The organism is Cupriavidus sp. USMAA2-4, assembly GCF_001854305.1.
Classification (GTDB): Bacteria; Pseudomonadota; Gammaproteobacteria; order Burkholderiales; family Burkholderiaceae; genus Cupriavidus; species Cupriavidus malaysiensis.
On the sequence record NZ_CP017750.1, the window covers coordinates 56,674 to 113,026 of the forward strand.

The following is a 56,353-nucleotide window of genomic DNA, read 5'->3' on the forward strand; positions in this document are numbered from 1 at the left end:
GTGCTGCGCTACCCGGCACCGCCGCAACGATGGAAGGCATGGACATGACGCCGTCGGCGGGTGCAAAGAAGGCGCCTCAGCCTGTGCCCGCGGAAGTGCGGAAGATTGACGCGGCAACTGGAAAAATCACACTCAAGCATGGTCCCATCGCCAACCTGGGCATGTCTGCCATGACCATGGCTTTCCCGGTCAAGGACCCGGCCATGCTAAAGGGGCTGAAGGAAGGAGACCAGGTCTCGGCGACGTTCGATTCTGTCGACGGCAAGGCCACCGTTGTGGACCTGCGGAAATAGACTCGCTGTTGGCGGTCAAACGGTTTAGCTATAAAGGCTGCCGGAATGGCCGGCACGTCAGACGAAACAACCTGACAGGCCGGCCTCCACTTATCAGCTTAGGAGAAAGCCGTTCCGTATGGGAAGTTCCATCGGCTCAAAGACCTGTAAATGAGGTCATGCTGTACGCCAGGTCGACGGTACTGTCTGCACGCTTGTCGCATTCGGTGGTAGGCGGTGCGCGTAGCGTGCAATCGGAAAATCGAAAGTACCGCGCAAGTTGATACCTTCCAGACGAGTCGGAGCGATCTGGCGCAGGTCTTCGGCACGCATGGATTCTCCTCCGATGGCCTCTATCGCCTCTAGAGCCTCCTGCATGTGCAGCGTGTTCCAAGCCATCACGGCATTGGTCAACAGCGTCAACGAAGACGAGACCGCTGCCAGCGACGCATCGTGCCGAGCTAGTTCCAAGGGGATTTTTCCATAGTGGATGGCCCGCTGGACGGTGTGCACCGCCTCGCCGCGATTCAAGGCATGCTGCATCTCCTGGCGGAACGCGGTGTTGGTGAAATAGTCGACGAGGAAAATCGTACGGAATAGCCGTCCCAGGTGCACACCCGCCTCATACACGTGTTGCCCCCTTGCCGCCGCGCCAAAACGTGTAAGCGCCTGCACCGCCGTGCATTGGCCGGTCTGGACCGATGCCGCAATCCTGACCAGTTCATCCCAGGCAAGTTCGATCAATACCAGACGGACATCGGCGTCCGCTACTGCGGCCAGTTCTGGCGGCACTGCATGGCCTTTGGGTACATGCAGCCGGCGATCACGCAGATGAGAGAGTCGCGGGCAGAGATCGAAGCCGAGCAGCCGTGACAGACTCATGGCGAAGTCGGTGTAGCCGTGGGTATCAACGGCGAGCTGCGTTACGTCTTCCCCGCCATTCTGGCGAATCACGCCCTCGATGGCGGCGCCGGCTTGTCTCTCATTCAGGAGGATTGGCTGGTCGTAGAAAATGCCCCACCGGTCGCGGACATGGGTGTACATCCCAATCGAAGCGGTACGCCGACGTGGGTCAGCCCGCGCTTGCCAGACCGAGCGCGTCGTCTCCAGCGACATCATGTCGGAAGACGCCAACTCGGCGCGCCCCCAATGCCGGGCGATGGGATGCTGATGCATGAAAGCAAGCACTGAATCAGCGGCTTTACGCAGTTTCCGCTCGTCCGCGATACGATCGCATCATCTGACGAATCGCGCTTGGTGAAAGTTCCGGCACCATGCGAGCGAGGTCCGTCGCAGACATCGAGGTCCCGTGCGCGAGCACAGCGGCGTAGACCATGAGCAGCTCACTGCGAGAATACGGTTCTCGCCCCAGCAGAAGCCAACTGAAATGAGTGTGGCTGTCGATTTCCAGAAGAATTTCAGGCAGTTGTCCGTCTGGGTGCCGGTCAAATAGCGCACGCCGCAGGGCCTCAACCGAAGCTTCGGGCCGCTTCGCCTTTAATGGATCAACATGGATGGCGCTATCGATCCTTAGCTCGCCCCGCACGGCGGCATCGCGCAGCCGGGCGAGCCCCGCGTCGAGGTGCTCGACCACAGGTTCCAAAAATGCTCTTGCGTCCTGCGGCAGTTTGAGATGGCCATAGAAGTGGTTGCGCCGCGCCTGCCAATCCTGGCCGGAAATCAGCATGGTTGCTTGGCTGCGGAAGGCGAAGCTGTGATCCAGGAATACCGAGCCATTGCGTAGCGCCACCCGCAGGGCAAACAGCGTTCCCCATTCGAAGGCGGCCAGCGCTCGCTTACGGTCCTGCCCCTCCAGTACTGGCTGCCAGGCTCGCCCGAAGCGCACGGCAACCCGATTTGGTAGCCAATTAGCCTTCCGCGCATAGAGATTGTGCAAGATCTCCATTGCCTCTATCACTGGATGGGCGGACTGCGTGGCGAATGGCAGCTGGACCAGCCTGCCCAGCATGGCTCTCGCAAGCCGATGCCGCAACAGCAGTTGCTCTCGAATCATGCTGGCACGGCTTCGCAGGCGATGCTGGCTCGTTGCGGCGTCGGCCAAAGCATCCAATTGTTGGCAGAGCGTTTCTCGTGTGAGCGTGTCATCAGCGATGAGCCCTTTGACGGCTGCCGCAAATTCTCGCAGCTTGATTTCTGGATCCGGCCGGCCAGCGTCAATGAGCCGTCCTGCGTCGTTGACGGATTTGCGGATCCAGTGGCGCAGCATGGACGACATCTGGTCCGTGGCAGCACACAAGGCATAGCGCAAGAAGCAAGCAGACTCCAAGCGGCGGGATTGCTGCACCATGCGTTTGCTGACCGAGGCCGGTCGATTGGCGCAACGTCTCGCGTAGTGCCGTACCACCGCCTCATTGCAGACGGCCGGCCAGCGATGTTGGACGCCCAACTTGTACAGCCGCTCGATCTTGTCAAACAGCTCCCCCATTTGATGCGTGGAGCTGCGCAATGGAACCGCCCACAGCCATTGCTGCAGACTTGCTTGATTGCCTTCCGGACGAGGTAGCAATGCCCCCCAAGCGTCAAGCGATGCCTCGCCATATGCGAGCACCAACGCGTCAGTCAATGCCGCCTCGGAAACCTCCACGGCCTGGCTAATGAGGCGTTTCAGCGCACGGTCATGCGGGATCAGAACACGATGCTCGTACAGCCACCGCTTGAGCTCGTGCAGCATGTCACTGCGACTAGGTTGTCCCGCTAAGCGCTCTTTGAGCCAACGCGTCACGTAGCGTCGCTGATGCTCAGCCATCGGGCTGAAACCGAGCGCCTGATAGGCGAGCATCTGATGGTCCACCAGCGTGTCGGTGCGCCGGTCATAGAGGGCGCTCAGCGTGCCCATATCCGGTGGCGTGATGCCGAGTTGGGCGCCAACATATGCCCAGAGAAATTTCGGAACCTGCTTGGAGGCGTCAAGGGTGCGGCCCGTCATACGCACAAAGCCGATGTGGACGGCGCAGGCCAGCCGGTACAGCTGGCTGCGCCGTGCGTCGATCAGGGCGCGCTCCTTGGGAGAGAAAGTGAAGAAAGTGGCTAGCTCGAACTCGCTGAGCTCGCGCGGCATCTGTCGCATGCCGAGATACGCCAGTTGCCAGTGATCCATCGCGCTTTTCTCCCAAGCGGTAGACGGACCGCCGAGATTAACGGCAAGGACACGGAGACGCAATGAGCTGCCTGATACGTGCCTCGTGCGCCACGTATGACATTCAAAATCTTGAGTCAGTAACCCATTGATTTACATGACTATCGTGTTGGCCATTGCCCGGAAACCCGCATGAATACTCTGGGTCGCTATCCCGGCAAACTGCAGCAATATCAAGGGCACCCCTGATGGCCGAGTTTGCTCGCTATCGTGCGTTCCACGGCCTGCTGCCGATGCCGGCGCCCGGTGAGCTGAGCCCGGCCATCCTGAGCGTTGCCGGCGACGCGCAGCGGCACCTCACGCCGACAGCGGTCTATCTGATCGCGAAGGAAGTGTTCCGGCGGGCGGCCGCCGTGTTAGAGACGAGCGATCCGGTCGGCGCGGCGACGCTGGCGCGTGCCTCGACGCACTGGCTGCGCCATTCCGCGGCTTCGCACCAGGCCGACGCCGGCACCGATATCCGCTTTATCCAGAAGAACCTGCGGCATGCGTCGATTGAGACGACTGGCATCTACCTGCACGCCGAAGACGACCGACGCCATGCGCACACCGTGGGCGAGCAACAGGGTCAACCATTCACCGCGCCCGCTTCGCCACAGTAGGCGCTTATCGTCCCTGTCATTTGTGAGGCGCTCTGCCCCACCGGCTTGCGCTGGCGGCGCGCCGACGCCGGCATGCGCACCTACCAAAGCGCCGCGCTTGCGCAACTACCTACAGGCGTAGGCACCGTCGTTGCCCCAACGCCGCCTCATCGATCGCGCGCGCCAAAGCTCGTGTCGGAACCCATTGGCCCCCTTGCGCAATGAATCGCGCGGACGCGTCAACGACGGGTTGCTTGCTCTCATCCACGGATGCGGCGAAGACGGGGGCAACGACCGACTCCGCGAGCGCAAATTGCTGCTTTTCGAATGCCCCTGGATCGAGGCAACCTTCGGCATCGAACGTGAGAATGGAAAACGTCGTTCGAACGACGCGCACTGGCTCTCTGGCCACCAGTTCGACGACCACATCGGCCATGCGTGCGCGTTGCCCGGCAAAAGTGGACAAGCAGTGGTTGGCCGGCTCCCGCAACATCCGCTGGAATTTGGTGGTTGGCAGCTGCCAGAGAGTATCGTCACGGGCAATGAGAAACTTTCGGCAAGAAAACCCCATAGCTGCCCCCATGGACTTTGAGATTCCACAATGTCTCGTCCCGCTCGGACGGTTCTCCCCGCACATCGTACACCGAGAGCATGACCGGGACTTGCGCTGTGACGAAGGTCGCTTCCCGGCCAGAAGCCCCCCTGGCTCCCTCGCATGAAAGCCGCCATTCCGTGCCGTTTTCGCCCCCGATGTCGCGCGTCGCCTGCCAACGAAATCATGCAAGTTTTGGGTTGTAGGGCGGCGCCTCGCGCCAGACGTCGTTGCAAATCAGCCAAATACACTGGCATCATGGGTGTTCGGCTACTGTCTCTTATGCGGTTGCGACCATGCTCCACGACCAGATCGTTGACATCCTCCTGAGTAGGGCGTCCACTCCCGAACAACTGAGTGCGCCGAGCTGTCCAGGCGTGTATGCATTCTTTCTCAATTGCCAAGATGCGATCGCCCCTTTTGAGGTGCCGACCAACGGGCTTATCTACATTGGCAAGTCGGCGAATCTGGCACAGCGCGAGTTCGACGCAACCTGAGTTCGAACAACACGGGCTTCTCGACGGTGCGGCGCTCGATTGGCGCGATCCTCCATTGCAAGGAATAGTAGTGGCTACGCCGTGGAATTTGCTCGGATTTGCCCGCCGCGACGCCGCGTAGCCACGATCAAGCAGACCGCACCGACCGTGATCGCCACGTCGGCCAGGTTGAATGCAGGCCAATGTGTCCCTCGCCAGTGGAAATCGAGGAAATCCACCACAGCTCCCCGCAAGAGGCGATCTGCAGCGTTACCCAACGCACCACCCAAGATCAAGCAATAGCCAGCCGCCTCCCATCTCGGCGCGCCCCTGCGAAGCTGGTCAATTAGCCACAGCGAAATGCACATCGCAAGCGCGGCAAAACCGACACGCGCCCAGACGCCAGCGCCCGCCAGCAGGCTAAACGCCGCACCGTTGTTCCTGACATGCACAAGATTGAAAAATGGGGTAATGCCGACTTGCTCGCCATACCCAAAGAGCTGTGAGATGACGGTCTTTGCAAGTTGATCGCCTAGTAGCACCGCGGCTGCCAAGGCGTACCAGGCACCGCTTGCACGCGTCGCCATTGTCCTGATTGCGCCCGGCAGCATCCTCACCAGGAAGCCAGCGAGCATCAGGCTAACGGTGGCGATCCCCCAGCCGGCCAGCACATCGGCGGGGAAGTGCATGCCTGCAGCAATGCGCGACCAGCCGACCAGCACGACATAGACAATCAAAGCCAGTCTCCGGCGAATGCCCAGCAGCGGCCACAACGCCCCGGCAACCAGTGCGGCGTACGTGGAGTGGCCGCTCGGTAGGCTGTAGCGCTCCTCCACCGTGCCGAGCACATGATCCAACTGGCCAAACACTGCCGCCGGGCGCGGGAAATCGAGCCCGAGCTTCAAGCATGAGGCGATTGCAAATGCGATCCCGAAGCCGACTACAAATTGAAGAAGCTGACAGCGAATCGCCATGGTGCGCCTAGCCTCTGCCGTTGAACTTGACCATGCCCACAGCCCAAGCACGACCACGGGCGCTGTCCAGTAGTTGCCCAGGACATTGCTGAAGAGCCAGGCAAGCGGCATCAGGAACGCCGGCGTGGCCGCGTTGATAAGCTGAAAGAGTGCACCGTTCAAGCCGCCCCAGTCGTAAAAAATGGCCTTCCAGCTCATCGACGCAACAGCCTCAATCCATTGCCGACCACCAGCAGGCTGGCGCCCATGTCGGCGAACACGGCCATCCACATCGTGGCCTGGCCAGTGAAGGTGAGCACCAGGAACACCGCCTTGATGCCGAGCGCCAGAGCGATGTTCTGCTTCAGGACGCTGGCGGTGGCACGGGACAGCCGCACGAACGTCGGCAGCTTGCGCAGATCGTCGTCCATCAACGCCACGTCGGCAGTTTCGATCGCCGTGTCGGTTCCTGCCGCGCCCATCGCAAAGCCAATGTCCGCTCGCGCCAACGCCGGCGCATCGTTAATGCCGTCGCCCACCATGCCAGTCTTCCCGTCCGTTGACAGTTGTTCGACTTCCCGCAGCTTGTCTTCGGGCAGCAGATTGCCCCGACTGCGGTCAATGCCGACCTGGCCAGCAATTGCCGTGGCGGTATGCGGATTGTCGCCCGTCAGCATCATCGTTTTGACACCCAAGGTGTGCAAATCGGCAATGGCTTGACGGCTATTCTCCTTCACTGTGTCGGCCACTGCGAACAACGCCTGCACCCCCTCTGGTCCGACCAGCATTACAACGGTCTTGCCTTCGGCCTCAAGCGCAGCGAGCCGCGATTCGAGTTCTGGCGAACAGACGCCCAGTTCCTCGACCAGCCGGTGGTTGCCCAGATGGTAGGAGTGGTCATCGACGCTGCCACGCACCCCACGGCCAGGCAATGCCGCGAAATCGGCGACGTCGCAAGGTATCAATCCTTCACCTTCGGCGGCGCGCGCCACCGCCAGGGACACTGGGTGATCCGAGCGGGCAGCCAGGCTCGCAGCCAGCAGCCTGGATGTGGCCGGATTGGCGTCGCCCCACACCACGAAATCGGTCAGGGCGGGCTTGCCGTGCGTGATGGTGCCAGTCTTGTCCAAGGCCAACCACTTCAGCTTGCGCCCCTCTTCCAGATAGACGCCGCCTTTGATGAGGATGCCATGCCGCGCGGCCGCGGCCAGGCCGCTGACAATGCTCACCGGCGTGGAAATCACCAGAGCGCAGGGGCAGGCGATCACCAGCAGGACCAGGGCCTTGTAGATCCAGTCCAGCCACGGTCCACCGAACACCAACGGGGGTAGAACCGCCACCGCCAAGGCCACGGCGAATACGACGGGTGTGTAGAGGCGGGCAAACTGGTCGACGAAGCGCTGCGTCGGTGCGCGGCTTCCCTGGGCCGCTTCGACGGCGTGAATGATGCGCGCCAATGTTGACGCGTTGGCTGCCGCCGTGACGCGGAATTCGAATGAGCCGGACTCGTTGATCGTGCCAGCGAACACAGGATCGCCCTCGATCTTTTCGACCGGCAGGCTCTCGCCGGTAATCGGTGCCTGGTTGACGGTGGAGCGCCCCTCAATGACCTGACCGTCGAGGGCGATGCGTTCACCAGGTTTGACTCGAATCCGGCTACCAACTGCGACGGCCTTGGCATCCACCTCGGCCCAACTGCCGTCAGCTTGCTGAATCAGTGCGGTATCCGGTGCGAGATCCATCAGGCCGCGAATGGCGTTGCGGGCGCGATCCAGCGACTTGGCCTCGATGACTTCGGCCAGCGCAAAAAGCACCATCACCATCGCCGCCTCGGGCCAATGACCAATCAGCATGGCGCCAGTGACCGCAATGGACATCAGCGCATTCATGTTCAGGTTGCGATTCCTGAGCGCGATCCAGCCCCTCTTATAGGTGGTGAGGCCACCAGTGAAGATGGCCGCCAGCGCCAGCGCGACCACGCCCCAATGGTTGCCACCATGGAGCCAGTACACGACCTCCGCCAGCGTCGCGGCCACCCCTGACACCGCAAGCGGCCACCAGTTCGTGCGCGCGGGCCCCGGTGCCTCGGCCGCTGCGGGGGCACCGGCGCTGCGCACTTCGGCGTCGAAGCCGAGTGATTTCAGGGCTGTAAGCACGTGGGATAGCGTGTCAGCCGCATGCCAGACGTGCAGCGTCCGCTGCACCAGATTGAACTCGAGGCTGGCGACGCCAGGTATGCCGGCAAGCTTGCTGCGAATCAGCGCCTCCTCGGTCGGGCAATCCATCTGGTGGATGGCCAGTACCGTATTTTGCAGGGGCGTTGCTTCGTCCATGCGAACCGCCCGCATCCCGATGGCCGATAGCGCCTCCTCGATAGGGCCCGGTGACGCCATCTGGTGGCTAACGGCTAGCGTTCGCTGCATCAAATTGAACTCAAGTCCTCCCACGCCGGGCAGTTTCGCGAGCTTGTCGCGAATCAGCGCCTCTTCGGTCGGACAGTCCATGTTTTCGATTCGGTAGCGCGCCTGCTTCAGCCCCGCGCCAACCGTGCTCGGTTCTGGGTTGCGCGTCGCAACGGAAGCGCAGCCACATCCCTTCGAGCCACATTCGCTCATGGCAACCCCTTGTGTGTATTCATCTCGCGTTGCCGATTTAACACCCTCTAGTTACTATAGAGTCAAGACATCTCCCATCCGACGCCATGAATATCCAGATCGGCGAGCTTGCCAAGCGCACCGCATGCCCGGTGGTGACCATTCGCTTCTACGAACAAGAAGGGCTGTTGCCGCCGCCGGGCCGCAGCCGGGGGAATTTTCGCCTGTATGGCGAGGAGCACGTGGAGCGCTTGCAGTTCATTCGTCACTGCCGGTCTCTGGATATGCCGTTGAGCGACGTACGGACCTTATTGAGTTACCGGAAGCGGCCCGACCAGGATTGCGGTGAAGTCAATATGCTCTTGGATGAGCACATCCGTCAGGTCGAATCTCGGATCGGAGCTTTGCTCGAACTGAAGCACCATTTGGTGGAACTGCGCGAAGCCTGTTCTGGTGCCAGGCCCGCCCAATCGTGCGGGATTCTGCAGGGACTGTCGGACTGCGTGTGTGATACGCGGGGGACCACCGCCCATCCAAGCGACTAGGTGGGCATCCCTGGCGCCGTACTTCGTCTCCTGCATTTGGATAGTGGCATCGTGCCGGCAAATAGAATTACAATCATTCGCATTTGTACGCGAAATCGCTGTTCTGCCGGTAAGGCCTCCCATGCAAGCCCTGCGTCTCCTTTCGATTGTTCTGCTCTCTCTGTTCGTGACGGTCTCGACCGCACAGGCAGATCCTCTCGCCACGCAAGACAAGGCCAAGCAAATCTGGCAAGTACTGGACTACCTTGCTGTCGACTATGGCCGGTCCGTCAAGGATGGCCACGTCGCCAACGAAGCCGAGTATGCCGAGATGCAGGAGTTCGCGCAGGCCGCTGAACGGCAGCTAACCGAGTTGCCGCCGACGCCAGCCGCGCCAGAGTTGGCCAAGGAAGCGGCGGCGTTGCGCGCATCCATTGCAGAAAAGGCCCCGCCCGAATCAGTCGGCGAGCAAGCTCGCAAACTGGCCGGCGGACTCCTCGCAGCCTATCCGGTCCCGATGGCCCCCGGCAAGCTGCCCGATCTGCAACAAGGGGCAAAGCTGTATCAAAGCCAATGTGCTTCGTGCCACGGCGTTTCCGGGCACGCGGACGGCCCACTAGCTGCAAAGCTGAGCCCGCCACCGATCGCCCTGGCTGATCACGAGCGCGCCCAGGAGCGCAGCGTCTTTGCCCTACAGCAAATCATCACGCGCGGGGTAGAAGGGACGTCGATGCCGGCATTTGCTCAACTCTCGGACGAGGAACGCTGGGCGCTCGCCTATTTTGCCTCGACCCTTTCGTATTCGGATGCCGACCGCCAGGCCGGCGCCAAGCTGTGGACCTCTCAACCGGCTCTCCACGCAGCCGTGCCCACGCTGGCCTTGTTAAGCCAGACCTCCGAGGCTGCGCTCGCCAAGACCGTCGGGGCGGATGCCGCTCGCCAACTGACCGCGTACCTCAGGAGCACGCCGGGCTCGGTCACCGCGTCAAGCACCGACAGCCTGATGATCGCCAGAGACAAGCTGAAGGAAAGCTTGGCCACCCTGGACAAGGGCGACAGGCAGTTGGCTTCGCGGCTGGCGTTGTCTGCCTATCTCGACGGCTTCGAGCCCGTCGAGCCGGCGCTGGCTGCCAAGAACCAGGCGCTGTTCCAGGATATCGAGAAGACGATGGGGCTCTATCGCAATGCTGTGACAGCGGGCCAGGTGGAACGCGCCCATGAAATTGCGCAGAAGTTGCAATCGCAGCTTGACGACGCACAGGAGGCGCTGGGCGGCACCAATGACGCCATATCGACCTTCCTCGGCGCCCTGACAATCCTGCTACGAGAAGGGCTTGAAGCCCTGTTGGTGGTCGTCGCGATGATGGCGTTCCTGAAGAAAGCGGATCGCACCGATGTCCTGCCCTACGTGCATGCAGGCTGGGTTACTGCGCTGGCGGCCGGTGGGCTGACCTGGGCGGTAGCCACCTATGTCGTCGACCTGAGTGGCGCCAGTCGCGAGATGACGGAAGGTTTTTCCGCAGTGTTTGCCGCAATCGTGTTGCTTGGCGTGGGCATGTGGATGCACCAGAAGAGTCTTGCGGGTCGCTGGCAGGCCTATGTGAAGGCGAAGCTGTCCTCGGCATTGAACAAGAAATCAGCGCTGATGCTGTTCCTGCTGTCGTTCGTGACCGTCTATCGAGAAGTGTTTGAAACAGTCCTCTTTTACGCTGCCCTGTGGACAGAGGGCAACGGTGTATTTTTGCTCGCAGGACTTGCGTCGGGTATCGCCATCCTGGCCGCGATCGCCATCGTGCTCCTGCGCTCCACGGCGCGCCTGCCGATTGGTCAGTTCTTTGCCTTCAGCTCAGCATTGGTCGGCGTGTTGGCGGTCGTTCTGATTGGTAAAGGCATAGCTGCGCTTCAGAAAGTCGGCTTCCTACAAGTTACGCCGATCTCCATGCCTCGTATCGACGTCCTGGGCATTTATCCGTCCGTCCAGACCGTCGTAGCGCAAGTCCTGATTCTGCTCATTATCGCCGCAAGCGTCGTCTACAATTTGCGGTCGCACCGGCCATCTACCCAGGTGTAACGCCGCCAATGCGGCTCCGCGCTGGGGAGAACCGTCTCCTCGGCTCGGCTTGCCTGCCGTGGGCCGTGGAGCGCCTCACCGGCGTAACATCTCGCCAATTCTGGCGCCTCCCCGATAGCAAGCGAGCGCGAGGTGCCCCTAAACTGGGTGAATTCATTCGAGCGCCCGATTTAACCGTGCGGCTCCCGTGCGTCTTGCATGGGCTCAAGCATCGTCCCGGCGTCAACCTTGCCTCATAGAAATCGCCGTGACCGCATCCCATCGCACCACGTTATGCCAGATCCCGCCTGCGATCTGGATGTTGGGCTTTGTCAGCCTGCTGATGGATCTTTCGTCGGAGATCATACATAGCCTGCTCCCCATCTTTATGGTGACGGCGCTTGGCGCCAGCGCCTTCGACGTTGGACTCATTGAAGGCTTCGCCGAGGCGACCGCCCTGATGGTAAAGGTCTTCTCGGGGGCGTTCAGCGACTACCTCGGCAAGCGCAAATGGCTCGCGGTACTGGGCTATGCGCTTGGCGCGGTGTCCAAGCCATTCTTCGCACTGGCGCCCGGCGTGGGAACCGTACTGGCGGCGCGTCTCACGGACCGAATCGGCAAGGGCATTCGCGGCGCCCCTCGCGATGCGCTGGTCGCGGACATCGCACCGCCGCACCTCCGGGGCGCCGCCTTCGGCCTAAGACAATCGCTGGACACCGTGGGAGCCTTTCTCGGGCCGCTGAGTGCTATCGGCCTGATGTATCTGTGGGCGAATAATTTCAGGGCCGTCTTCTGGGTGGCAGTCATCCCAGGCATCCTCTCAGTCTTGCTGCTGATGCTCGGGGTGCGAGAGCCCCACACCCATGTCGACGCCAAGCGAACCAACCCCATCAAGTGGGCAAACCTTGTTCGTCTTGGACGATCGTACTGGCAAGTGGTCGCGATTGGGGCGCTGTTCATGCTGGCTCGGTTCAGCGAGGCGTTTCTGGTGCTGCGCGCCCAACAGGTCGGTTTGCCTCTGTACTTGGCGCCCCTCGTGCTGGTCGCGATGAACGTGGTGTATTCCCTGTCGGCCTATCCCTTTGGCAAGCTGTCCGATAGTCTGCCTCATACCACGCTGTTGGCATGGGGTCTGGTGGCCCTTATTCTCGCCGACCTCGTGCTGGCGATAGGCGCGTACTGGGCGGTAATGCTGGCCGGCGTGGCGCTATGGGGGCTGCATATGGGCATGACCCAGGGACTGCTTGCCACCATGGTAGCCGACACCGCGCCCGAAGATCTGCGAGGCACGGCGTTCGGCTTCTTTAATCTGGCGAGCGGGCTGGCGCTTCTCATTGCCAGCGCGTTGGCCGGCTTGCTTTGGGACCGGCTCGGAGCAGCCTTCACGTTCTATGCAGGTGCGGCTTTTTGCGCGGTCACCATTGCGCTGATCTTTGTCGCTCAGCGTGACACGCCGCAAGTGGCAGGCCAAGGGTCGGGCAGCGATCATGGCCGCTGATGACCACGATCCACATGATCGCCTCTCCGCGCTTCACGCCCGGCAGGTTGCCGCGATTTCTTTCGTCCCGCACGTGCCCACCGGGCTGCGTCCGGTGGCCCCTCCGCGATTTCGTCTACCAGTCGACGCAGCCTGCAGCGGGCAGCCTTCGCGCTATCCGCACCTCGCACGGCTCAGACTTTTTCGGGCGGCCCCGAACCTCTTCGGCCTGACAGCCACGCAAAGCCAAGGAAGGCCAACGGCGCAAGCACCAGGCTGTAGCTCAGCCAGGCACCGTAGATCCCGTTGGGACCGTACGGTTCTGTCATGTCATGCCAGTATCGATTATCGACAAACGGCAATGCGCCGGCCTCGGAGAATTCGTGCAGCGCATAGATGGGGTCGCCTCAGAAAACGGAAAATAAAGCACGCTAAGCCGGTTGCAGCGGTCGTAGCGGCCTGAACTTGCCCGCGCCGATCTTGGCGCTGCTGCGCCAGAGGTAATCGCCGGTGAGGTTGATGTGCTCCCAACCGAGCGGCGACAGGTACTGCAACAGCGCGTCATCAACGGCATGGCCGTTGCCACGCAGCGCGTGCGCAGCCCGTTCCAGATAGACCGTGTTCCACAACACGACGGCAGCCGTTACCAGATTGAGGCCGCTAGCCCGGTAGCGCTGCTGCTCGAAACTGCGGTCGCGGATTTCACCCAGGCGGTTGAAAAACACTGCCCTGGCCAGCGCATTGCGCGCCTCGCCCTTGTTCAGGCCGGCATGCACGCGGCGGCGCAGTTCCACGCTTTGCAGCCAGTCCAGGATGAACAGCGTGCGCTCGATGCGGCCCAGCTCGCGGAGCGCCACGGCCAGGCCGTTCTGGCGTGGGTAGCTGCCGAGCTTTCGGAGCATCAGGGAGGCCGTCACCGTGCCCTGCTTGATCGAGGTGGCCAGCCGCAGGATTTCGTCCCAATGGGCGCGGACGTGCTTGATGTTGAGCGTGCCGCCGATCATGGGTTTCAGCGCGTCATAGGCGGCGTCGCCCTTCGGGATGTAGAGCTTGGTGTCGCCCAGGTCGCGGATGCGCGGCGCGAAGCGGAAGCCCAGGAGGTGCATCAGGGCGAAGACGTGATCGGTGAAGCCCGCCGTGTCGGTGTAATGCTCCTCGATCCGCAAGTCGGACTCGTGGTACAGCAGGCCGTCGAGCACGTAGGTCGAATCGCGCACGCCGACGTTCACGACCTTGGTGTGAAATGGCGCGTACTGGTCAGAAATGTGGGTGTAGAACGTCCGCCCTGGGCTGCTCCCGTATTTCGGGTTGATGTGGCCGGTGCTCTCGGCCTTGCTGCCGGTGCGGAAGTTCTGGCCGTCCGACGATGAGGTGGTGCCGTCGCCCCAGTGCTCGGCGAAGGGATGGCGGAACTGTGCGTTGACCAGATCGGCCAGCGCCGCCCCGTAGGTTTCGTCGCGGATGTGCCAGGCTTGCAGCCAAGCCAGCTTGGCGTAGGTCGTGCCGGGGCAAGACTCCGCCATCTTGGTCAGGCCCAGGTTGATCGCGTCGGCGAGGATCGTGGTCAGCAACAGGTTCTTGTCTTTGGCCGGGTCGCCCGATTTCAGATGCGCGAAATGCCGAGTGAAGCCCGTCCATTCGTCCACCTCCAGCAGCAGTTCGGTGATCTTGACGTGCGGCAGGATCATTGCCGTCTGGTCGATCAGCGCTTGGGCGGTGTCGGGTACCGCCGCGTCGAGCGGCGTGATCTTCAAGCCTGACTCGGTGATGATGGCGTCCGGCAGCTCGTTGGCCGTCGCCATACGGTTGACGGTGGCAAGCTGTGTTTCCAGCAGCGTCAGCCGGTCGTTCAGGTACCGGTTGCAGTCGGTGGCCACGGCCAGCGGCAATTCGCTGGCCTGCTTGAGGCTGGCGAATTTCGCGGGCGGCACCAGGTAGTCCTCGAAGTCCTTGAACTGGCGCGACCCCTGCACCCAGATGTCGCCGGAACGCAACGCGTTCTTCATCTCCGACAGCGCGCACAGTTCGTAGTAGCGCCGGTCGATGCCGGTGTCGGTCATGACCAGCTTCTGCCAGCGCGGCTTGATGAACTCGGTCGGCGCGTCGGCGGGCACCTTGCGGGCGTTGTCGCTGTTCATGCCGCGCAGCACCTCGATGGCGTCGAGCACGTCCTTCGCGGCGGGAGCGGCCCGCAGCTTGAGCACGGCAAGGAATTCCGGCGCGTAGCGGCGCAGCGTGGCGTAGCTTTCGCCGATGCGGTGCAGGAAATCGAAGTCCTCGGGCTGCGCAAGCTTCTGCGCTTCGGTGACGCTCTCGGCGAAGGCATCCCAGGACATGACGGCCTCGATGGCGGCGAACGGATCGCGGCCCGCCTGCTTGGCCTCGATCAGCGCCTGGCCGATGCGGCCGAACAGCCGCACCTTGGCGTTGATCGCCTTGCCGGACGCCTGGAATTGCTGCTGATGCTTGTTCTTGGCGGCGTTGAACAGCTTGCCCAGGATGCGGTCGTGCAGGTCGATGATTTCGTCGGTGACGGTGGCCATGCCCTCGATGGCAAGCGCCACCAGGGTGGCATAGCGTCGCTGCGCCTCGAACTTGGCCAGGTCGGCGGGCGTCATCTGGCCACCCTCACGGGCGATCTTGAGCAGGCGGTTCTGGTGCACCGACCGCTCGATGCCAGAAGGCAGGTCGAGCGCCTGCCACGCTTTGAGGCGTTCGATGTGTTCCAGCATGTGCCGCGAATTCGGTTTGACGGGCGATTGGCGCAGCCAGGCCAGCCAGGTCGTTTTGCCGTTGTCCCGACGCTTGAGCAGATCGTCGAGGCGGCGGCGATGCGCGTCCGACAGCGGTTCGGCCAAGGCATCGTAGATGCGCCGGTTGGCGCGGGTGATTGCTTCGGCGCTCGCCCGCTCGACGGCGTTGAGGGCAGGCAGAATGACCGACTGCTGCCGCAGGTGCTCGATCAAGGTGCTGGCCAGCACGATGCCCTTGTCGGTCTGCAAGGCCATCTCGGTCAGCAACTGGACGGCCTGCCGGTAGTGGCCCATGGTAAAGGGCTGGAAGCCGAACACCGTTTGCAGTTCGACCAGGTGCTCGCGCCGGGTCTGCTCCCGCTGCCCGTATTCGTCCCAGCTTTCGACGCTGACCTTGAGCTGGTCGGCGACCAGTTTCAACAAGGGCGGAAACGGCGGCTCATCGACGCCCAGGATGACACCAGGAAAGCGCAGGTAACAGAGCTGCACGGCGAAGCCCAGCCGGTTGGCCGGGCCGCGCCGCTGCCGGATGATGGAGAGGTCGGTTTCGCTGAACGTGTAGTGACGGATCAACTCATCCTTGGTGTCCGGCAACGCCAGCAGGCTTTCGCGCTCGGCGGCGGACAGGATTGAACGACGTGGCATATTTACTGATCCGTTCTCAAGTATTGATACAGGGTTTCGCGACTGATTCCGAATTCACGAGCCAGCTTGGTCTTTTGCTCGCCAGCCTCGACACGTTGGCGCAGTTCGGCAATACGCTCAGACGACAGGGATTTCTTCCTGCCACGGTAGGCCCCGCGCTGCTTGGCGAGCGCGATGCCCTCGCGCTGCCGCTCGCGGATCAAGGCGCGTTCGAACTCGGCGAACGCGCCCATTACCGACAGCATCAGGTTCGCCATCGGCGAGTCCTCGCCGGTGAAGGTCAAATGCTCCTTAAGGAACTCGATGCGTACGCCGCGCTGGGTGAGGCCCTGCACCAGGCGGCGCAGGTCGTCGAGGTTGCGCGCCAGACGATCCATGCTGTGCACCACGACCGTGTCGCCTTCGCGCACGAAGGCGAGCAGCCGTTCCAGTTCGGGCCGCCGTGTGTCCTTGCCCGACGCCTTGTCGGTGAACACTTTATCCACCTGGATCTGTTCGAGCTGCCGTTCTGGGTTCTGGTCGAAGCTGCTGACGCGGACGTAACCGATGCGCTTGCGCTTCGAAGCGTTGATAACACTCCAACCCGCAGAAGTGCTCGACGTATTCCGCGCCTTCCGGGGTGAAGGCGGCATCGAGCGGGATTTCCTTGCAGCACACGCAGCAACTGGTGGTGGTCGAGTCACTTGCATTCATGGTGGCACCCCTCCATTGACTGACGAAGACGGCGAATGCCGCCGCCGGCATTGGCTTCGCGAACAGGAAGCCTTGTCCTGTGTCGCAGTCCGCTTGTCGCAATAGATCAAGACTCGCCGATGTTTCCACGCCTTCAGCCACCACATCCATGCCCAGCCCGTGCGCAAGCTGAATCACGGTGTGCACGATGGTTTGGTCGCGGCGGTCGTTGGCGAGCCCGGCGACAAACGATTGGTCGATCTTGAGCGTGCTGATTGGGCAGCACTTCAGATGTTGCAGACAGGAATACCCCGTCCCGAAGTCATCGGCGGCGAAGCGCACACCGATCTGCCGCAAGGCGTCCAGGGCGGGGAAGATCGCCGGATCACCAAACGCGACCGATTCGGTCAGCTCGATTTCGAGATACTCGGCGGGCAACTCGGCATCAGCCAGCACGCCCTTTACCCACCCGTCGAAGTCCGGTCCCACTTGGCTCGCCGAAACATTGACGGCCAGCCGGAACGGTCGCCATGCCAGCATTCGCCAGTCACGCATCTGGCGGCAGGCTTCGCCCAGCACCCAAGCGCCGATTTCAGGCATCAGGCCGGACGATTCGACCACGGGCAGGAACTGGCCCGGTGGCAATAGTCCAAGCGTCGGATGACGCCAGCGCAACAGGGCTTCCGCGCCGACAATCCCACCACTGCGCAGATCGACGACGGGCTGGTAGTGCAGTTCAAGCTGCCCGCGCTCGACCGCTTGGGCCAGTTCCGGCGTCGTCCATCCATCCGGCCGGAAAGCGCTCATTCTCTTTCCCTGAATGCCCGCAACGCCCGCGACAGGGACAGAAGGAACAGGCCGGTCAAACCGAGCGCCGCGATGACCCAATGCTCGCCGAGGAAAGCACCGGCGGTTGTGCCGGCCAGCACGACAGCGAGGATGGGCAGGTGGCAGGGGCAAGTCAGCACAGCCAGTCCGCCCCACAGGTAGCCGGTGATCGGTTTGTGCGTCTCGGACGGCAAGCGCTCGGGGTTGTTCATGGCAGACTCTCCGCGTGCTGTGCCGGCTCGGTCGGCAGGGTGGCCAACTGCACTTCCAGATCGGCCAACGCTTCGCGCCGACGCTCGACGAACTGACGCAGCAGGGCAAGCTGCGCGGCCGCTTCGTCGCCGTCCGCCGCATCCAGCGCCCGGCACAGCCGCGCCAGCGCGTCGAGGCCGATGCCCGCCTCGAAGGCCGCCCGCACGAAGCACAGCCGTTGCAAGGCGGCGTCATCGAACAAGCCGTAGCCGCCTGGTGTGCACGCCACCGGGCGCAGCAATCCGCGCAGCAGGTAGTCGCGCACGATATGCACGCTCACCCCGGCATCAAGAGCCAGCCGGGACACCGTGTAGGCGTTCATTGAACACCTCCTTTTTCTCACCCGGCGCAGCAGGAAAGCTGCTTCACATCCTTGTTGAAGGTCTGCGCCGCGAGCTTCAACCCCTCGACCATCGTCAGGTAGGGGAACAACTGGTCGGCCAGTTCCTGCACCGTCATGCGGTTGCGAATGGCCAGAGCCGCCGTCTGGATCAGTTCACCCGCTTCCGGCGCGACCGCTTGTACGCCGATCAGCCGATGGCTGCCTTCCTCGATAACCAACTTGATGAAGCCGCGTGTGTCGAAGTTGGCGAGCGCACGCGGCACGTTGTCCAAGGTCAAGGTGCGGCTGTCGGTCTCGATCCCGTCGTGGTGGGCTTCCGCCTCGCTGTAGCCCACGGTCGCCACTTGCGGATCGGTGAACACCACGGCCGGCATTGCGGTCAGGTCGAGCGCCGCATCGCCGCCGGTCATGTTGATCGCGGCACGGGTGCCGGCCGCTGCCGCCACATAGACGAACTGCGGCTGGTCGGTGCAGTCGCCGGCCGCGTAGATGTTCGGGTTGCTCGTGCGCATGCCTTGGTCGATGACGATGGCACCTTGCGCATTGACAGTGACCCCCGCTGCGTCCAGCGCGAGGCTGCGCGTGTTCGGTGTCCGACCGGTGGCAACCAGCAGTTTGTCGGCGCGCAATTCACCGTGCGTGGTGGTCAGCACGAATTCACCGTCCATATGGGCGACCTGGCTGGCTTGCGTGTGCTCCAGCACCTCGATGCCCTCGGCACGGAAAGCGGCTGTCACCGCCTCGCCGATGGCCGGGTCTTCACGGAAGAACAAGGTATTGCGCGCCAGGACCGTGACCTTGCTGCCCAGCCGGGCAAAGGCTTGCGCCAGCTCCAGCGCCACCACCGACGAGCCGATTACGGCAAGGCGTTCGGGAATGGTGTCGCTCGCCAGGGCCTCGGTGGAAGTCCAGTAGGGTGACTCTTTCAAGCCCGGAATCGGCGGGACCGCCGGGCTGGCACCCGTGGCGACCAGGCAGCGGTCGAACATCACGACGCGCTCGCCACCCTCGTTCAAACGGACGGTAAGGCTCTGGTCGTCCTTGAAGCGCGCCTCACCGTGCACAACGGTGATGGCCGGATTACCGCCCAGGATGCCTTCGTACTTGGCGTGCCGCAGTTCGTCGACGCGGGCCTGCTGCTGGGCCAGCAGCTTACTGCGGTCAATCGTAGGCACAGTTGCCGCAATACCGCCATCGAACGGGCTTTCCCGGCGCAGATGGGCGATGTGGGCGGCGCGGATCATGATCTTGGACGGCACACAGCCGACATTGACGCAGGTGCCGCCGATGGTGCCGCGCTCGATCAGCGTGACCTGCGCGCCTTGCTCGACGGCCTTCAGCGCCGCCGCCATCGCGGCTCCACCGCTGCCAATGACCGCTACCTGCACCGGGGGCTCGTTGCCACTGTGCTTTTCGGCGGCGGCCATCCATCCCCGCACCTTGTCGAGCAGTCCGACGCGGTTGTCCGCCAGTGGCGCATCGGCTAGCGTTGCCTTGTAGCCCAGTCCGGCCACGGCGGCAGTCAGCGCGTCCGGCGATGTGCCCGGCACGATGGCGAGTTGCGCTGTGCCCTTCGGATAGGACACCAGCGCCGACTGCACGCCTGGCACTTTTTCCAGCGCTTCCTTGACGTGCGCCGCGCACGAGTCGCAAGTCATGCCGGTGATTTTTAGATGGGTCATGCAACAGATCCTTTATCGTTTGTGGCGCCAGACAATGACGTCCGTTGTGCTGCGGTGCCGTTTTCAGTGACTCACTGCTTGACGCTGGACGGATAGCCCGCGTCTGCGGTTGCCTTGGTCAGCTTCTGCACGCTGGTCTTGGCATCGTCGAAGGTGACGACCGCTTGGCGTGTCTCGAAAGTCACGTCAACTTTGCTGACGCCTTCGACCTTGGAAATCGCCTTCTTGACAGTGATCGGGCAGGCGGAGCAGGTCATGCCCGGTACGGACAGCGTGACGGTCTGGGTGGCGGCCCAGACGGGGGCAACAACGGCGGCGAGGGCGAGGGAGGCAAACAGTTTCTTCATGGTGAACTCCGATCAGTAGAAAAATGGCATGACGTAGGGAAATCCGAGCGCGACCAGAACCAGCGCGGCCACGATCCAGAAAATGAGCTTGTAAGTAGCTCGCACTTGGGGAATCGCGCAGACCTCACCCGGTTTGCAGGCCGCTGCCTGCCGGTAGATGCGCCGCCAGGCGAAGAACAACGCCACCAGCGCCACGCCGATAAAGATGGGGCGATAGGGATCCAACACCGCCAAGTTGCCGATCCAAGCGCCGCTGAACCCCAAGGCGATCAGAACCAACGGCCCGAGGCAGCAAGCCGAGGCGAGGATGGCGGCAAGCCCTCCAGTGAAGAGCGCGCCGCGCCCGGTTTTTGGTTCAGACATGCGCTTGTCCTTTCGAATTGAAATTGGATAGCGTAACCTTACTTCCGTACTCATGTACGGAGTCAAGCGATATGGAAAACAATTTGGAGAACCTGACCATTGGCGTTTTCGCCAAGGCGGCCGGGGTCAATGTGGAGACCATCCGTTTCTATCAGCGCAAGGGCTTGTTGCTGGAGCCTGACAAGCCCTATGGCAGCATCCGCCGCTATGGCGAGGCGGATGTAACGCGGGTGCGCTTCGTGAAATCAGCCCAGCGGCTGGGCTTCAGCCTGGATGAGATCGCCGAGCTGCTGCGGCTGGAGGATGGCACCCATTGCGAGGAAGCCAGCAGTCTGGCCGAGCACAAGCTCAAGGACGTGCGCGAGAAAATGGCTGACCTGGCGCGCATGGAGGCCGTGCTGTCTGAGTTGGTGTGCGCCTGCCATGCGCGAAGGGGGAACGTTTCCTGCCCGCTGATCGCGTCACTACAGGGTGGAGCAAGCTTGGCAGGTTCGGCTATGCCTTAGCGTGCTTTATTTTCCGTTTTCTGAGACGACCCCTAACTAGTTCCTTCAGTGCGGTTTTTTTCGATATGCGCTTCGCTTCGTTGACGCAGGCTTTAATTCTAGCGAGATTGACAGACGCAACGTTTTCATATTCAAGCTTAGCGAATTCAGCCAACCTCTGTGCTGCCGCACGTGTCGAGTCGCTCGTGGGAGTTTGTGTTGCTAGCATTTCCAGCGTCATGACTGCGAGAAGAAATCCCCACACCCACTGCGTTGAACGAACCGCGTGGGTGTAGCATGAAATGGCTAATAGCAGAACTTCATCATTCGGAGCCGAACGATTTTCTTGTCCGGTGGCGGAAATCTTATCCAAGAAAGATGTAAATGGATAAGTGAAGTTTGGGATAAAAGTATTCGAATCTTCGATGGCCACGTATTCGTGTTCTGGATATACCCAGGCGCCACGGTTGTCAATTAGCCAAGGTTGGATTGACGTGTCCGGCCATCCGTGCTCGACACATCGTCTGTCATTCGGCATAAAAGAGAAATTCGCTTTCCTGTCTGGTGCCCGAACCTCGATCGGAAATGAAGCGTCGATGCGCTCTACAAGCGACACGGATGCGACTGCGCGCTGGAGCTTCTGAAAAAAAGACCTGGCCTCACTTTCACTCAAGAACCCGGTGGCAGTTATTAGAAGGCTAGTGTTCAAGTATGTCGCGGCACACTTGACACCGCTAACCAGGAATTCTCCTGAAGCGGCGCCGGAGAACGAGAATTGTTGTCCCGTCGGACACATGACGCGTAGTGAAAACTCGCTGGGACCCGGACCTCGTGAAAGTGGACGCATAGCTGCCAAAGTTTATCGTTGGGACCTATAGATTACGCGAATAAAGCTCAATGAGCAGGTGCTCACGCGACAGTCCCGATAGCTCACCGGATCCGCTGCCGGACGCTATCCGGGTTTCGAACGAGGCGCAGCTAGCATTTCTGCCCATCGTCGCGGCGATTCTCGAATCAGACGCAGTGTCGGTTGCGCTGGTGAACGTGCTTGAGTTGCTGCGCATCGACTAACGAAAAGACCAATCCCCGTTGTTCCCCGCCGGGGTCCAGCACGCCGGCCGGGCTCCGGTGCCACCGTATCGACTCCGGAGCAAGCAGCCAATGTGAGTGCGCGTTGAGGTATTGGCCGTCGCCCCGACTTCTCGGGCCGGCGCGCAGCCGGCGAGCCCGGCCAGATGCCGTGGCACCGCGACCCCGGGGCTCGACGTTCCGACATAGAAGCCGGTTCAGGATAGCCGTGTTCGTTGGAATCCAGGTCGATCCGGCTTGATAACATACCATTCATAACATAACATTACGTAACGTGTTTAGACACTAAGGAGCAAGCATGGCTCGCGAAGCCTCGATCACGCAGGAGCAGGTAAATGCCGCGGCCGAGGCGCTGCGCGCCGCCGGTGCCAAGCCAACGGTGCGCGCGGTCCGCGAGCGGCTCGGGAACGTTGGCAGCCAGGCAACGGTCATGCGGATGCTTGATGGATGGAAGCGTCAGCAGGTTCAGGTGGTCGAGGCGCCCGTAACGCTGCCGGCGGCGTTCCAGGTGGCGCTTGCCGACTATGTTGGTCAGGCAGTGGCAGAGGGCAAGGCCGCGCTGGCCAGCGACCTGGCCGAACAGCAGCAGATCAGCGCGGATCTCGCCCTCGAGAGTGAACGACTGGGTGCGACGATCGAGCGACTGGAACAGGACCTGGACGTCGCCGTCCGGGAGCGTGAGGCAGTCGCCGGCCGAGCGGAGCAGTTGGAGGTGGACCTAGGCCTAGCGCGCGGCGAGGTCGAACAGGAACGGCTAGCGGCAGAGATCGCACGTACGGAGCTGGCCAAGACCCAACTGCGATTGGAGGCGATGCCTCGCCTAGAGGCAGATCTGCACGCGGTACGCGAGGCGCTCGAGCTCGAGCGTGCCGCTCGCGTTGCAGCAGAGCAGGGCGCCGCGGTGGCCAGCGCGCGCCTGGAAGGCGAGGTACGAGAACGCCAGCGGATCGACGCGGAGTTGCAAGCAGTGAAGGGGCGGGAAGAGCAGGCCAGCCAACGGCTACAGGACGCTCATCGTGAGCATGTGGGCGTTCTCCGCGAGCTTGCGGAGACTCGGGCTGAGCTGCAAGCAAGAGGAGAGGCGCCGGCCAGCAACGCCGCAGAGCAGCAGGAGGGGGCGACGGCAGCCAAGGGGAGGCGCCACGCCGCGCCGTCGAAGAAGTAGCGATATTGCCGTGTTCAGCCGGGTCCAGCAGACTTCCGATAGATGACCCACGCGACCACGGCCCAGGCGAGAACCGCGGGGCCCAGCCAAAAATGCCGGGCCATTTGCCCGTCGCGAACGGTGCCGATGTCGATCGGGACGCCGGCCGCCCACAGCGCCCACGCGGCGACAGCATAGGCGGCAAGGCCTGCGCTGGCGGCGAAGGCATAGCGGCATACCTGCGTGTTGAATGCGCGCGACGCGGGATAGTACGCGAGGAAGCCGGAGGCCAGGGCGAACCCAGCGCTCAGGCACCCGATAGCGTAGAGCTTGCCCGGCTCAGGATACCCCGGGGCAAGCAGCGCCAGCCCGACCACCTCGATCGAAGCGAACGCGGACAACCCCGTCCACACGCGTCGCGCGGTCGTGCTCATTCGCCTTCCGGAATCAGGAAGCGCGCGCGGTTCTTGCCCAGCCACGCCGGGGCGCGGCCGCGACCGGACCAGGTGGCGCCGGTCTTCGGGTCGCGGTACTTCGCCGGCGCCGGCGTCTTCGCTGCAGAGCTACCTGCCGGGCGGCCACGCTTGCGCTGCACCAGGTCGTCGGCGGTCAGACCATACTCAGCCATCACCTGCCGAATTTTTTCGATTACCTCAGCGACCTCCTCGCGTCGTAGCGCTTCGATCTGGGTATCGAGCTCGTCGCGCTGTGCGAGCAGTTCCTTGTACGTTGGCATAGGTGTCCAATGCAGTTGGTTGAGAAACAGGTTGCAGGTGACAGACCGAACAGCGTGGTCCGCCGGTCGAGATTCATAGGGGGAGGAGTCGTCCAGCCGAAGCGTACGACCCGAAGGGCCTCCCCATCACTTGATCAATGGCCTTTGTTAGGAAACGCCATAGCCGCTTCGAGCTTCTCGAATCGCTCGACCAGCAGGCCATTGCGCCAGATCACGAAGACGTCTCTGCCTCCCACCACATAGTGTGCGAGCGTTAAGCCGGAAGTGTGTTTCCACCCGTGGGAGCCTTCCGGTACCCATCCATTTGAGTCATCACGATCGCCCATATCAGGTCTTACCGTCCCGCGTCTTGGTGAGTGAGCCTAATTAGTCCTGCGCTTGCATGGCGGCGAGCTTCCTCCGCGCTCGGCTGCGTATTGACTGGGCTTTCTTGACGGCATCCTTTGCATTGAACGCGGGTACCTGCCATGTCTCGCACAGCGCATAGTCGGGATCGGTCGGCTTGCCGCCGTAGCTCCACGAGCCATTCGGAAATCGGACAACGGTCCAGAGTTGCTCTCGCATACTGTCGCCTTTCAGATTGGGCTGCGGTGCGTGGCGGCCGCCGAGTCACGCGCACTCGTAAGGTCATTGAATTCGCCTGCGTGCTGCCAACACTATTCTAATCGATGGTAAGGGAAAGTGTCGCGACTGCAACAAGAACAGTATGCAATCTATCCGAAAGACTCAGGGATCCCGTTTGATTTCCGCAGCCGCAATAACAGATAGGAGGACCATTGTTATTGCAGCAAGCCAGAAGACAGCGGCGATCGCAGGGGGCTCGCGCAGGCATCTCATAGCGTTCGTGAGCGGGATGCCGCCGTGGTCGCAGCCGAACAGATAGCCGGCGAACGTGAGTGCAATAGCGAGCAGACTGAAACTGGTTTTCATTGCTTGCTCCAAGCGCTTAAGAACTCACGCGCGTGTACGCGAGATTCCGGAGGCGGACCGTGCAGTACGGTCTTCCATACCCATCACAGGGTATTCCGGGATTCCACTCCAATCGAAATGCAGGCGCGCGTCAGCGACTGTCGCGCCGAACCTCGCTAGGAGCGTAGGTGCATCAATGTCGGTGGTTACGACCGGGTAAGATGAAAAGCCTAGAATATACAGTGCGAAAGTACGATGTTGTCCTTGGTTAAAAAATGGTTCATCGGACGGGTCGCATCGAACATCAGGTAATTCGAGATGGCCGGATTGGATCTTCTTGATTGCTCGTTCTACACGGGCGAGATCCGGCTCGAATTGACGGAGTTGCGAATAAACTCGCCTGGGGTCAAGGATAACGATGACAGGCTTTACGTTGCAGACGTCAACATCATTATATTCGATCCATCCATTTTGACTCTTATAATGTTCTGGCTTTTCGCACGTTATCATTATTGCTTTCCTTTGAACTGCTAGCTCTCCGCACTAGAAGTTGAGGGCTATCGGGCTTTGCGGTCCGACCGCCCACGCGACAGGCATGGCAGCGCGTCGTTAGACGTTCGATTTCTGCGAACTGCTCGATCGGTGCCTGCTGTGTTCTCAGACTGCAGGCGGCGCCGGGGGCACTGGGTCGCAGCAGTGCGTAGGGAACTCTGCTCTAGCGTCTTCGAGTTTTCGACCATCTCGGTAAAACCAATCGAAGTCGTCTCCGCTATCTGCAACGGCCAGTTGAGGATCGTTCCAGGAGGGGGCCCAGACCCAAAGCACCCTCCCTGCAAACCACTCTTCGCCAGCGTCAAACTTGCGCCAGTTAGGGGCGGACATGATGTGTTCACGCATCGTATCTCTCCCGCGACTCTACGGCCTGGTCTATTCTCTGGCCGATGTAGCGCAGGGCGCAGAAGGTTCCCAACCCCAAGAGGCCCGAGCCAGATGCAGCACCAATCGCCAGCGAGGCCAGCCAGAGCATCAGGAGTCGATCCGACAGGCATAGCCACTGCCCCAGCGGGACTTGCCCGAGATCGGCAAGGGTAGCGTCCTTCAGCCGAATTGGCTTATTGGTGTTGTTCATAGTTTCCATCAGTCGGCGCTGCGAGTCTTCGTTGTGCGGTCCGGCGGACGCCGTAGTCGACAATCCACTCAGTCACGTGCGCAGCGAGAGCCCAAAGGCCGGAGCACGTGACCAGAAGGATGGTCGCCAAGCCGAAGGTCGTTAGATTGGCGCTGACCGATTGGCCGGTACGATAGAGCGGGGCGAACTGCTGCGACAGCGTTTGCCAAAGGATCGCGATGAACGCTATCCAGATCGTCGCGTGCACCGTCAGCTTGGTAAGCCACAGGGCGATAGCTCGCGAGAGTTCCGCGGCCCCGGGGTTATCGTAGCCTCGTTTGTAGGATAGCTGCTCCCCCAATGTCAGGAATTCCGCCGTTCGGGAGGCGATGCCTGCACGCGCATCGTCTGCGCCCTGGCGTTGCAACAGCGCTTCACGCTGGACCGTCAACATGGTGATCTAGCCTCCTTCGGCAGCCGGCCGGTGCGGAGCACGACAGCGGATGCTGTCTTTCTGGTGCCTCACAGAAACGACTCATGGAGTCGCAAACGCTCCGCGATTTCGTCAGCAGATAGCTGCCGCACCGCTTGCCCGGCTATCTGCCACTCGGTGCCATCAGCCAGACGTGCGGTAAGCACACTGCCGAGCCCCAACACGGCGAAACTACGAGTGGCCGCTACGACCGTCGCTGCTGTTGGATCGAGCTCACGGATCGCCCTTTCGGCTTCCTCGATCCACTGCCTGTTTAGGAATTGCATGGCCTTTCCCTTCAATTAGTTCGACCCAACAAAGCTGCACTCGATTTCGCGCAATCGGTGCGACATGAAGCGGCGAAAATCGTCCGGCGCCACATGGACTGGAATCATGCCTTGCTCGACCAGCCACCGTTTGACATCCTCCCCTGCCTCGACCGTCGGTCGCCGCCTCAAGGCGGGAAGGCAGAGGATTCCTACGGCGCTAGACATGAGTTACCTCATGCATCGTCGCTTCGGTGGGTTCCTGCTTCGTCGAGGCTGCTTGGCTTGCGCCAAGACTGACGTCCTCTCCACAGGCTGCAACGCGGTGTCCCCGCGCCAAGATATTGATCGCACCGACCACATCGGCGTTGTCTTCGTGCCCACACTCGATGCACCGGAATACGGCCTGACTAGGCCGGTTCTCGGCGCTCACACAACCACACACCGGACACGTCCGGCTCGTGTCGTGCGGCGGCACGGCGATGAGCGTCCCGCCCGACCAGGTCAGTTTGTAGTCGAGTTGCCGTCGGAACTCGAACCAGCCCTGGTCCAGGATGGCCCTGTTCAGGCCGGACTTGGCCCGAACGTTTTTTCCCGGCGCCTCGACATTGCCCGCCGCCGACCTCGACATATTCCTCACCTGCAAGTCTTCGATACACACCATCGCGTGGTTGTTGCTGATAGCGCTCGTGGCTTTGTGCAGGTAGTCGCGTCGGGCGTTGCCGATCTGAATATGGATGCGCTGGATTCTGGCCTTCGCCTTCTTCCAGTTGCTCGAGAACTTCACCTTGCGGCTCATGGACCGCTGCGCTCTGCCCAGCTGCGCCTCGTGTCGCTTAAAACTGTTGAGCGGGGCCAGGAATGTGCCGTCACTCATCGTTGCGAAGCGGGCCACGCCGACATCGATGCCAACCGCGCCGGTGGCCTGCGGCACCGGCGTTTCGACCTCGCGCTGCGTTTGGATCGCGACAAACCACTTCCCGGCGCTCACGGATACCGTGGCGTTGCGCAAATCGCCCAGCACATGCCGGCTGCTGCGGTAGCGCAGCCATCCCAGTTTGGGCAGAAAGATTCTGCTGTTGCCCTGCTCTAGCTTGATCTGCTTCGGGTCGGGGTAGCGAAAGCTGTCGCTCTGACCTTTCTTCTTGAAGCGGGGGAAGCTGGCCCGCTTGGCAAAGAAGTTCCCATAAGCCCGCTCCAAATCCTTGAGCGTCTGTTGCAGCGGATGAACCGGCGCATCGGATAGCCATGCCGTGTCCGTGCTGTTGCGCCACTCGGTGAGCAGCTTGCACAGGCCGGCGTAGCCGTGCTTCTTCTCGCCTTGTTCGTATCGCGCCTTCTGCAACGCCAGCGCCTTGTTATAAACGAAGCGGCACGATCCGGCGAAGCGGCGCAAGTTGCGTTGCTGTTCGCCGGTCGGCATCAGTTCGAACTTGAAGGCTTGGAGTCGCTGCATAGAGAGATCGTACCCGTCGTTTCACCCGTGGCAAGGACGCCTACGGCGTCCGCGCTTTCCGTTGTCGGCAAGCCGGGCGACTTCGTACCCGACTGCGAGCGCCGCCTTTCGAATCAGCGTGCGGTCCCTTCAGACAGCGTCTTCCATTTCGTCATCGATCACCTCTTCCTCCCCTCACTCTCGAGATGTCCTATTGGCGCAGTGACTGAATTGCTCGACTTCGAGCAGGCCGGTTCGACCTGATCGACCTGAGTGACGGCGGCACCATTGACGCGGATTGGGCCCTTCGCCAGAAGCTTGACTGCCATTGCCACGCATTTGGACTTGGCGAGCGGCCAGGAAGTTACGCCTGTCGGTGATATCTTAACCACCGGCATGTCCGACACCAGATCGATCTTCGCCCCTTCTCGACACATCACGTCATCTGCCGACATGATGCGGCCATCTACTGCGACTTTTATCCCGGCGACCACAGGCGAGCTAACCAGCGCCTTGCATTCGACGGTTGAGAGCTTGCCGAGGTGGACGTAGGACGTTCCCCCCTCGGTGGACGCGCTAACCGTTGCATGCGCCGACAAGCACGCGCTCAACGAAGCTGCTACGACGAGTGTCTTCTTCATGCCATTCCACCTACTGACGATTGTGAGTACCGCATGCCTATTGTGCAAAGAGATCCTGGCGCGACCAGACTTCCAGCTGCCTGTTCCTTTCCGAAGTAGGCTCGCTACTGAACGAACACATCCACGGTGTAGCCCGACAACCAGTCGGCCCCGGCCTCGCCATCGTCGCCAACAACACCTTCGTCGATCTGCTCGATCAGCATCAGCTTTAGCTCGTCGGCGCTATCCGCCCCCATCTCCTGCAACTCTGCGGGAGTTACCTCAACTCCGATTCTCATTGGATCTATCCTGGCTTTGGCTTGGCGGTAGCTTGAGTCGTCACGGTGCTAGCGGTTGTCACAGTCCGTAGCGGCGTGCAATGCGATCACGACGCATCATCAGCGCGTCCAGTTTTGGCTGGGCGACACTCCAAGCATCTTCCTTGCGCAGCACGCGGCGACGGAAGAACGCGTACGCCGGTGTCATCCACAGTCCTCGCCACGTTTTGATGCGCTCGGCCTGGAGTCTTAATCGCATGTGTGCGCCGCGAACGGTGTGCTTCCAAGTCTTACGTTTCATTTCTGCCCCTTCTTCGGCCCATTCCGGTGCATCGCGCGCCAGCTCCGCTTTTCCGTTATCTATTGTTTCTTCCTGCCAAAGCGCTCCTTCGCCACCGTGCCGTCGATGCACTGTCCCTTGGTAGGGATCGCAAAGCGAGCACAATCCTTTGCATCCGAGAAGTCCATCACTATCGTATTGCCGTCCTTGTCCTTCACCACCAAGTAGGTCTTGCTTGCATCAAACGACGACGGCGAGACAACGACCGCTTCCGACGCTGTTGCGGCGCTCGCTGCGCTGGACATCGCAAGGAGGATAAGGCCAACTAGCTTGTTCATTTCTTGTTCATTTCTTGTTCCTTCGCTTCTGCCGGAATCCGGCCGGTACTCGGCGCGTAAGCGCCTGGTGCTCTTCCTATGAAACTCAGGCCCGCTTCACGGACGATTTCCCAAAGATTTTTGCAGAGCAGTGGGACAGCACTTTGGCGGATTCGTAGTGGTTACGGCAGCGGTGTGGGCCAGTTTGTTCAAGCCTCGCGTGCCAGGGATGAAATGCAGCCGGAGCCTGACACCACACCGCGGACAGGACGTGTCGAACTAGGGCAGGCCGATTAGCGGTTGAGCCTGCCGGATCGGGGCGGCAAGCATCGTGAATGCCGCCCGGCATGGGGTGCCCGGAGAACATGCAGCGTAATATGGTGATGATTCTTTTCATAGCCGTTGATGGAGGCTAACGATCCTTGCCTTCCCCTAGCAGTTCATCTACCTCCTTCCTCGCGTGTCGCACCGGCCCGTACATGCCCATTAGCATTGCGAGGATGAATGCAATGGCCGACACGGTGATAACCAAGCCGTTGGAGGTCAAGGCGCTTGCGACGGCTTGTAGCCATTCAGGAGGCTGCTGCCCTTGCCCTTCTAGGGACGAGGTTCCGAAGTTGATCAATAGCCGTGCGGTAGCGAAGGTCACCACTGCGAACCCGAGAGAGAGCAGTCTTGTGTCGCGGGAGACGCCGTAAGCTGCGACGCACATGATCACTGCTGCTGCCGGGGCCGCTGCAGTCAACGGGATTCCGAAGACGGTCTCCGCTAGCACGACGGCCAGGATTAGGGCTGGACCTACGCCAATACCGAACATTGTTAAGACCCTTTCGTGTCGGCAGCCGGCCGTGCGGGGCGCTGAGACGCCGGGTTGTTCTGCGGGTTCGCTGCCCCGTCTCTGGGCCGCGCGCGGTCCTGGGGTATTGCCGCGAGCACGTCGTTCCCGTGTCCGCTGCACCGATTGAATACGCGCAGCGCGACGGTCGTCGCCAGTGCTTCGATCGAGCTTTCGGCGGCCGGCTTCTCGGAGGTAGCCAGCGCAACACTCGCGCTGGCTACCTCCATTGCACCAGCCGTCGGAATTGTCGTTTGCATCCACTTCATCGTCGTCTCCTGTTCACGTTGGTGTCGATCGCGCTGTCACAACGTCACCCCCCTGGCATCCTGCCATCAGCGCCGAGATCCCTACGGGATCAAGCGCAACGGAATCTCTTTGGTGCAGAAGCAATGACAACGCCCCCCCGCGGTCAGCAACCTCGCCTATACCCAGGGCCAGCGCGCGCTGCGGTGCGCGGACGGCGTTCTCGTCTTTCCGGGAGCGCTCAGGGCGGCGAGTGCGTGCCGCCGGCTCACTTCTTCTGCCACTTGCTCAGCCTCGCGAAGGTTGCGGCGCGAGATCCTTCCGCTCGCGTGAAGCCACCCAGTGGTCAGGTCGGCCACCTGCGGATGCCGTTGCGTGAGACGGTAGAGTTGCGTGAGTTCGGCCGTAGAAAGGTCCGCATCAAGCTCCGCAGCATGTGACAGTTTCTCGGATATGGACAGCCAGCAAGCTGCAGCCATGATGCCGAAGCAACCGGCGACTAACCCAATACCGACCCAAACTGCCGTTCGATCGCCATCTCGAATGGCGAGCAGCAGCAAGGCGAAGGCATACGCGGTGGGCACCAGGAACGCCAAGACGTCGACCGGCGCGCTCGACGAGCAGAAGAGGGTTATGTGCTTACGCATGGTTGTCCTTAGGTACAGAGATTGAGTGCTCGCATATCACTTCATGTGGCATGGGTCGCGCGCGGCGTGCCGAGAAAAAGCAATAAGCCAGGCAAAGCACCACAACCGCTGGAAGGATCACGGCACCGCTGCAAAGCGACGCGAAGACACTCGCACTCAGGTTCACGGTCATGGTGAACTTCCCTTAGATAGGCATGAATGGCTCAATCGGTGGCCTTGCCGCAAGGCTGCTCAAGACAATCCAAGCCTTGCGGCAACCTCAGCGGGGTCAGCTGGGACGAACAGCTTTGTCGGCTTGCGGCCGTCGCCGCCTGCAAGGTACACGTCGCATCCACCCAAGAGGCACGGCTCGATCGCGTTGACGGCACTCGGTCTTATGAACGTCCCTGCAATGTGAACCAGTTTCTCGACGTGCAATTGGTCACTCATGCTTGGTCTCCTTGAATTCAGTTACGTAGCCTTGCGTCTGGATAGGCAGTGATAGAGCCCGGTTTGGATTGGCCTTGATCGCAGACAATCTCCAGGATGAGTGGTGGCTGGGGGTACTATGGTCGGAGGCAAGGGCAAAACGGGCGAAGCTGCGAGTACGAGGGCGAGAGCTGGGCCAGTTTGAGTTTTGGGGTATCCGTTTTGTGGTTGATCTGCCGCTGTGCTATGCGTCATCCCCCTTGTGATTCACCAATGCCCGACGGCTACGCGCCCATGTGACATACATAGCGGTCGCGACAATGCCACCGATGAAGCCGCCCACGGCCACCAGCCACGCGTACAACAGCACAAAATCATTGAGGCTCGGCAAACGGCCGAGTGCATGGGTGTCGGTGTCCGGCACTAGCACACTAGCCGAGCCAGCACTGAGCATCATCGTGACGCACAGTCCAACGGCGATTAGGCCGTATTTCGTGTGCCCCATGCGGAAGGTCGCGAATAGTATCGTTGCGAACCCTGCCGCGGCGAGTGCAAGTGCCCACGACGGCAAGGCTCCGGCGAGCATCGTCCCGCCGTGTATGGCCATCCACACGATCACGGCGACAATCAGTTGCAGCACAAGGCATTGCCCGAAGCTGAGTTCTTTGAACAGGAGCAAGACGGCTTCGCTCGCTAACGCAAGCTTGTCGCCAAAGGTCATTTTTTGCATGATTCGATCCTGTCGATTCGTCGTGCAGTGCATGGTGATTTCAACTCGTCAAATGACGATCAGGCTGCTCGATGTGCTTCCAGCCCAAAGAACTTCCGGCTTGGCGTGAGCAAAGCCAGGCCGCCAGCGGAGATCAGGACCGCGATCAGGTAGGCCCGCCGGATCCACCTACTTGCATTTGCCACGGCTTCATCTACCGGGACAGCTTTTACGGTATGCGATTGGCAGATTACCGGAGGACTCGCGCCCTTCGCCTCCTCGGCAGTTGATTCGGCGCATTCGAACACCAGCACAGCTCCAGCCGGGGCGGGTCGAATCGAAGTTTCCGCCCAGTGGACGATGCTCGCGACAGTGGACTCAAGCGGTGAATCTCCAGCGAAGGCCATCACCAACAGAACAGCCCCAACGAAGCTGGCTGGAATCACGACGCTCGCCTGGAAGAGGCGCCAGAGTGTGTAGATCGATGCAATGAGGACGTCTCGCTTTGTCAGTGTGAGTTTCATCATGTAGCGCGGGAGACCCCGGCATTCAAGCCGGGGAGGGATAGCGCGGCGTGCGAAGCACGCCCTTAACCCGGTCCATCCTGCGTTATGCTATCCGTCGGTTGAAATTGGTAGCCATAGCCGTCCGCCCGTTGCATGAGACGACAGTGACGATGGCTTATGCCTTGCACCAGGCTTGGCTTGGCCTGGATGTTGAAACTGCCGGAGGCGCGCACTGCCACCCGACCGGCGTGCTCGCCGGCGTTCTTTCCCGTGGGCACCGTAGCCCGCACGGCATCACCCGTACGAAACCCGTGCACGGTCTTGCCTCGCATCAAGTAGCCACGCGGGAAGCCGTAGCGATCCAGTCGGGTGCGTTGGTAGCTGCCACGCCCGGTGCACGTGATCGTCAAGGTCGGACGGTGCCACGCGTGCGCATGGCTCAGCCTGCCGACGCACACCGCGTCGAGCGCGTGCGTCTTCGGAATGAACAGGCGCATCCGATTGAACTTCGTGCGGCCGCCACTGGCGAGTTGCACTGGCAAACCAGTGCTCTTCAGAGCGCTCACCAGCGCCCAGCGTGTGGCGTTGACCGCGGCCGCATCCTTGAGCGGGCGCTTGGCATGGGCGAGGATCTTGACCAGCCGCGCGGGCTGCCGGGCCAGAAAGCGATCGATGGGCTGAGCGCCCTTCGCCTGGTTGCATGGTCCGCAGGCCAGCGTGAGGTTGCTGACCCGGTCGGTACCGCCCGTCGCGCGAGCCTGAATATGTTCGATCTGCAGCGGCAGATCTCTTCGATCACAGTAGGCACAACGTCGGCCCCACTTTTCCAGGAGGTACTCGCGCAACTCGTATCCAAACAGCGTGCCCTGTTGATACTCGACCCCAGCGATCTCCGGTTGCTCGAGCGCCTGCGGATCAAACCGGACAAGCTCGCAGCTCAGCACCGTGACCGGCGCCCAGCGACGCAGCCGCGCCACCCACGTTAGCGTCGTATCAACGCGATGCTTGAGGCTGGGTGGAAGCCATCCCGGAGCGCGGGACCGGTTCTGGAAGCGCGCTGCGCGGTAGCGCAGGTTCGCCCCACGCCGGCGGCGGCGGAACATGCGGCGCGCCGTCAGTGCCTCGGAAATGCTACGACCACGGTGGACCAGCTCGATCAAGCTCAACACCACCGCGCCTGGCGCCGAGTCGCCGTTTCCATCGTCGGCGACCGGAAGCTCGCGCACCAACGCGATGCCGGTCACTTTGCTTCCGGGGTCCAGCTTCACGCGCAGCGACTGGAGATGGCCGTCGGCCTGGCGCCGGTCGACGATCCGGATCACGAACGGCACGACCCGATGCACACGGGCGCGGCCGCGGGCCAGTAGCAACCTCGCCCGCTTCTCGCTGCAGGGCATCAGTGGTCTGCCCTGCCGGTCTAACACACATACCGCCACGCGGTACCTCCTATTCAACATCGCCCTTACGGGCCTGGTGACGGGGTCCTTGCGGACCCGCTCCCCTCGACCATGTCGTACGCCGGCCATCTGCCTCGATCCGTTTCGTGCTTACCCTTTCGCTTGTCTGCAACCGGGGCTTCGAGAGCCTGCCGCTGAGGAAGCACGGCAGGGTCGGTCTTGGGCACTGCGTACAACGTAGCGGGTTGGTTACCGCTCGGTCTGGTCAACCCGAGCTTCTTTCAAGCTCCGCCCTTCAGGGCGGGGTAGTTGACTTCCGCTTCTCTGGTTGGTTCCGATAGGATCTCCTTCACCTGGAAACGGCAAGGACATCGAGAAACCGGCAAAGCTGCTACGACTGTTTTCGCCGGCGTGCACTTGGTTTCAGCATCCAGGGGTAGGGAGTGCTTCCGTCGCAGGGCGAGGCGCCAAAGTGGACGCGGCGCCAAAGCTGGCGGAAGCGCGCTTGGTGCGGACCTGCTTACCTCCGGCGCCGGCGGGCATCGTCCTTGGCTTGACGAATATCCTCGAGCAGCGCCGGCACGTGGGAGAGGGCGCGGGGCCGGACCGTGTAGGGCTGGGAGGCTTGCTCGCTCTCGATCCAGCGATGAACGAGCATGTAGCCTCGGCCGACCTGGACTGTTACCCGCGACGTGATCGCAATCTCAGCGTCGTAACTCATGCCCGCGCCCGAACACTTTCGAACAGCGTGGCCGCCGGCGCGAATACGCGCGGCCAGAAGCTGGAGCGGGGGTGGGGCGACATCGGGCCCAGAGGTGGCTGTAGGGGTTGGATGGGTGGTCATCTGTGTCGGCCTTGTGTCACGGAGTCTCGCGGCAGTGCGAGTTCTTCTCAATTCTGAGTGCCGGGTGAGCGGATGCAACACCGTGTTGAGGCCACAGCTTGGCGAAGGGCGATTTGCCTGTCGGGAAGTGGACTGACGCTGGCGCTCGACCGATGAGATTCAGCTGCGGGGACCATCGGCTGATTTGCGATGCTGCAGATTGATCGATAGGTCGTCATTGCCGGCAGGCAGGACAAGTTGAGCGCCGGGGGCGAGGGTGACTTCCTGTGTGACGACGCTCTGCCGGATGGTCGGCAGTTGGACACTGCACCCGTCCGCAGCGGAAACGTCTGCGACGGAGAGGATCTCGGCATGCTCCGCGGTGACCCGATATCGGTTGGGGGCGACTGCGGATATCTGCAATGCTGTGCCGGCTTTTGCTTCGGAATACTCTATGGTCGGCGTCGCGCTGGACGGTCCAGAAACACAGCGGGACTTATAGGGGACGGTCTTGAAGTTGTCGAACTGGACGAGTTCTGCAGGGAAAGCCGTGCTGTCATCGAGAGGCTTCGACCCGTCAGCAATGACGTTCCCATCCTGGCTGTAGCGCCAGGAGAGATGGTCGGCGGCGAGGACGTTCCAGGTTGCAGTGGCGAGTAGGACGGTGGCCGCGAGGAAGGCCGGGGCACGGCGGGAAGTTCGCATGGCGAGGGACGAGTCAACGGAGAGACAGAACGTGTTGGTCACATCGTATGCGGTACTGTCCACGTAGGTAGCCACGAAAGCACAGCGATTTTTGTGAGGATTCGCTAGGGTGGGTATCCGGATGGCATTGGCTGGGGGCGGTCCAGGAGGGATCGTGGCAACTCAGCAGAAATCCCGGCTCGTGGTCTCCAGTTCGCGCAACATCCACGACAGGTCGACCACGCGCTGGGCGATCAGGCGGCGCAGCGAAATGGGTTGATTGCCTCGTGGCCTTAGAGGTGGCCTTCGACAGTTTGCGTCGGTCCGCTCGCAGTCCCGCCGTCAGCTTGGGAACATGGTTCTAACTGACGGGCTGGCTCTTCGCCGGCGCGGAGCTGCTGGAACGAAGGGCCGAGAATTAAGAGGCGTTTATATCTGGATTGAATCTGGCCGCCCAACTTCGGGAGGGTGGATTATACGCAGGGGCCACATTTACCCTGCATGAGGTGTTAGCTAATCGTAAGAATTAGCCATTTAACAGGGAGGTGCCAGTGAGCAATTGGCGCAAAGCAGCATTTGCGGCGGGAGTGGTCGCGCTTGGAGCCGCGACCGTATTTGTCACGACCAAGCTCGTGGCAGAGCCATCGACCGAGGAGGCTGGCCGTTCCGGGAATGCAAATCGGGCGGCTACTGCATCCTCCGCCGATCGGCGGCCCGGAGAGCTCCTTCGCCGCGGAATGGTCAAGGTCGAGGACCAATCAGGGAGACCAGGCGTCAAGTCGAAGGATTTCACTGAGACGGTCGAAGGGATCGATGCCGACAAGAACGGTATTCGGGATGATATTCAGGTTTATATCGAAGAGACATACAAGAGCCTCCCACAGCGAGCCGGGATGCTCCAATACACTCGTGCGGCAGAGAATTTTATGCTCCGCGCAAAGACTCTCGATGAGTTGAAGGAGTATTGGCCGGCCTACGCAAAAAGTGCCGACTGTCTTAAGTCGCTGTTTGGTGATGGCTGGGTAAAAGAGGCTGGTGAAATTCAGGCTCAAATGATGAACACCCCGCCGCGGATAGAGGCGTACATCGAGACGCGGCGCATGTCGAAAAACAATATTTGGCGGCTCTATTCCGGAGATAAACCATGCGAATGAAGGATGGGCGGATTGTTAGGGTGCTGGCCGTTTTCGTGTTGTTCTTTCAGATCGCCACGCCGGCAGCGGCCCAAGCGAATCGGTACTGTAGCTCGGAATATCTGATTCTCTTTGGGAATGGAGTCAACACGATATTCCCGGATTGGGTGCAATCCGTGCAGGCGCTTCGGGATATCGCTGGCGATTCACATAATGAGGTGCCCGTTAATTACGGACTAGCAGAAAACCCCTCCGATGGTGTCTTGCTAGATCTCTATCAAGTCTATCAACAGAAGGTAAGCGAAGATCCCTCGCTCTCGTGGGAACTGTTGATTCGCGTGTTCGTGGGGGCGGTTGATGGCTTGACGTTCGGAACGATCTCGAAGGTGCAGGCGTTGATCACGGATACAGCGGCGGCGAACTCGCAGCAGCTTCAGGCCAAATTTCAGGCGCAATACAACTACACCGACGCCGATGTGGTGGCGCAAAAGGCGCTGGTGATCGACGGGCTAAAGAACCAGGGGAACCGTGTCCTATTGGTGGCTCATTCCCAGGGGAATCTTTACGCTAACGCGGTGCACCGGGCAGTTTACAATGACCCTGACGTTACACCGGGCAGTTTCTCACTGGTGGCTGTCGCGACGCCGGCAAACTTCGTTCCGCAAGGCGTGCCCTATACCACCTCGGACAATGACGTGGTGATCAACGCCCTGCGCCAGTTTATCTCTTCGAGCGTGCTGGCAGCGAATGTGTCCGTACCGTTTCGGTTCGATGACGTGTCGGGGCATTTTTTTACTGGCACCTACCTCAATACAAACTACGTAGCTCGAACGAAAATCTCGACTGATATCATCGCGTCAATGGACAGGCTCGTGCGACCGGAGGGCACCTATGACTTTGAAGTGGTCTTGAAGTATGGCGTACCCATCTCTACGGCGTCGCAAATTGTGTTTGATCCCGACAATAGCTTTGGCTCACTAAATACTTGCTATCAGCGCTTCTTTTTGTCACTGGATAGTGGGCTTGGGGATGCGACAAGAAATTCGATTGCAGCCGTATTTTGCGGTGACTCGCGTACTTGGACCTTGATTGATAAGGCAAAGAGTCGACTTGATCCATTTGCCGCGAAGGATGATGCGGCATATGCCGCGGCGCTCGCGGAGATTAAATCTCGACTTTTATCACATATTCCATCTGTTGCAAACTCTGATTCTGCAATTAGTGCATTTATAGCCGGCCGATCGCCAGCGTACTCAAGGAGCGTGGGCTCAACATGGGTTGGAAATTCCGGTCCGACCTACACATTTTCGTCGACTGATTTTGATGCCAGTGGCAATCTGCTGCATCCCTTTACCTATCTTCCGGTCAAATTATCGGGTGAGGGCGACCCCCCTTATTCTGAGCAGTATGCGGGCGCCGACACGGTTTTTCTCTCTAAGTTCCTTATGCCGCTAGAAGGTGATCTCCGCATAATACCTAGTAACGTTGCAAAATTTGAGAAAGGAGCGGGATTTATACGTTTTAATCTCTGCAGGAATTCAGGGCAGCCAATATAGATCTAGTCAATGGCATTATAAATCTAGCGAACCAGGATTGCTTTTGGTTACGTTCTTGCGGTCCTTGGGGGGGCCGCTAGCAGAAGTCTCGGCAGGTGGTCTCTAGTTCGCCCAGCATCCACGTTAGGTCCACCACGCGCTGGGCGATCAAGTGCTTCACCTCGCCCTCGCATTGCCACCGCCCGTAGACCCCGACCATGCCGGAGCCCAGGATCTCCTTGCGAAAGCGCTCGAACACGTCGGGCCAGATGATCACGTTGACGACCCCGGCTTCGTCCTCCAGTGTCATGAAGACGACCCCATTCGCCGTGCCCGGGCGCTGGCGCACCGTCACAATGCCGGCGGCGCGCGCGGTCTGGCGCGACTGGTAGCCAGCCAGAACGTCGGCTGGCACGAAGCGCCGGGAGGCCAGCAGCGGCCGGAGCAGGGCAAGCGGGTGGCGGCGCAGCGTCAACCCCATCGCGCGGTAGTCCCCCGCGATCTCCTCGCCTTCCGTGGGAGGCGCCAGGGCGGCAGCTTCCTCCTTCACGTCGGCCGGGCGCAGCAGATCCTTGTCGGGCACGGCCGCGGCGGCCTGCCACAGCGCCTGCCGCCGCCCGCCGGTGAGCGATGCCAGGGCATTGCCGCCGGCGAGTACCTGCAGGTCGTGGCGGTCGAGGCCAGCACGCCGGGCCAGGTCGGCCGCGCTGGAGAAGGGCCGGATCGCGCGCGCGTCCTCGATGCGCTGAGCGGCCTCGCGGCGCATGCCCCGCAGCAGCGACAGGCCGAGGCGCACCGCCGGCGTCGCGCCGTCGGCTGGCCGCTCGAGCGCGGAATCCCAGCCGCTCGTGGCCACGTCGGCGGCCAGCACCGTGACCCCATGCCGCTTGGCGTCCTGCACCAGCTGCGAAGGCGTGTAGAAGCCCATCGGCTGACTGTTGAGCAGCGCGCACAGGAAAGCTGCCGGCTCATGGCGCTTCAGCCAGGCCGAGGCGTAGACGAGGAGGGCGAAGCTGGCCGCGTGGCTCTCGGGGAAGCCGTACTCCCCGAACCCCTGGATCTGCCGGAAGATGCTCTCGGCGAACTCGAGATCGTAGCCGCGGGCCAGCATGCCGGTGACGATGCGCTCGTGGTACTTGCCAAGGCCCCCTTTGCGTTTCCACGCGGCCATCGCCCGGCGCAGCTGGTCGGCCTCGCCGGCGGAGAAGCCGGCCGCCAGCATAGCCACTTGCATCACCTGCTCCTGGAAGATCGGCACGCCGAGCGTGCGCGAGAGCGCCTTCTCCATGTCCGGGCTGGGGTAGGACACCGGCTCAAAGCCCTGCCGGCGGCGCAGGTAGGGGTGCACCATGCCGCCCTGTACCGGGCCTGGCCGCACGATCGCCACCTCGATCACCAGGTCGTAGAACGTGCGCGGCCGCAGCCGTGGCAGCATGGACATCTGCGCGCGCGACTCCACCTGGAATACGCCCATGCTGTCCGCGCGGCACAGCATGTCGTAGGTCGCTGGGTCTTCGGGCGGGATGTCCTGCAGCTCGAAGGCCTCGCCGCGCTGCTCGGCCACCAGGTCGAGCGCCCGGTGGATGGCCGACAGCATGCCCAGGGCCAGCACGTCGACCTTGAGCAGACCGAGTGCGTCGAGGTCGTCCTTGTCCCACTGGATCACGCTGCGGTCCGCCATCGCGGCATTCTCGATCGGTACCAGGCGCGACAGCTTGTCCTTGGCGAAGACCAAGCCTCCCGAATGCTGCGACAGGTGGCGAGGAAAACCGAGCAGCTGCGTGGCCATGCTGGCCCAGCGCCGCGTGAGTTCCGCTTCCGTGTCGAGCCCGCACTCGGCGAAGCGCCGCATCAGGTCGGCCTTGCCATCGAACCAATGCTGCGCCTTGGCGACCAGATCGACGATTGCCGGGTCCACGCCAAGGGCCTTACCGGATTCGCGCAGCGCGCCGCGCGGCCGGTAGGTGGACACCGCGGCGGTTAGTGCTGCGCGATCGCGCCCGTATTTGCGATACAGGTACTGGATCACCTCCTCGCGCCGCTGGTGCTCGAAATCGACGTCGATATCCGGTGGCTCGCCGCGTTCCTTTGAGATGAAACGTTCGAACAGTAGGTTGCCGCGCGCGGGATCGACCTCGGTGATGCCCAGGCAGTAGCAGACTGCTGAGTTGGCGGCCGATCCCCGGCCCTGGCACAGGATGCCCTGTGAGCGCGCGAACTTGACGCAATCGTAGACCGTGAGGAAGTAGGGTTCGTACCGAAGATCGGCGATCAGCGCCAGCTCGTGCTCCAGTTGCTGCTGGACGGCCAGCGGGATGCCTTGAGGGAACCGCCGGTGGGCGCCCACGTAGGCCTCGTCGCGAAGGTAGGCGGTCGCCGAGCGGCCGTCCGGTACCAGTTCCTCGGGATACTCGTAGCGCAGCTCGTCCAGCGAGAAATTGCACAGATTGGCGATATGGACCGACTCGGTCAGCAGCCGATGCGGGTAGAGGTTGGCGAGGCGCAACCGCGAACGCAGGTGCTGCTCGGCATTCGCTGTCAGGTCGTAGCCGCATTGCGCGACCGGCCGCCCTAAGCGGATGGCACCCAGCACATCCAGCAGCGGCTTGCGCGAGCGCACGTGCATGACCACATTGCCGGCGGCCACCAGGCGCAGGCGATGGCGAGCCGCGGCCTCCTCAACGCCGGCGCGGTGGATATCGTCGAGCGGGCGGTAGAGCAGGTGGAGCGCCATCCAGGCGCGACCGGCGAAGGTCGCGGAGATCCAGGCGGCCTGTGCGTCCAGTTGGTCGGCCGGCGCGCAGTAATCGGGCGTGAACAGCACCAGGCAGTCGGGCAGGCCTCGCAAGTGGGAGTAGGGCGCCTCGGGCGCGGCCAGGTCCCGCATGGTCAGGTGGTAGCTGCCCTTGGCGGCCCGGGTGCGCGCCAGCGTGATCAGTTCGCACAGGTTGCCGTAGCCGGCGCGGTTGCGCGCGAGCGCGACGAAGGAGAGGGCCGGGCTGCCGTCGGCATTCTTGAGACGGAAGCTGGCGCCGACCACCAGCTTCAGGCCGTGCTGCTTGGCGACCGTATGGGCGCGCACGATGCCGGCCAGCGAGCATTCGTCGGTGATCGCGAGCGCTTGATAGCCCAGCGCCACGGCGCGCTCCGCCAGCTCTTCCGCCCGCGAGGCGCCGTGCAGGAAGGAAAAGTTCGAGAGGCAGTGCAGCTCGGCGTAGTCGGGTAGGCCGACGCCGGAAGGTTGGGGCAGCATGGCGACGCCTCAGCCAAAGAGCCCGTGCAAGTACCAGTGCGCGGCGTCGCCCTCGCGGCTGCCCATGCGCTCCTGGAACACCCAGTAACAGGTGTGGTCCTGGCCCTCGGCAACGTAGTAGTCCCGCGTGACCACCTCGCCGGCCCACCAGCCGGCCTCGATGCGTTCGGGCGGCGAGACCATGCGCAGCGGCGAGCCGTAGTACGGGCGGTGGTCGCGCTCCAGCAACGGAATCGGCTTATCGAGCAGCCAAGCCGGGCGGGGCAATGCCGGCGCAGGCCCGCCCGCGGCCACCTTGGTGCCGGCGGGCACCCAGGTGTTGGCGACCTCGGGCCGGTAGTCTGCCTGCAGGGCGGGCTGCAGCACGCGCTCGGCGCCCAGCCGCGCGGTGAGCAGCTCCAACAGCCGGGCATGGTCCTCGGGCGTTCCGCCTGGCTCCGGGAACAAGCTTTCGCTCGGCGGCGCCAGCGGTTGCGTGTCGACGGCGGCCAGGTGGACCGCAATCATCGGCGCGTCGACAGCCAGCCGCGCGAGGCGCTCGCGCAGCAGGCGGTTCAGGTGAGCGGCGTGCCAGCTCGGCTCGGCCAGCGCTACCTCGACCACGGTCGGCGGGATGGCCTCGCGGCCGCGCTCGTGCTGCAGCGACACGGCGAAGCGGGTCACGGCCAGGTGCCGCGCGGTGAGCCATCCCACCAGCTGCTCGATCAGGCCGCCGGCGTAGGCGAGGGTGGCCTCGGCGTGTTCGATGCGGTCGGGCAGTTCCACGCGCGCGGCGAACGTTGGCGGGGCCTCCAGCCAGTCGAATACCTCGGCGGCCTCGCCCAGGGCGCGGTCCAAGGCCTCATTGATCGCCGCGCCGCAGCGGCGCTGCAGGCCGGCCCGCGGCAGGCGGCGCAGGTCGCCCAGCGTGCGGCAGCCCAGACCGTCCAGCCAGTCGGCGTGCGGCCGTGCCGCCGGCAGCACCGCGGCGGGAAGGGTTGCCAACTGGCGGCCGAGACCGGCCGGCTTGAGCGCGACGCCGCCGCCGGCGCGCGCAAGCAGCCAAGCGCCTTGGGCAGTCGGCGCACAGCCAACCGCCACGGTGTATCCGAGCGCTTCGGCTGTGGCGCGCATGCGCGCGCGCAGCCGGCGCGCGCCGCCGAACAGGCGCAGGCTGGCCGACACGTCGACCAGGACGGCATCTTCCTCAGCCTCGACCACGGACGGCGAGAACTGGAGCAGGGCGAGCGCGAAGGCGCGAAGGCCTTCAGCCTCGCGTGTGGGTGCGCGTTCGAGGAGCACGGTCTGCGGGGCGATGGTCTGCACGCCGCCGCGGCGCATCTGCGGCCGCACGCCGGCGGCGGCAGCCAGCGCGGAGGCCAGATGGACCCGGTCCTTGTCGAGGACCGCGACGGCCAGCTCAGTGGACCAGCGTGGCCGGAAGACTTCCAGGCACAGGCGCGGTAGGCGCAGGCAGATCCAAAGGCGATACATGACGGCGAAGCAGGATGGGCGAGGGTTCCAGCGGTACCAAGACAGGCTTGTCCTGCTGCGGCCCGCGCCGCTTGAAAAAGGTCAGCTCGGCGCCTCCGGCAGCCGGCGCTATGCCGATGCGTAGCCGCGCGGGCGATGCGTCGCGCGCACAGGTGGCCGGCCGCATCAGGTAGAACAGCGTATCGCCAGCTTGGGCGGCCAGATTGAGACGGCGCAGCGCATCGTTGCGCAGGTGCTGCGACCAGAACAGCAGGGCGCCGCACGTGCCGGCGCGCAGAATCTGCTCGGCGGACCACAGAGCGTCGGCGGTGCGCTCGCTGCGCAACCACAGCAACTGAGCCGGCGGCAGTCCCCAGTTGGCCAGGGCCAGCCCCTGGGGCGCGTGGGGCGGGTCCAGAAGTACGATCGGGCGCGGAGCCAGGCTGGCCAGCGCTGGGCGCAACAGGCGCAACTCACCCACGCCCGCCTGGCGCACCAGCAATTCCACCAGCGTGCCCGTCGGCCAGCCCCCGCCCGGCAACTCGCCGGCCAACGCGGCGTAGCCCGTGGGTACGGTGCGGCCGGCTGCCCGCGCCAACTGTGATGCGAGCCAGAGGCCAGGATGGATGGTTTCGGGGGCTGGGGCGGTCATGGCGGGTTCCTGCCAAACAGTGTACTGTATATTTATACAGTAATCGAGCCGATTGCCTCTCCGGCCGGCTCGGTGCATAGTGCTCCACACCAGGACGGACGCCAAATTGAAATGAGCGACTCGAACGAATCCCGCCTGCGCGCCGCGCTGCAGGCCGGCCCCATGCCAATGCGCCTGGCCCCTCTGCTGGGCCCGGATTTCCTCGGCGCCGACGAAGCCGAGCGTTACGCGATCTACACGGAGCCAGAGGAGGCGCCAGGGAGGGCGGAACTCCTGGCGACCCTGCGCACCAAGCTTGCCGCAGACGCGACGACGCTGCCATGGACCGGCGAGTCGATGCTTGGCGAAACTCTTGAGGACGAGGATTGGTCGGTTGGCGCAGCAGAGGAGGTCAGCCTGTCCAGCGACGATGTGGACGAGGTGGTTGGCCAGATCGTCAACTACCGGCTCATCCTGACGCGCGATCTGGATCCGATCGGTTTCTGCACGTTCGCGATTAACCTGGATGACTATGGCGCGGTGTTCCCAACGCTGTGCGAAGTGTGGATCGAGGGGCCGTACCGGGATGCCGGGCTGGGACTCGGCTTCATGCAGCAAATGGCGGACGCGATCTACGCTGCTGTTGCCGAATTGGATGCGCGGCTCGCCGGCGGACCGGCGCTCGAACTCGATATCGCGATCGGCCGAGAACTTTCGACCGATACCGTCGAGTCTCTCCTGCAGGCTTGCCTCGAGATGCTGGAGGAGCGATTCCAATCGCCCGAGTTGTCGGGGGCGCCGCGACTTAGTGTCGTGCGACCAGGTTCGGTCGAGATTGCGTAGACACCCACCGTACTGCGGCACCATCGAGAAAAAGATATCAAAGAGGCACTTTATATTGGCCCCTGTTACTGGTAGCAGACCGCCTCGAAGAGGCGGAATGTTTTTAGGGGTGCAAGCTGGCGATTAATTGCATTTATTGTTGATAGTCGCCCCTCCGAATCCGGTATCATGCCCAAAGCCGTTTATGCGGCATGCGGGAGTCCGAGCCAAGCGCCTCGCGCCCAACCAGACTCGCGAACGCACACCGATGCTCAAGCGGCATCAGCGTGCGCTGGCCAGCGCGCCTTCCTTTGTAACGCCGAGATATCGGCACAAGGAGAAGGCAATATGTCGACCACAATCTCTGGCGCCGAGCCCCCCCCCTGCGCCTGGTGCTGCAAGGCCAGCGTCCGGTCTTTCGGATAGTCCCAGGACACCGAGGCCATCCAGGCCCTTTCCGTCGAGGTTAGTTCCAGCAGGTATGCCCTGCGGTTGGTGGTGATGACCAAGTTGGCCTTGAGGCCCGAACGGATGGGATACTTGGACCGCCTTCGAGCCTCGAAACGCTGCGTCAACCTGTTCGGTGCCAGCCTGTGGTGCTGAAGAATGGCTTGAGCCGGATGCGGGGTGACTCGCACGTCCGGTTCTTAGGGGGCGGCGGCGCAGCAATGCGCCGCCGCTACCCGACGCCGTGGCACGATGAAGGGAACAGCAAGACCGCCTCCCTCGCACCTCCACGCTTCCCGGTTTTCGGCAAGCGCAGCGCGCAGGCCCGAGAAGGCCGAAGGCGTCAGGGATCATAGCCGGATGGCTGCAGCGCGGCGCATCCCGCGAGCCCGACGGCGGTACGCCGGGACGCTCGTTACGTATTCACAACGACGGCATTGGCCACAGGGATTTTCTGGGCGACAGCAGCGTAAAGATCAACGTCCGTCTGCTGCGTCTGAATGGACACCACAAGGCTATACCGTGCTGGCAGCCCATAGCGCTCCAGCGCTGGCCGCGTCCGCCACCACCCTGCCGAAGGATAGACAGCAATGAAGCCACGGCTGGCCAACTCAGCCGCCGTGCCTCTCCAGACATCCTGGTGCAGCGAACCACGATGTCGTCGCCGTTCACCCAGCAGCCAGTCGGGATCAGAGGGATTCACAGGTTCGCCCTCATCCTCGCGCTGGGCCGCCGCATTCACCCGAGCGACGAAGTTCTCGGTGGACGCATCAAGCGAACGCTGCACATCGAATCGAAGGCGATGCGAAGGGTAGTGATACTTCGATGCAGCGCCACGCGCCGACGGATTGGGTTCAATGAAATATGAGAGCGTGACACGCATTTCGACGGGTGTGTCCTGCAACGCCTCCAGCTCATCCTTCGGCCATGGCAAGGAATGCAGATTCATGTCGCGCGTCACGATGCCCTTGCCCCGAACCTTCGCATAGGGATGCACCTGGTCTTCAACCAGCAAGGTCAGCGAGTCCCCCGCACTCCAGAGCGCCCGATTCAAGTCCGGGGCTCCCCATCCGCAGTGACGGATCAGATGAACATAGTCATCCTTGTTCGGCACTGCGGGCAAGAACATCCCGCGCATGGCCTCACTCCATTGCGCTGAATGCACCAGCAATGCACGCACGGTCTCCGGCCGAAGGTGCGGATAGGCCGCCATGATCTGCGCCGCCATCCTCGCACACAATGCCGACGCGGCGCTGGTGGCGTTGCTGGTGGTAAACAAGCGATCCAGCGGTTGGTTGTGGGTCGTCAGCAAGTTCAGGCTGGCCATACCGACCGCGCCGAGATCATCCTTGGCCGCATTGCCACCTTCCAGCACCACTTCGGGTTTCAACGGCCATGCCCGATCCCACGTTCTGGTTGTCGTCGTGAAGGGACTGAGGCCACCGGCTTCAGCGACCGGATTCAAGGAAGGATGTCCTTCCGTGTCGATCTTGTCGGTGCAAGCGCCCACCGTGATCGCGTTCCATGCCTGGCCAGGGTCATGCACAAGATTGGTGGAAAGGCTATCGGGATACCCATCCCACGCATTGGGATCGCGCGTGTTGCCAGCGGACAGCACGAACAGACGCGGACTTTCACCAGCCCCATCGGCATCCGCAGCAAGGTCATCGACAGCCGCAGACCATGACGAAGGACGACCACGATCACGGTAGTCCGAAGCCGTTACAGCCGACGTAAACACGCGCGGCCGATTCGGAGCGGAGATTTCAGGGCGCGCGACGCCTTCGGTAAAAAGATAGGCATGGTGACGCGCATCGCCTTCGTTGGCGCCTTCCGCAGGCACCAGCTTGACCGACTCCAGCCGATGCGGGACGCTGATAGGGTCAGCAGAGGACAAGGCATCCGTAAGATCGCCATAGGCCGCCAAGCCGGCCAGGCCAGTACCGTGATCCGCCTCGTCATCCACGCCCCATGCCGGTTCCACCGTATGCTGGTCTCCTGCATCCATCAAGGGGGCCAGCAGCGGATGCGCGCGCGTCACGCCGGAGTCTAATAGGCAGACTCGGGGGGCCGTATCGTCCGGCGGCAATTGGGCACGTCGCAGCAAATCGTCCGCCCAGTCAATCTGCTCACCCACCCCCATGCCATCGAAGAATTCGGCAGTTTCCTTGGCATAGCGAAGCTCGGCAACGCAGTTCAGCGTCATCACCGATCGTGAAAGCTGTTGCTGCGATCCGTACATCAGCAGCACCGTGCGCTCGGGAAAGTTGACCTGTTTGTCGCTGACGACACATTCCGCCAAGCGGGCGAGCTTTTTGAAGTCTTCCACGACGACCTGCCGTTGCCCTTGACCTCGAACAGGCAGCCATACCTCCCACCAAAAGGCAGCCGCCAAATCAGCAGGCAGGAGGCCGGGATCATCAGTCCACAAGGCCCGGACTTCGGCAGCTCGAATGGAGTCGATGGCATCCAGCAGCTTCCGGTGGTCACGCGCCTGACCGCGGCTGTCTTTCTTCTCCATCAAATAGTCGGAGACGTATTTCTCAAAGTGCGCGAGTCCCCCATCAGGGACAAAGACATTGGCGAAAGTCTGGTTGCCCTCGTGGCGCACACTGAGAAGCTCAATCTTCTTGGTCTCGTTCGCCAAGCTCTCGAACGCCAGTTCGACATCCGGCTGGCTGGAGAACTGAATTTGCAAGCCCAGCCCGCTTTCCAGTTGCAGGTCTCGCTGAGCTTGCACAGCCTCCGCTGCTGCGGGCTTCAAGCTTTCGATCTGACCGCGAAGGGACTCACCGTGCTGCTGCCGGGGCAGAGCCGGCACGTCGCGAGTCGATCTGCCTCCAGCAGAGTGCGCTTTGAATTCGACAGCCTGTGATGTGTATCGAAGAATGAAATGCGGACGTTTAGCTTGTTGTTGATCCGGCATGGTTCGGCACGACCTTCTTGTTGTTCATTCTGAGGCTGAATTTGCGGCGCTCATCGAAAGCTCGTGCCAGCATATCTGCCTTCACGCGCTCCTCGTCGTGCATCAACGCCTCCTTGATGGATTCATCCACAGCGCGTTTGATCTCTGCGTAGCTCAAGCCTTCCGCCTTGGCTGTGATGGCCTTGAGCGGAAAAGGCTTGGGCGCAAACTTGCCCAACCGAGACTGGAGCAGCTTGGCGGCCTGCGGCGTAGTCGGGAGCCGATACTCGATCACATCGTCGAATCGACGAAAAAGCGCGTAATCAAGAATCTCCACATGGTTGGTTGCCGCGACGATCAAGCTATGGGATTGGTCGCTCTCGATCATTTGCAGGAAGCTGTTCAGCACGCGCCGAATCTCGCCCACATCGTTGGCCAGTCCTCTCTGCGAACCAATGGCATCGAACTCGTCGAAAAAATAAACGCCGCGCACCTCATTGATGGCATCGAAGATCTGGCGCAGCTTGGCGGCAGTCTCCCCCATGAACTTCGTAATCAGGGCATCCAGTCGAACAGCAAACAACGGGATGCCAAGTTCACCGGCCAGCACAGAGGCGGTCATCGTCTTGCCAGTGCCTGGCGGGCCGACCAGCAGCAGTTTGCGTCTCGGCGACAGGCCATGCTCGCGGATGCGCGAATGGTGTTTCTGCTCTTTCATGATGCGGCCAAGCTGTTCAGCCATTTCCGCATCGAGCACCATGTCCGACAGTCGATTTTTCGGATAGGAAACCGTCAACAGGTTCGCCAGCTCACCGCGCGGACGGGCCAACGGCACCAGTTTTCCCTCGGAGCTATCCGGCGAAACACGGGCTTTCGCCGCGTCGATCATGTCACGCAGTTCTTCGGCGAGCTTGCCGTGGCCCACCTTCGCTTCACGGGCCGCAACCTGCATGGCGACAGAATAGAAGTGTCGGTCATCCCGCGCGATGTGGGATTTCACCAACGCCTTGAGTTGTTCGGCACTAGCCATAGTGACTTCCCGCTTGCGCTGTCAGGTTGGTCGATGTTCCCAGCAATGCCAGCGCAGACTGCATCAATTGATCGGCGACGTGCTCATCGATCGCACCCAGTTCATTCTGATCAGCAGCCAGAACGAACAGCAGCCCGACAGGCACATGCAACGCCTCGGCAATCTTGGTGATCGTCGAAAGTGTCGGGTCGCGCTTATTGTTCTCAAGCATCGACAGGTAGGACACTGAGCAGTTCGCTCTGTTCGCAATGGCGCTCTGAGAGACACCCCGTTGCGTTCGGCACAGTCGAATGGCTTGTCCAACATTCATGGCGCTTGCTTTCTCGCGGATTGCGACGAGCGTAAGTACCGTAGAATTTTACCACCAGTGAACACTGTTGACGATACTTCGCCCCGGATCAAGGCGTTGGCAACGCCTCCAGCAGACAGTCTTGGGCCGCGACACGAGCCCACTCGATGATCTGCGGCCCGTTCAGCCCCAGCGATGGCTTGATGGCCGCAGGCAACAAGCCCGACGGCGGAACACTAGGACATCCGCCGCGCAGGGTCTCGGCTAAATAGAACTGGCGCGCATGCTCGCCCTTGACCGACAGCAGCCGCACATAGGTCGACCACGGCAGCGTGAAGACCTGCGCCAGTTCGTCCAGCCACCAAGGCCGCACCGGCTCCAGGGAAGATTCACCAGACACTGTCTGGCGAATTGGCCGGATCAGAAAGAACGACCGCATTTGCTGCTGGTTTTGGCGGCTGAAACCACGGCCGAACTGCTGGATGAGGTCGCTTGCCAACTGCTCAATCAACTGCTCGCTGTAACCCGCGCGTCGCCGTCTGGCGCGCGGCATCGAGCAGGTCCCCGATGCCGCCGCGGATGCCGCCGTAGCCGGTAGGCACAGCGGCAGGTGTGGCTCCTGCCGCAGGCGTCTCCCTGGTCATGCGGGCACCTCCGCAGGCCGCGGTGCCTCGGTGATCATCTTGCGCCGGTTCGCCACCAGCCCGGCAGCCTTGCGCACCGGATCGTTCTCCGTGTGGGCGTAGCGCATGAACATCGCCACGGTCTTGTGCGCCGTCAACGCCATCCCGACCTTGACCGGGATGCCCGAGTTGGCAATGTCGGTCGCAGAACGGTGGCAGATACCGTGCGTGCCGACAAGCGTGGCGCCTGCCGCCTCGAGGGCGCGACTCCAGCCGTTGTAATACTCCCCGTGGTCAGATGCTTGCCCGGATGGCTCGGGGACGGCAGCACGTAGGAAATGCCTTCCTGCCGCGGAGGCGTCGAGAGCAGCCGATAGGCTTCCTCGCTCATCCGCTTGTAGATGGCGCCTGTCTTGCTGTCCGGCCAGACCACGCGGCGGCTGTCCAGGTCCACCCAATCTCATTGGAGCGTCACGATTTCGGAGCGGCGGCCGGCGCACTCGAATCGCAGGCGGATCGCCAGCGGGATGACGTAGCTCTCCGGGCCCTCGGCCTCGTTGTGTTCCAGTCGCCGACACAGCTTGCCCATGTCCTCGTCGCTGATGAGGTGGGTGGCCTTGCCGTTGGGGTACATCGGGACGTGGGGACAGGGGTTGGTGCCGTCCGGCCCGTGGCCCCACACCTCGGCAAGGTTGAACATCTTGCGCGTCACGCCGAAAGCACGGTTGGCCTCGGCGGGCTTGTGGGTCATCTTCTTCATCGCCGTGGCCACGTCCGGGCGCTTCACGGTCTGGACCTTCAAACGGCCCAGCATCGGAGCGATACAGCGGTCGATGACTGCCTGATACCCGCGCTGGGTGCTGGGCCTGTTGCGCTGCTTGGAGTAGTCCGCCATGAACTTGGTGCACCGCTCCTTAACCGTGGGGGCTGCGCGGGCGGTGGCCTTGGTCGCGCTGGGGCCGCCGCCCCGGCGCACCTCGACCAGCCATTCCTGCGCCAGCGAGAGGGCCTGCTCGACGGTCAGCTCGCCGCACAAGCCCAACGCGATCTCGCGGCGCTCGCCGGCGTTCGTGCGATACTGCAGCATAAACACCTTGCGACCCGCTAATGTAATCTTGCACACGAAGCCGGGCACCAGCGTGTCCCGGAGTTCGACGGCTTGCGCCTGGGGTTGTGCCGCATCGACTGCGGACTTGGTGAGCTTGATTTTCGCCACGATGACTCCTCGGAAAGCCCCGATTCCCAAGAGCCATGTAGGGGCCAGCAGAGGGGAAGCCGGGTCAGGTTTCGGAAAGCACCGGCATATGTTGTCGCCTAAGTTATTGATAAACCCGCTGTATCGGGCTTCGGCGTAGTCCAGCGAAGTTCGGTGCTGGAGTCATGGTGAAATGAAAAAGGCCCCGTGAGTAGCGCGAGGCCTTTCTGGCATTCGAGCGGCTCAATCCGAATGACCGCCGGCACACACGCTGCAGACGAAGTTTGCCTCGTGTGCAAACGTCAAAATCTCCGCTCCGCACAGCTTGCACTCCTGAACGGCGATCTTTTCCCCGTGGCTAGTCGGGGAATTGCCATAGAGGTCCTTGGCTCGCCGAATCAGATAGAACGCACGCTCGGTATTGATGATCCGCTGCGATGCCGTGCCGGGCGCTTCCTTCTTACCTCGATACAGCCAGTAATACGTGTGGTATGTCCAGACAAAGGCCTGGCTATGTGCGATACCGTTTTGCAACGCGAGTTTATAAAGCGAAAGCAGCAAACTCGCATGAAACTGCCGAGAGGGCCGTTCGATATACCACTCCAGCGAATGAGGGGTCTGCCCGGATGGTGACGGTTGGTTATCGTTCAGTTGCTTATAGAGCGTTCTTGCATCGGACGTGCGAATGTCCGTTGCCGATACCATCGTGATTGCCCGCGCGCCCATCTCGCCGAGTACACGAGCATGGTCGAGTTTCTGTCTTCTCAGTTCGCTTGCCTGCATGGCCACTTCTCCAACGTTTCTTCCCAGAACTCCAGTCGGCCTCACACGATACATGGTGAGGCGCTTACATTAATCTTTCTTCGATTTTCCGAGATCGACCAGCAATTGGTGTGTGACCGTATGCGCTGAGACCTCCCCATCGATCAGGGACTGCACTACCCGCGGATCCCGGAAGCGGAACTCCCACAACGGGAACCCGACCTGCGACAGGGAAATGACTTGTTGGATCGAGGCCTTTGAGAATTGCGAAAGTACCTCGGGTGGCACTCCAATCAGCTCCGGCACACATGGAATGTTGCTTGCTGCAGCAGTGCGGAGCAGATCAAGCAGTGCACGATTGACCTTGCTAACGTAGTCAAGCAGTACCTGGGAAGCCTCCAGATCGAGCGACGCGACATTTTGGACCTTAGACATGGCTTCTCTCCGCAGCTACCTTGAGGGCGGTCGCGAAGCCCTGCAATTCCCCGACTACCACTTCCACGCCTTGCCAGATTTCGTCGGTGCAATCCCCTGCGCGCGCAGTCAAAAGGGCAATCAGGTTTCCGACCGATTCCGTGACGCTCGTTCGTGTGCGGGCCACGACCGAAACAATCTCCGCCTCTCGCCCAATCGCATCCTTCTCGCGCTGGAGAGAGTCGAGTTCATCCTTCTTGTGCCGAATCTCCCCATTGAGGCGATCCATGTCTCGGCGGAGAAAATCGACGGCGTCCGATGCCGAGGTGAAACCCTCCGGAATCCTTTCGACGATCTTCTCGACAACTTGGCGATTATCAAGAGCACGCCGCAAATCAGCCTTCTCAGTCTCATGCTGTTGAACGACCTCGACAAGCTCGTCAATATCTTTCTGTTTTGCGACGACGATCGTGTGGGTGTCCTTCTCATTGCGGCGGCTGATATCAAGCTGACGTTCAGCTTCCGCAATTTTCGCGTCCTGCTGCCGCAAGCTCTCGCGCGCTTCCTGGAGATCCTCCGTCAACTCATGATTGCGGCTCGTGAGCTGCCGGACTACTGCATCGTTGATACTCTCTCCTTTCTCGGCCAACTCCAACACCTCATGGACCACGGTGTCGGTCGAGTTCTCCAGGAGTTCAAGCGCGCCCATCGTGAATTGCTCCGGACGCGGAAACAGCTCCGATGACCCGTCATTCAACCGCCGGAAACCAGACGCGGCCTTGATATATCGCTCCGCAGTGCGCCCGGATATTCCAAGAAGTTCCTCTGCCACAGCCTTGAAGTTTCGGCCGACCAACTGTTTGATCTCAGCGACGAGAACACACATTTGGAATAGATCGCAGGCGGCGCGCTTCCGAACAACATTGAACTCGCCAACGATTATGCGAAGGCGGTTGACTGCCTCTTCCGACAAACCGGCCAGGGCGTCGTTAGCAAACACCTCTTGGACCGTTACATTATTTGTATTTTCCATCTTTGCAGATTATTGAAATCACCCCATCCAAACCTGATGCATCGCCGCCCCCTTGCGGGAGACCGCGGCCAGGAACAAAGACCCGTGCGGCTTCCTCGGGTCGCAATCGCTCAAGCCTCGGTACAGCCCAGACCGATTGCGCCCTACGCCGTCTCTCTCGTGATTCTCCGGTGCACGACAACACGCACTGGGGATGAAAGTACGTTAATAAGTGGAGGGATTTACGTCTACCCTACTGTAGTCCGGCCGAATTTTACTGAAAGTGATGCTTAGATAATATGCAATGCTTGGCCGTGCAGATGCGCCCATCCGAGTATTGATTGAATATCAGCCAATAGTGGGCATTGATCAGCGCATATTATTCGTGGAATCCGATATGAATCAGAAGCTTACGAATCAACGGCCCGCGACAGCTGTCGCAAAATGGGCGTCCATCCGGCGCGACAGGCCCGCCGAGTTGCACCTCGCTCTGGCGTCGCATGACAGAGACGGCCAGCAGATTCCGCACCGAAATTGCAGCGCTTTCTGGGCGTCTGAGAGGACCCATTCGCGCACCATGTCGGAATGCGTGTGCACCGAACCCCTCCAGCAGACCTTCTTCGCGAGATCGACCCTGAGATCATCGAGAATCTGCGCTCGGCGTCTGGATTCAAATCGACGGTCTTCGAGCAGCACCTCCAGCCGGTAATCCTCCGTCTGGCCGAATGCGTCCAGACGCTCCCTCTTTCCCGGGACGCTTTCCCTGAGGCCCGTGGCGCGCTCCAGTTCGGCTTGCTCTGCGGTGTCTTGGCATTCCAACTGGGCGACAACACCATCTTTCTACCTGGTCACTCCCCGGAAGCCCGGCGCGTCCTTGACCCCCAGTATCGCTACAGCGCGTTCGCTGCAACGATCGCCTCCGTATTGCCGATCGTCGAGTGCAGCGTCGTCGTCCGCATTGCCGGCCGACGCTGGTCGTCGCTCGATCAGGTGTCCCTCCACTGTGCATTGGAGAACGCCAATCAACAGGGATGCGACGTCGAGTGGAATCCGAGCCCCCGGCGCCCCTCACGCCTTGTCGCCGCGATGATGGCCGGGCGATTCTTTGTTCCCGGGCAATGGGCTGAGTTTGAGGAAAGCGTGATCGCGGCCTTGATCGACAGTATCCTGCCCGTCCGAGCCGCAATTGCCATGGAGCAGCCCTTGACTCGCGTGGTCAGGGTGTCGCAGGACAAGGTGCTCGAGGCAGACGCCCGGGCACGCTCCACCCGCGTTGCCGAAGCAGGTGCAGCGTTGCTCCCGCTATCCGCCTTGCTGGCGCAACCCGAGCAACCCGCGGGCCTCCAGGGCGGCCAACCGACGGCGTCTGGGCCTGCCCCCGTCGCTGCCGCTACATCGCCCCCAGCCGCGGCTTCTTCCGAAAGCGTTGATCCGCCGAAAGCCGCTGCCGACGCTGCCCCCGAGGCGCCCGAAGTCCCTTTGCCTCCCGCAATCGACGAGCTGGTTCGAGCGATTCGTGCCGACCAGTCCTTCTCCAAAATCATTGACGATTGCGTGACGCTTCCCAGCGGCGAGGTCCGCTTTCCCCGCAAAGCCATGGCCCGGTACGGTATGACGGCGCAGGCCTTCCTTGACATGCTTCGGACTGCCAACCTCGTTACGGCAACGGAAACCTCGCATGTCACCCTGGGGCCACGCTTCGCGCGCGCGCTGCTTCAGCACGAGTAGCCGCGATGCGCAGCTACCAGGACATGTTCCGCCCCAACTACGATGTCGGCGCCGCCGGCACGTGGTTGGCCGCATCCGCCATGCTCGCCGCCTCGCAACCGCCCCTATGGTGGTTGGGTACACCCATCGGTCTGGCGATCGGGGCAGCGCGGACCCGGCAGTCCCTGGACGTCTACAGATTTCGAATCTCTCTGTCGGTATTGCGCGCGGCCGAGATGTCGCTCGAAGCCGTCCTGGAAGACTCCCGCCAGGCTCGCCGCGATCGGAAGTCACTGTGGCTCGGCAAAGGCTTCATCTGGCAGCAACGGCATGCTGAGGTCGCACAGGAAATCTTAACCAGGAACCCCAGCGAGCTGGGCACGCTCCCGCGCTGGTTGCCTAAGCGCGTGATCCGTTCGATCACGCCTAAGAACTCGGTCCTCCTGCGCGAGGACGCCATCGGTGTTCCGTGGATTCACGGCCTTGAGCCCACAGAGATTCCGGTCATGTTGCCGATCGAATCGCTGGTCGGCCACACCCTGATTGTCGGCACCACTCGGGCCGGGAAAACTCGTCTTTACGAACTGATCTCCACCCAGATCATCGACATTCCCGGAAGCACGCTCTTCGTGATTGATCCGAAGGGCGACCAGGACTGGGAGCGACGCCTCCGCGCAGAATGCAAGCGCACCGGCCGCAAGTTCCTGTACTTCCACCCTGCGCATCCGTCCAAGTCGATACGCATCAACTTCCTCGCCAACTGGAACAACCTGAGCGAGGCAGCGACGCGGATCACCAACCTGATCGATGCCGACGAATCGTTCCGCGCCTTCGCGTGGAAGTCGCTGTACCGGGTCATGTCCGGGATGGTGGCCTGCGGCGAGCGTCCCAACATCAAGCGGGTGAAGCGCTACATCCAACTTGGCGTCGATTCGCTACTCGAGCGGCTCCTGACCGAGCGCTTCTTCGCATCCGAAGGCCCAAGCTGGGATCGTGATCTCCAGTCGGCGGCCGGGGGCAAGATGGTCACCCGCATCGAGGCCATGATCGAGAAGTACAACCGATCTGGCGGCGGAGAGAACGAGGTCCTCGACGGTCTGATCGCGATGGTCCGCCACTCGAAGGAGCACTACTCCAAGATGATCCAGGTTCTGGAGCCCATCTTGGAAATGCTGGGCTCCGGCGAGG

At 61.9% G+C, this 56,353-nt stretch carries 52 protein-coding genes and 5 pseudogenes (1 of these 57 cut by a window edge); 14 read left to right on the forward strand and 43 right to left on the reverse strand.

Annotated features, from left to right (window positions below; all coding sequences use genetic code 11):
* Nucleotides 1-29: 29 nt before the first annotated feature.
* Entirely contained in the window at nt 30-293 is a 264-nt protein-coding gene (locus BKK79_RS36390; protein WP_011229361.1) for a copper-binding protein, read from the forward strand.
* A gap of 156 nt (nt 294-449) precedes the next feature.
* Here the strand turns inward: BKK79_RS36390 and BKK79_RS36395 are convergent.
* Nucleotides 450-3,390 (reverse strand): annotated as a pseudogene (locus tag BKK79_RS36395) (Tn3 family transposase).
* A 224-nt stretch (nt 3,391-3,614) separates the two neighbouring features.
* On the opposite strand from BKK79_RS36395, the pseudogene BKK79_RS36400 reads away from it, so the two are divergent.
* The 3 genes and pseudogenes from BKK79_RS36400 to BKK79_RS40890 form a co-directional block, all read left to right on the forward strand.
* A pseudogene (locus tag BKK79_RS36400) lies at nt 3,615-4,031 on the forward strand (tyrosine-type recombinase/integrase); the annotation flags it as partial.
* A 193-nt stretch (nt 4,032-4,224) separates the two neighbouring features.
* Nucleotides 4,225-4,602: a hypothetical protein gene (locus BKK79_RS40885; protein ID WP_157128667.1), complete on the forward strand. Its 378-nt coding sequence runs from the start codon at nt 4,225-4,227 to the stop codon at nt 4,600-4,602.
* 296 nt (nt 4,603-4,898) lie between these two features.
* Nucleotides 4,899-5,099 carry a hypothetical protein gene (locus BKK79_RS40890; protein ID WP_017514740.1) on the forward strand — a complete coding sequence of 67 codons (201 nt, stop codon included), beginning with the start codon at nt 4,899-4,901 and terminating at the stop codon, nt 5,097-5,099.
* A 74-nt stretch (nt 5,100-5,173) separates the two neighbouring features.
* On the opposite strand, the gene lspA is transcribed toward BKK79_RS40890, so the two are convergent.
* Both lspA and BKK79_RS36420 read right to left on the reverse strand, forming a co-directional pair.
* Complete coding sequence (gene lspA, locus BKK79_RS36415) at nt 5,174-6,250, reverse strand: signal peptidase II (RefSeq protein WP_011229366.1); 1,077 nt, start codon at nt 6,248-6,250, stop codon at nt 5,174-5,176.
* Nucleotides 6,247-8,646 carry a heavy metal translocating P-type ATPase gene (locus BKK79_RS36420; protein WP_011229367.1) on the reverse strand — a complete coding sequence of 800 codons (2,400 nt, stop codon included), beginning with the start codon at nt 8,644-8,646 and terminating at the stop codon, nt 6,247-6,249. Before BKK79_RS36420 ends, lspA begins: the two co-directional genes overlap by 4 nt.
* Before the next feature lie 86 nt (nt 8,647-8,732).
* Between BKK79_RS36420 and cadR the strand changes: the two genes are divergently transcribed.
* The 3 genes from cadR (at nt 8,733) to BKK79_RS36435 (ending at nt 12,697) form a co-directional block, all read left to right on the forward strand.
* Nucleotides 8,733-9,170, forward strand: coding sequence for a Cd(II)/Pb(II)-responsive transcriptional regulator (gene cadR, locus BKK79_RS36425; protein ID WP_008645748.1), 438 nt, complete (start codon nt 8,733-8,735; stop codon nt 9,168-9,170).
* Between the two features lie 121 nt (nt 9,171-9,291).
* On the forward strand, nt 9,292-11,220 hold the full coding sequence (locus BKK79_RS36430) for an FTR1 family protein (protein ID WP_008645747.1): 1,929 nt from the start codon (nt 9,292-9,294) through the stop codon (nt 11,218-11,220).
* A gap of 298 nt (nt 11,221-11,518) precedes the next feature.
* Entirely contained in the window at nt 11,519-12,697 is a 1,179-nt protein-coding gene (locus BKK79_RS36435) for an MFS transporter (RefSeq protein WP_035832055.1), read from the forward strand.
* A 410-nt stretch (nt 12,698-13,107) separates the two neighbouring features.
* Here BKK79_RS36435 and BKK79_RS36440 read toward each other — a convergent pair whose 3' ends face one another.
* From BKK79_RS36440 to merT, 8 genes are all read right to left on the reverse strand, one after another.
* The gene (locus BKK79_RS36440; RefSeq protein ID WP_001138070.1) at nt 13,108-16,074 is read right to left on the reverse strand and encodes a Tn3 family transposase; all 2,967 of its coding nucleotides are present in this window, start codon (nt 16,072-16,074) and stop codon (nt 13,108-13,110) included.
* 2 nt (nt 16,075-16,076) lie between these two features.
* Nucleotides 16,077-16,646 carry a recombinase family protein gene (locus tag BKK79_RS36445; RefSeq protein WP_027982055.1) on the reverse strand — a complete coding sequence of 190 codons (570 nt, stop codon included), beginning with the start codon at nt 16,644-16,646 and terminating at the stop codon, nt 16,077-16,079.
* Nucleotides 16,552-17,553, reverse strand: coding sequence for a DUF3330 domain-containing protein (locus BKK79_RS36450; RefSeq protein WP_008652068.1), 1,002 nt, complete (start codon nt 17,551-17,553; stop codon nt 16,552-16,554). The genes BKK79_RS36445 and BKK79_RS36450 overlap by 95 nt, the downstream gene beginning before the upstream one ends.
* Nucleotides 17,550-17,786: a broad-spectrum mercury transporter MerE gene (gene merE / locus BKK79_RS36455; protein WP_003132004.1), complete on the reverse strand. Its 237-nt coding sequence runs from the start codon at nt 17,784-17,786 to the stop codon at nt 17,550-17,552. Before merE ends, BKK79_RS36450 begins: the two co-directional genes overlap by 4 nt.
* Nucleotides 17,783-18,148: a mercury resistance co-regulator MerD gene (merD, locus tag BKK79_RS36460; RefSeq protein WP_000995360.1), complete on the reverse strand. Its 366-nt coding sequence runs from the start codon at nt 18,146-18,148 to the stop codon at nt 17,783-17,785. Before merD ends, merE begins: the two co-directional genes overlap by 4 nt.
* A 17-nt stretch (nt 18,149-18,165) precedes the next feature.
* Nucleotides 18,166-19,851 carry a mercury(II) reductase gene (gene merA / locus BKK79_RS36465; protein ID WP_003156770.1) on the reverse strand — a complete coding sequence of 562 codons (1,686 nt, stop codon included), beginning with the start codon at nt 19,849-19,851 and terminating at the stop codon, nt 18,166-18,168.
* Nucleotides 19,852-19,922: 71 nt separating this feature from the next.
* The gene (merP, locus tag BKK79_RS36470) at nt 19,923-20,198 is read right to left on the reverse strand and encodes a mercury resistance system periplasmic binding protein MerP (protein WP_003131987.1); all 276 of its coding nucleotides are present in this window, start codon (nt 20,196-20,198) and stop codon (nt 19,923-19,925) included.
* 12 nt (nt 20,199-20,210) lie between these two features.
* The gene (gene merT / locus BKK79_RS36475; protein ID WP_006224622.1) at nt 20,211-20,561 is read right to left on the reverse strand and encodes a mercuric ion transporter MerT; all 351 of its coding nucleotides are present in this window, start codon (nt 20,559-20,561) and stop codon (nt 20,211-20,213) included.
* Between the two features lie 71 nt (nt 20,562-20,632).
* On the opposite strand from merT, the gene BKK79_RS36480 reads away from it, so the two are divergent.
* Nucleotides 20,633-21,067: a mercury resistance transcriptional regulator MerR gene (locus BKK79_RS36480; RefSeq protein WP_003131969.1), complete on the forward strand. Its 435-nt coding sequence runs from the start codon at nt 20,633-20,635 to the stop codon at nt 21,065-21,067.
* Here the strand turns inward: BKK79_RS36480 and BKK79_RS40895 are convergent.
* Nucleotides 21,057-21,479, reverse strand: a complete 423-nt coding sequence (locus BKK79_RS40895) for a hypothetical protein (protein WP_157128668.1) — start codon at nt 21,477-21,479, stop codon at nt 21,057-21,059. The two genes, BKK79_RS36480 and BKK79_RS40895, sit on opposite strands and share 11 nt — an antisense overlap.
* 954 nt (nt 21,480-22,433) lie before the next feature.
* On the opposite strand from BKK79_RS40895, the gene BKK79_RS36485 reads away from it, so the two are divergent.
* Nucleotides 22,434-23,300 (forward strand): DNA-binding protein, encoded by an 867-nt coding sequence (locus BKK79_RS36485; protein ID WP_071040583.1) that lies wholly within the window; start codon nt 22,434-22,436, stop codon nt 23,298-23,300.
* Between the two features lie 14 nt (nt 23,301-23,314).
* Here BKK79_RS36485 and BKK79_RS36490 read toward each other — a convergent pair whose 3' ends face one another.
* The 19 genes from BKK79_RS36490 to BKK79_RS36565 form a co-directional block, all read right to left on the reverse strand.
* Nucleotides 23,315-23,713, reverse strand: coding sequence for a hypothetical protein (locus tag BKK79_RS36490; RefSeq protein ID WP_071040584.1), 399 nt, complete (start codon nt 23,711-23,713; stop codon nt 23,315-23,317).
* Complete coding sequence (locus BKK79_RS36495) at nt 23,710-24,015, reverse strand: H-NS histone family protein (protein ID WP_071040585.1); 306 nt, start codon at nt 24,013-24,015, stop codon at nt 23,710-23,712. Before BKK79_RS36495 ends, BKK79_RS36490 begins: the two co-directional genes overlap by 4 nt.
* A gap of 366 nt (nt 24,016-24,381) precedes the next feature.
* Entirely contained in the window at nt 24,382-24,579 is a 198-nt protein-coding gene (locus tag BKK79_RS39785) for a hypothetical protein (protein ID WP_084085738.1), read from the reverse strand.
* Nucleotides 24,580-24,741: 162 nt separating this feature from the next.
* Complete coding sequence (locus BKK79_RS36500; protein WP_071040586.1) at nt 24,742-24,945, reverse strand: hypothetical protein; 204 nt, start codon at nt 24,943-24,945, stop codon at nt 24,742-24,744.
* Between the two features lie 868 nt (nt 24,946-25,813).
* Nucleotides 25,814-26,053 carry a hypothetical protein gene (locus BKK79_RS36505; protein ID WP_071040587.1) on the reverse strand — a complete coding sequence of 80 codons (240 nt, stop codon included), beginning with the start codon at nt 26,051-26,053 and terminating at the stop codon, nt 25,814-25,816.
* On the reverse strand, nt 26,037-26,486 hold the full coding sequence (locus BKK79_RS36510) for a hypothetical protein (protein ID WP_071040588.1): 450 nt from the start codon (nt 26,484-26,486) through the stop codon (nt 26,037-26,039). Before BKK79_RS36510 ends, BKK79_RS36505 begins: the two co-directional genes overlap by 17 nt.
* A gap of 68 nt (nt 26,487-26,554) precedes the next feature.
* Nucleotides 26,555-26,791 (reverse strand): hypothetical protein, encoded by a 237-nt coding sequence (locus BKK79_RS36515; RefSeq protein ID WP_071040589.1) that lies wholly within the window; start codon nt 26,789-26,791, stop codon nt 26,555-26,557.
* Between the two features lie 199 nt (nt 26,792-26,990).
* The gene (locus BKK79_RS36525; RefSeq protein ID WP_071040591.1) at nt 26,991-28,226 is read right to left on the reverse strand and encodes an RNA-guided endonuclease InsQ/TnpB family protein; all 1,236 of its coding nucleotides are present in this window, start codon (nt 28,224-28,226) and stop codon (nt 26,991-26,993) included.
* Nucleotides 28,227-28,384: 158 nt separating this feature from the next.
* A complete protein-coding gene (locus BKK79_RS40900) occupies nt 28,385-28,846 on the reverse strand; it encodes a hypothetical protein (protein WP_157128669.1) in 462 nt (153 codons plus the stop codon).
* Between the two features lie 104 nt (nt 28,847-28,950).
* Complete coding sequence (locus tag BKK79_RS41355) at nt 28,951-29,124, reverse strand: hypothetical protein (RefSeq protein WP_198173438.1); 174 nt, start codon at nt 29,122-29,124, stop codon at nt 28,951-28,953.
* Nucleotides 29,125-29,182: 58 nt separating this feature from the next.
* The gene (locus BKK79_RS40905; RefSeq protein ID WP_157128670.1) at nt 29,183-29,404 is read right to left on the reverse strand and encodes a hypothetical protein; all 222 of its coding nucleotides are present in this window, start codon (nt 29,402-29,404) and stop codon (nt 29,183-29,185) included.
* 59 nt (nt 29,405-29,463) lie between these two features.
* Entirely contained in the window at nt 29,464-29,721 is a 258-nt protein-coding gene (locus BKK79_RS36530) for a hypothetical protein (RefSeq protein ID WP_071040592.1), read from the reverse strand.
* A gap of 1,239 nt (nt 29,722-30,960) precedes the next feature.
* Nucleotides 30,961-31,428 carry a hypothetical protein gene (locus BKK79_RS36545; protein ID WP_071040595.1) on the reverse strand — a complete coding sequence of 156 codons (468 nt, stop codon included), beginning with the start codon at nt 31,426-31,428 and terminating at the stop codon, nt 30,961-30,963.
* 231 nt (nt 31,429-31,659) lie between these two features.
* Nucleotides 31,660-31,857 carry a hypothetical protein gene (locus BKK79_RS40910; protein ID WP_157128671.1) on the reverse strand — a complete coding sequence of 66 codons (198 nt, stop codon included), beginning with the start codon at nt 31,855-31,857 and terminating at the stop codon, nt 31,660-31,662.
* Between the two features lie 223 nt (nt 31,858-32,080).
* On the reverse strand, nt 32,081-32,566 hold the full coding sequence (locus tag BKK79_RS36550; RefSeq protein ID WP_157128672.1) for a hypothetical protein: 486 nt from the start codon (nt 32,564-32,566) through the stop codon (nt 32,081-32,083).
* A 59-nt stretch (nt 32,567-32,625) separates the two neighbouring features.
* Nucleotides 32,626-33,072, reverse strand: a complete 447-nt coding sequence (locus BKK79_RS39790) for a hypothetical protein (protein WP_084085740.1) — start codon at nt 33,070-33,072, stop codon at nt 32,626-32,628.
* A 62-nt stretch (nt 33,073-33,134) separates the two neighbouring features.
* Complete coding sequence (gene iscB, locus BKK79_RS36555; RefSeq protein ID WP_442873324.1) at nt 33,135-34,508, reverse strand: RNA-guided endonuclease IscB; 1,374 nt, start codon at nt 34,506-34,508, stop codon at nt 33,135-33,137.
* 460 nt (nt 34,509-34,968) lie between these two features.
* A complete protein-coding gene (locus tag BKK79_RS36560) occupies nt 34,969-35,169 on the reverse strand; it encodes a hypothetical protein (RefSeq protein ID WP_071040598.1) in 201 nt (66 codons plus the stop codon).
* 282 nt (nt 35,170-35,451) lie between these two features.
* Nucleotides 35,452-36,039 carry a hypothetical protein gene (locus BKK79_RS36565; protein ID WP_071040599.1) on the reverse strand — a complete coding sequence of 196 codons (588 nt, stop codon included), beginning with the start codon at nt 36,037-36,039 and terminating at the stop codon, nt 35,452-35,454.
* A 467-nt stretch (nt 36,040-36,506) separates the two neighbouring features.
* On the opposite strand from BKK79_RS36565, the gene BKK79_RS36570 reads away from it, so the two are divergent.
* Entirely contained in the window at nt 36,507-37,109 is a 603-nt protein-coding gene (locus tag BKK79_RS36570; RefSeq protein ID WP_157128673.1) for a hypothetical protein, read from the forward strand.
* Nucleotides 37,100-38,644 (forward strand): hypothetical protein, encoded by a 1,545-nt coding sequence (locus BKK79_RS40915; RefSeq protein WP_157128674.1) that lies wholly within the window; start codon nt 37,100-37,102, stop codon nt 38,642-38,644. The genes BKK79_RS36570 and BKK79_RS40915 overlap by 10 nt, the downstream gene beginning before the upstream one ends.
* A 76-nt stretch (nt 38,645-38,720) precedes the next feature.
* On the opposite strand, the gene BKK79_RS36575 is transcribed toward BKK79_RS40915, so the two are convergent.
* From BKK79_RS36575 to imuA, 3 genes are read right to left on the reverse strand one after another with little or no spacing between them, the layout of a single operon-like run.
* Nucleotides 38,721-41,876 carry an error-prone DNA polymerase gene (locus tag BKK79_RS36575; RefSeq protein ID WP_071040601.1) on the reverse strand — a complete coding sequence of 1,052 codons (3,156 nt, stop codon included), beginning with the start codon at nt 41,874-41,876 and terminating at the stop codon, nt 38,721-38,723.
* Between the two features lie 9 nt (nt 41,877-41,885).
* Nucleotides 41,886-43,349 (reverse strand): Y-family DNA polymerase, encoded by a 1,464-nt coding sequence (locus BKK79_RS36580; RefSeq protein ID WP_071040602.1) that lies wholly within the window; start codon nt 43,347-43,349, stop codon nt 41,886-41,888.
* Nucleotides 43,276-43,980 carry a translesion DNA synthesis-associated protein ImuA gene (gene imuA / locus BKK79_RS36585; protein WP_071040603.1) on the reverse strand — a complete coding sequence of 235 codons (705 nt, stop codon included), beginning with the start codon at nt 43,978-43,980 and terminating at the stop codon, nt 43,276-43,278. Before imuA ends, BKK79_RS36580 begins: the two co-directional genes overlap by 74 nt.
* Before the next feature lie 111 nt (nt 43,981-44,091).
* On the opposite strand from imuA, the gene BKK79_RS36590 reads away from it, so the two are divergent.
* Nucleotides 44,092-44,802, forward strand: a complete 711-nt coding sequence (locus tag BKK79_RS36590; RefSeq protein WP_071040604.1) for a hypothetical protein — start codon at nt 44,092-44,094, stop codon at nt 44,800-44,802.
* Between the two features lie 338 nt (nt 44,803-45,140).
* Here BKK79_RS36590 and BKK79_RS39795 read toward each other — a convergent pair.
* The 9 genes and pseudogenes from BKK79_RS39795 to BKK79_RS36630 form a co-directional block, all read right to left on the reverse strand.
* Nucleotides 45,141-45,317, reverse strand: a pseudogene (locus BKK79_RS39795) (TrbG/VirB9 family P-type conjugative transfer protein); the annotation flags it as partial.
* A gap of 326 nt (nt 45,318-45,643) precedes the next feature.
* Complete coding sequence (locus tag BKK79_RS36595) at nt 45,644-48,154, reverse strand: S8 family peptidase (protein ID WP_071040605.1); 2,511 nt, start codon at nt 48,152-48,154, stop codon at nt 45,644-45,646.
* A complete protein-coding gene (locus BKK79_RS36600; protein ID WP_071040606.1) occupies nt 48,132-49,163 on the reverse strand; it encodes an AAA family ATPase in 1,032 nt (343 codons plus the stop codon). The genes BKK79_RS36595 and BKK79_RS36600 overlap by 23 nt, the downstream gene beginning before the upstream one ends.
* Complete coding sequence (locus tag BKK79_RS36605; RefSeq protein WP_071040607.1) at nt 49,156-49,473, reverse strand: helix-turn-helix domain-containing protein; 318 nt, start codon at nt 49,471-49,473, stop codon at nt 49,156-49,158. Before BKK79_RS36605 ends, BKK79_RS36600 begins: the two co-directional genes overlap by 8 nt.
* Nucleotides 49,474-49,696: 223 nt before the next feature.
* A pseudogene (locus BKK79_RS36610) lies at nt 49,697-50,096 on the reverse strand (DUF1016 N-terminal domain-containing protein); the annotation flags it as partial.
* A pseudogene (locus BKK79_RS36615) lies at nt 50,093-51,291 on the reverse strand (tyrosine-type recombinase/integrase). The pseudogenes BKK79_RS36615 and BKK79_RS36610, both read right to left, overlap by 4 nt.
* A 222-nt stretch (nt 51,292-51,513) precedes the next feature.
* On the reverse strand, nt 51,514-52,053 hold the full coding sequence (locus BKK79_RS36620; protein ID WP_071040609.1) for a FlhC family transcriptional regulator: 540 nt from the start codon (nt 52,051-52,053) through the stop codon (nt 51,514-51,516).
* A 69-nt stretch (nt 52,054-52,122) separates the two neighbouring features.
* On the reverse strand, nt 52,123-52,467 hold the full coding sequence (locus tag BKK79_RS36625) for a hypothetical protein (protein WP_071040610.1): 345 nt from the start codon (nt 52,465-52,467) through the stop codon (nt 52,123-52,125).
* Nucleotides 52,460-53,479: a hypothetical protein gene (locus tag BKK79_RS36630; RefSeq protein ID WP_157128675.1), complete on the reverse strand. Its 1,020-nt coding sequence runs from the start codon at nt 53,477-53,479 to the stop codon at nt 52,460-52,462. The genes BKK79_RS36625 and BKK79_RS36630 overlap by 8 nt, the downstream gene beginning before the upstream one ends.
* 564 nt (nt 53,480-54,043) lie before the next feature.
* Between BKK79_RS36630 and BKK79_RS36635 the strand changes: the two genes are divergently transcribed.
* Entirely contained in the window at nt 54,044-55,186 is a 1,143-nt protein-coding gene (locus BKK79_RS36635; protein ID WP_071040612.1) for a TraI domain-containing protein, read from the forward strand.
* A 5-nt stretch (nt 55,187-55,191) separates the two neighbouring features.
* Nucleotides 55,192-56,353: the 5' portion of a conjugative transfer system coupling protein TraD gene (traD, locus tag BKK79_RS36640; RefSeq protein WP_071040613.1), read on the forward strand. The gene runs 680 nt beyond the window's last position; 1,162 of the gene's 1,842 nt are visible here — the first part of the coding sequence; the start codon lies at nt 55,192-55,194; its stop codon lies off the right edge, out of view.

Excerpts from the sequence above, each read along its gene's own strand:
- BKK79_RS36390 (WP_011229361.1), top strand. The coding sequence starts at position 30 with ATGGAAGGCATGGACATGACGCCGTCGGCGGGTGCAAAGAAGGCGCCT.
- BKK79_RS40890 (WP_017514740.1), top strand. The coding sequence starts at position 4,899 with ATGCTCCACGACCAGATCGTTGACATCCTCCTGAGTAGGGCGTCCACT.
- lspA (WP_011229366.1), bottom strand. The coding sequence starts at position 6,250 with ATGAGCTGGAAGGCCATTTTTTACGACTGGGGCGGCTTGAACGGTGCA.
- BKK79_RS36420 (WP_011229367.1), bottom strand. The coding sequence starts at position 8,646 with ATGAGCGAATGTGGCTCGAAGGGATGTGGCTGCGCTTCCGTTGCGACG.
- cadR (WP_008645748.1), top strand. The coding sequence starts at position 8,733 with ATGAATATCCAGATCGGCGAGCTTGCCAAGCGCACCGCATGCCCGGTG.
- BKK79_RS36430 (WP_008645747.1), top strand. The coding sequence starts at position 9,292 with ATGCAAGCCCTGCGTCTCCTTTCGATTGTTCTGCTCTCTCTGTTCGTG.
- BKK79_RS36435 (WP_035832055.1), top strand. The coding sequence starts at position 11,519 with ATGTTGGGCTTTGTCAGCCTGCTGATGGATCTTTCGTCGGAGATCATA.
- BKK79_RS36440 (WP_001138070.1), bottom strand. The coding sequence starts at position 16,074 with ATGCCACGTCGTTCAATCCTGTCCGCCGCCGAGCGCGAAAGCCTGCTG.
- BKK79_RS36450 (WP_008652068.1), bottom strand. The coding sequence starts at position 17,553 with ATGAGCGCTTTCCGGCCGGATGGATGGACGACGCCGGAACTGGCCCAA.
- merE (WP_003132004.1), bottom strand. The coding sequence starts at position 17,786 with ATGAACAACCCCGAGCGCTTGCCGTCCGAGACGCACAAACCGATCACC.
- merD (WP_000995360.1), bottom strand. The coding sequence starts at position 18,148 with ATGAACGCCTACACGGTGTCCCGGCTGGCTCTTGATGCCGGGGTGAGC.
- merA (WP_003156770.1), bottom strand. The coding sequence starts at position 19,851 with ATGACCCATCTAAAAATCACCGGCATGACTTGCGACTCGTGCGCGGCG.
- merP (WP_003131987.1), bottom strand. The coding sequence starts at position 20,198 with ATGAAGAAACTGTTTGCCTCCCTCGCCCTCGCCGCCGTTGTTGCCCCC.
- merT (WP_006224622.1), bottom strand. The coding sequence starts at position 20,561 with ATGTCTGAACCAAAAACCGGGCGCGGCGCGCTCTTCACTGGAGGGCTT.
- BKK79_RS36480 (WP_003131969.1), top strand. The coding sequence starts at position 20,633 with ATGGAAAACAATTTGGAGAACCTGACCATTGGCGTTTTCGCCAAGGCG.
- BKK79_RS36485 (WP_071040583.1), top strand. The coding sequence starts at position 22,434 with ATGGCTCGCGAAGCCTCGATCACGCAGGAGCAGGTAAATGCCGCGGCC.
- BKK79_RS36490 (WP_071040584.1), bottom strand. The coding sequence starts at position 23,713 with ATGAGCACGACCGCGCGACGCGTGTGGACGGGGTTGTCCGCGTTCGCT.
- BKK79_RS36495 (WP_071040585.1), bottom strand. The coding sequence starts at position 24,015 with ATGCCAACGTACAAGGAACTGCTCGCACAGCGCGACGAGCTCGATACC.
- BKK79_RS39785 (WP_084085738.1), bottom strand. The coding sequence starts at position 24,579 with ATGCGAGAGCAACTCTGGACCGTTGTCCGATTTCCGAATGGCTCGTGG.
- BKK79_RS36500 (WP_071040586.1), bottom strand. The coding sequence starts at position 24,945 with ATGAAAACCAGTTTCAGTCTGCTCGCTATTGCACTCACGTTCGCCGGC.
- BKK79_RS36505 (WP_071040587.1), bottom strand. The coding sequence starts at position 26,053 with ATGAACAACACCAATAAGCCAATTCGGCTGAAGGACGCTACCCTTGCC.
- BKK79_RS36510 (WP_071040588.1), bottom strand. The coding sequence starts at position 26,486 with ATGTTGACGGTCCAGCGTGAAGCGCTGTTGCAACGCCAGGGCGCAGAC.
- BKK79_RS36515 (WP_071040589.1), bottom strand. The coding sequence starts at position 26,791 with ATGCAATTCCTAAACAGGCAGTGGATCGAGGAAGCCGAAAGGGCGATC.
- BKK79_RS36525 (WP_071040591.1), bottom strand. The coding sequence starts at position 28,226 with ATGCAGCGACTCCAAGCCTTCAAGTTCGAACTGATGCCGACCGGCGAA.
- BKK79_RS40900 (WP_157128669.1), bottom strand. The coding sequence starts at position 28,846 with ATGAAGAAGACACTCGTCGTAGCAGCTTCGTTGAGCGCGTGCTTGTCG.
- BKK79_RS41355 (WP_198173438.1), bottom strand. The coding sequence starts at position 29,124 with ATGAGAATCGGAGTTGAGGTAACTCCCGCAGAGTTGCAGGAGATGGGG.
- BKK79_RS40905 (WP_157128670.1), bottom strand. The coding sequence starts at position 29,404 with ATGAAACGTAAGACTTGGAAGCACACCGTTCGCGGCGCACACATGCGA.
- BKK79_RS36530 (WP_071040592.1), bottom strand. The coding sequence starts at position 29,721 with ATGAACAAGCTAGTTGGCCTTATCCTCCTTGCGATGTCCAGCGCAGCG.
- BKK79_RS36545 (WP_071040595.1), bottom strand. The coding sequence starts at position 31,428 with ATGCGTAAGCACATAACCCTCTTCTGCTCGTCGAGCGCGCCGGTCGAC.
- BKK79_RS40910 (WP_157128671.1), bottom strand. The coding sequence starts at position 31,857 with ATGAGTGACCAATTGCACGTCGAGAAACTGGTTCACATTGCAGGGACG.
- BKK79_RS36550 (WP_157128672.1), bottom strand. The coding sequence starts at position 32,566 with ATGCAAAAAATGACCTTTGGCGACAAGCTTGCGTTAGCGAGCGAAGCC.
- BKK79_RS39790 (WP_084085740.1), bottom strand. The coding sequence starts at position 33,072 with ATGATGAAACTCACACTGACAAAGCGAGACGTCCTCATTGCATCGATC.
- iscB (WP_442873324.1), bottom strand. The coding sequence starts at position 34,508 with ATGTTGAATAGGAGGTACCGCGTGGCGGTATGTGTGTTAGACCGGCAG.
- BKK79_RS36560 (WP_071040598.1), bottom strand. The coding sequence starts at position 35,169 with ATGAGTTACGACGCTGAGATTGCGATCACGTCGCGGGTAACAGTCCAG.
- BKK79_RS40915 (WP_157128674.1), top strand. The coding sequence starts at position 37,100 with ATGCGAATGAAGGATGGGCGGATTGTTAGGGTGCTGGCCGTTTTCGTG.
- BKK79_RS36575 (WP_071040601.1), bottom strand. The coding sequence starts at position 41,876 with ATGCTGCCCCAACCTTCCGGCGTCGGCCTACCCGACTACGCCGAGCTG.
- BKK79_RS36580 (WP_071040602.1), bottom strand. The coding sequence starts at position 43,349 with ATGTATCGCCTTTGGATCTGCCTGCGCCTACCGCGCCTGTGCCTGGAA.
- imuA (WP_071040603.1), bottom strand. The coding sequence starts at position 43,980 with ATGACCGCCCCAGCCCCCGAAACCATCCATCCTGGCCTCTGGCTCGCA.
- BKK79_RS36590 (WP_071040604.1), top strand. The coding sequence starts at position 44,092 with ATGAGCGACTCGAACGAATCCCGCCTGCGCGCCGCGCTGCAGGCCGGC.
- BKK79_RS36595 (WP_071040605.1), bottom strand. The coding sequence starts at position 48,154 with ATGCCGGATCAACAACAAGCTAAACGTCCGCATTTCATTCTTCGATAC.
- BKK79_RS36600 (WP_071040606.1), bottom strand. The coding sequence starts at position 49,163 with ATGGCTAGTGCCGAACAACTCAAGGCGTTGGTGAAATCCCACATCGCG.
- BKK79_RS36605 (WP_071040607.1), bottom strand. The coding sequence starts at position 49,473 with ATGAATGTTGGACAAGCCATTCGACTGTGCCGAACGCAACGGGGTGTC.
- BKK79_RS36620 (WP_071040609.1), bottom strand. The coding sequence starts at position 52,053 with ATGCAGGCAAGCGAACTGAGAAGACAGAAACTCGACCATGCTCGTGTA.
- BKK79_RS36625 (WP_071040610.1), bottom strand. The coding sequence starts at position 52,467 with ATGTCTAAGGTCCAAAATGTCGCGTCGCTCGATCTGGAGGCTTCCCAG.
- BKK79_RS36630 (WP_157128675.1), bottom strand. The coding sequence starts at position 53,479 with ATGGAAAATACAAATAATGTAACGGTCCAAGAGGTGTTTGCTAACGAC.
- BKK79_RS36635 (WP_071040612.1), top strand. The coding sequence starts at position 54,044 with ATGCGTGTGCACCGAACCCCTCCAGCAGACCTTCTTCGCGAGATCGAC.